This is a genomic window from Pantoea folii (assembly GCF_056678875.1).
The window spans coordinates 1-56,357 of record NZ_JBWXON010000025.1; the positions used below are offsets into that span (position 1 = coordinate 1).

Annotated in this window: 56 protein-coding genes, 1 rRNA gene and 1 other RNA gene (1 of these 58 running past the window's edge); 22 read left to right on the forward strand and 36 right to left on the reverse strand. The window is 53.5% G+C overall.

All coding sequences use genetic code 11. The annotated features are described in order from the left end of the window. Positions 1–75 (forward strand): 5S ribosomal RNA (rrf, locus tag AC1MDE_RS23110); the annotation flags it as partial. A 212-nt stretch (positions 76–287) separates the two neighbouring features. Beyond that, on the forward strand, positions 288–1,592 hold the full coding sequence (locus tag AC1MDE_RS23115) for an MFS family transporter (RefSeq protein WP_058959194.1): 1,305 nt from the start codon (positions 288–290) through the stop codon (positions 1,590–1,592). On the opposite strand, the gene AC1MDE_RS23120 is transcribed toward AC1MDE_RS23115, so the two are convergent. The 6 genes from AC1MDE_RS23120 to trxC all read right to left on the reverse strand — a co-directional run bounded on the left by AC1MDE_RS23120 (position 1,593) and on the right by trxC (position 8,135). Further along, complete coding sequence (locus tag AC1MDE_RS23120; RefSeq protein WP_058959193.1) at positions 1,593–1,913, reverse strand: YfiM family lipoprotein; 321 nt, start codon at positions 1,911–1,913, stop codon at positions 1,593–1,595. A gap of 3 nt (positions 1,914–1,916) precedes the next feature. Then, positions 1,917–3,272 carry a CDP-diacylglycerol--serine O-phosphatidyltransferase gene (gene pssA, locus AC1MDE_RS23125; RefSeq protein ID WP_480345134.1) on the reverse strand — a complete coding sequence of 452 codons (1,356 nt, stop codon included), beginning with the start codon at positions 3,270–3,272 and terminating at the stop codon, positions 1,917–1,919. A gap of 122 nt (positions 3,273–3,394) precedes the next feature. Continuing rightward, positions 3,395–6,046: a bifunctional acetate--CoA ligase family protein/GNAT family N-acetyltransferase gene (locus tag AC1MDE_RS23130; RefSeq protein ID WP_337024885.1), complete on the reverse strand. Its 2,652-nt coding sequence runs from the start codon at positions 6,044–6,046 to the stop codon at positions 3,395–3,397. 43 nt (positions 6,047–6,089) lie between these two features. Further along, a complete protein-coding gene (locus AC1MDE_RS23135) occupies positions 6,090–6,860 on the reverse strand; it encodes a YaeF family permuted papain-like enzyme (RefSeq protein ID WP_479402471.1) in 771 nt (256 codons plus the stop codon). Between the two features lie 85 nt (positions 6,861–6,945). After that, a complete protein-coding gene (locus AC1MDE_RS23140) occupies positions 6,946–7,638 on the reverse strand; it encodes a tRNA-uridine aminocarboxypropyltransferase (protein ID WP_058959190.1) in 693 nt (230 codons plus the stop codon). 77 nt (positions 7,639–7,715) lie between these two features. Further along, positions 7,716–8,135, reverse strand: a complete 420-nt coding sequence (gene trxC, locus AC1MDE_RS23145) for a thioredoxin TrxC (protein WP_038645267.1) — start codon at positions 8,133–8,135, stop codon at positions 7,716–7,718. Between the two features lie 156 nt (positions 8,136–8,291). Here trxC and AC1MDE_RS23150 point away from each other — a divergent pair, with 156 nt between their 5' ends. Further along, complete coding sequence (locus tag AC1MDE_RS23150; RefSeq protein ID WP_160834684.1) at positions 8,292–9,407, forward strand: tRNA/rRNA methyltransferase; 1,116 nt, start codon at positions 8,292–8,294, stop codon at positions 9,405–9,407. A gap of 39 nt (positions 9,408–9,446) precedes the next feature. Here the strand turns inward: AC1MDE_RS23150 and emrB are convergent, their stop codons facing one another. The 11 genes from emrB to AC1MDE_RS23205 form a co-directional block, all read right to left on the reverse strand. Further along, entirely contained in the window at positions 9,447–10,985 is a 1,539-nt protein-coding gene (gene emrB / locus AC1MDE_RS23155) for a multidrug efflux MFS transporter permease subunit EmrB (protein ID WP_141399025.1), read from the reverse strand. A gap of 14 nt (positions 10,986–10,999) precedes the next feature. Further along, positions 11,000–12,172 carry a multidrug efflux MFS transporter periplasmic adaptor subunit EmrA gene (emrA, locus tag AC1MDE_RS23160; protein WP_480345122.1) on the reverse strand — a complete coding sequence of 391 codons (1,173 nt, stop codon included), beginning with the start codon at positions 12,170–12,172 and terminating at the stop codon, positions 11,000–11,002. A gap of 149 nt (positions 12,173–12,321) precedes the next feature. After that, a complete protein-coding gene (mprA, locus tag AC1MDE_RS23165) occupies positions 12,322–12,852 on the reverse strand; it encodes a transcriptional repressor MprA (RefSeq protein ID WP_034825472.1) in 531 nt (176 codons plus the stop codon). Between the two features lie 653 nt (positions 12,853–13,505). Then, complete coding sequence (gene proX, locus AC1MDE_RS23170; RefSeq protein WP_058959187.1) at positions 13,506–14,501, reverse strand: glycine betaine/L-proline ABC transporter substrate-binding protein ProX; 996 nt, start codon at positions 14,499–14,501, stop codon at positions 13,506–13,508. Between the two features lie 63 nt (positions 14,502–14,564). After that, the gene (proW, locus tag AC1MDE_RS23175) at positions 14,565–15,827 is read right to left on the reverse strand and encodes a glycine betaine/L-proline ABC transporter permease ProW (protein WP_337024001.1); all 1,263 of its coding nucleotides are present in this window, start codon (positions 15,825–15,827) and stop codon (positions 14,565–14,567) included. Further along, complete coding sequence (gene proV, locus AC1MDE_RS23180; RefSeq protein WP_034825478.1) at positions 15,824–17,020, reverse strand: glycine betaine/L-proline ABC transporter ATP-binding protein ProV; 1,197 nt, start codon at positions 17,018–17,020, stop codon at positions 15,824–15,826. The genes proW and proV overlap by 4 nt, the downstream gene beginning before the upstream one ends. Before the next feature lie 412 nt (positions 17,021–17,432). Further along, positions 17,433–18,392 (reverse strand): class 1b ribonucleoside-diphosphate reductase subunit beta, encoded by a 960-nt coding sequence (gene nrdF, locus AC1MDE_RS23185; RefSeq protein ID WP_034825940.1) that lies wholly within the window; start codon positions 18,390–18,392, stop codon positions 17,433–17,435. 8 nt (positions 18,393–18,400) lie between these two features. After that, entirely contained in the window at positions 18,401–20,539 is a 2,139-nt protein-coding gene (nrdE, locus tag AC1MDE_RS23190; protein ID WP_072226465.1) for a class 1b ribonucleoside-diphosphate reductase subunit alpha, read from the reverse strand. Beyond that, the gene (gene nrdI / locus AC1MDE_RS23195) at positions 20,518–20,922 is read right to left on the reverse strand and encodes a class Ib ribonucleoside-diphosphate reductase assembly flavoprotein NrdI (protein WP_034825480.1); all 405 of its coding nucleotides are present in this window, start codon (positions 20,920–20,922) and stop codon (positions 20,518–20,520) included. Before nrdI ends, nrdE begins: the two co-directional genes overlap by 22 nt. A gap of 4 nt (positions 20,923–20,926) precedes the next feature. Continuing rightward, positions 20,927–21,169: a redoxin NrdH gene (locus AC1MDE_RS23200; RefSeq protein ID WP_038645282.1), complete on the reverse strand. Its 243-nt coding sequence runs from the start codon at positions 21,167–21,169 to the stop codon at positions 20,927–20,929. 332 nt (positions 21,170–21,501) lie between these two features. Continuing rightward, a complete protein-coding gene (locus tag AC1MDE_RS23205; protein ID WP_058959185.1) occupies positions 21,502–21,819 on the reverse strand; it encodes a DUF883 family protein in 318 nt (105 codons plus the stop codon). Positions 21,820–21,968: 149 nt separating this feature from the next. On the opposite strand from AC1MDE_RS23205, the gene AC1MDE_RS23210 reads away from it, so the two are divergent. From AC1MDE_RS23210 to AC1MDE_RS23225, 4 genes are all read left to right on the forward strand, one after another. Next, positions 21,969–22,307: a DUF2002 family protein gene (locus tag AC1MDE_RS23210; protein ID WP_058959184.1), complete on the forward strand. Its 339-nt coding sequence runs from the start codon at positions 21,969–21,971 to the stop codon at positions 22,305–22,307. Between the two features lie 134 nt (positions 22,308–22,441). After that, complete coding sequence (gene mmuP, locus AC1MDE_RS23215; RefSeq protein ID WP_058959183.1) at positions 22,442–23,851, forward strand: S-methylmethionine permease; 1,410 nt, start codon at positions 22,442–22,444, stop codon at positions 23,849–23,851. Then, positions 23,841–24,776, forward strand: a complete 936-nt coding sequence (gene mmuM, locus AC1MDE_RS23220) for a homocysteine S-methyltransferase (RefSeq protein ID WP_058959182.1) — start codon at positions 23,841–23,843, stop codon at positions 24,774–24,776. The genes mmuP and mmuM overlap by 11 nt, the downstream gene beginning before the upstream one ends. A 96-nt stretch (positions 24,777–24,872) precedes the next feature. Then, a complete protein-coding gene (locus tag AC1MDE_RS23225; RefSeq protein WP_038645291.1) occupies positions 24,873–25,295 on the forward strand; it encodes a hypothetical protein in 423 nt (140 codons plus the stop codon). 179 nt (positions 25,296–25,474) lie between these two features. On the opposite strand, the gene speG is transcribed toward AC1MDE_RS23225, so the two are convergent. Then, complete coding sequence (speG, locus tag AC1MDE_RS23230; protein WP_480345123.1) at positions 25,475–26,020, reverse strand: spermidine N1-acetyltransferase; 546 nt, start codon at positions 26,018–26,020, stop codon at positions 25,475–25,477. A gap of 230 nt (positions 26,021–26,250) precedes the next feature. On the opposite strand from speG, the gene AC1MDE_RS23235 reads away from it, so the two are divergent. From AC1MDE_RS23235 to AC1MDE_RS23245, 3 genes are read left to right on the forward strand one after another with little or no spacing between them, the layout of a single operon-like run. Beyond that, entirely contained in the window at positions 26,251–27,210 is a 960-nt protein-coding gene (locus AC1MDE_RS23235) for an ABC transporter substrate-binding protein (protein ID WP_058959181.1), read from the forward strand. A 20-nt stretch (positions 27,211–27,230) separates the two neighbouring features. Next, the gene (locus AC1MDE_RS23240) at positions 27,231–28,076 is read left to right on the forward strand and encodes an ABC transporter permease (RefSeq protein WP_480345124.1); all 846 of its coding nucleotides are present in this window, start codon (positions 27,231–27,233) and stop codon (positions 28,074–28,076) included. Beyond that, on the forward strand, positions 28,076–28,861 hold the full coding sequence (locus tag AC1MDE_RS23245; RefSeq protein WP_058959180.1) for an ABC transporter ATP-binding protein: 786 nt from the start codon (positions 28,076–28,078) through the stop codon (positions 28,859–28,861). The genes AC1MDE_RS23240 and AC1MDE_RS23245 overlap by 1 nt, the downstream gene beginning before the upstream one ends. A gap of 143 nt (positions 28,862–29,004) precedes the next feature. On the opposite strand, the gene AC1MDE_RS23250 is transcribed toward AC1MDE_RS23245, so the two are convergent. Genes AC1MDE_RS23250 through AC1MDE_RS23270 form a run of 5 tightly spaced genes read right to left on the reverse strand, consistent with a single transcriptional unit; the run spans position 29,005 to position 33,960 of the window. Beyond that, positions 29,005–29,670 (reverse strand): ABC transporter ATP-binding protein, encoded by a 666-nt coding sequence (locus AC1MDE_RS23250; RefSeq protein WP_034825502.1) that lies wholly within the window; start codon positions 29,668–29,670, stop codon positions 29,005–29,007. Next, complete coding sequence (locus tag AC1MDE_RS23255) at positions 29,663–30,496, reverse strand: ABC transporter ATP-binding protein (RefSeq protein ID WP_283215431.1); 834 nt, start codon at positions 30,494–30,496, stop codon at positions 29,663–29,665. Before AC1MDE_RS23255 ends, AC1MDE_RS23250 begins: the two co-directional genes overlap by 8 nt. Then, positions 30,486–31,343: an ABC transporter permease gene (locus tag AC1MDE_RS23260; protein WP_058959178.1), complete on the reverse strand. Its 858-nt coding sequence runs from the start codon at positions 31,341–31,343 to the stop codon at positions 30,486–30,488. Before AC1MDE_RS23260 ends, AC1MDE_RS23255 begins: the two co-directional genes overlap by 11 nt. Beyond that, positions 31,340–32,392, reverse strand: a complete 1,053-nt coding sequence (locus AC1MDE_RS23265; RefSeq protein ID WP_058959177.1) for an ABC transporter permease — start codon at positions 32,390–32,392, stop codon at positions 31,340–31,342. The genes AC1MDE_RS23260 and AC1MDE_RS23265 overlap by 4 nt, the downstream gene beginning before the upstream one ends. After that, a complete protein-coding gene (locus AC1MDE_RS23270; RefSeq protein ID WP_058959176.1) occupies positions 32,392–33,960 on the reverse strand; it encodes an ABC transporter substrate-binding protein in 1,569 nt (522 codons plus the stop codon). The genes AC1MDE_RS23265 and AC1MDE_RS23270 overlap by 1 nt, the downstream gene beginning before the upstream one ends. An 802-nt stretch (positions 33,961–34,762) precedes the next feature. On the opposite strand from AC1MDE_RS23270, the gene mgtA reads away from it, so the two are divergent. Continuing rightward, on the forward strand, positions 34,763–37,486 hold the full coding sequence (mgtA, locus tag AC1MDE_RS23275; protein WP_479402474.1) for a magnesium-translocating P-type ATPase: 2,724 nt from the start codon (positions 34,763–34,765) through the stop codon (positions 37,484–37,486). Positions 37,487–37,645: 159 nt separating this feature from the next. After that, the gene (locus AC1MDE_RS23280) at positions 37,646–38,323 is read left to right on the forward strand and encodes an SDR family oxidoreductase (protein WP_480345125.1); all 678 of its coding nucleotides are present in this window, start codon (positions 37,646–37,648) and stop codon (positions 38,321–38,323) included. Between the two features lie 39 nt (positions 38,324–38,362). On the opposite strand, the gene AC1MDE_RS23285 is transcribed toward AC1MDE_RS23280, so the two are convergent. From AC1MDE_RS23285 to smpB, 7 genes are all read right to left on the reverse strand, one after another. After that, positions 38,363–39,019 (reverse strand): epoxyqueuosine reductase QueH, encoded by a 657-nt coding sequence (locus AC1MDE_RS23285; protein WP_034825520.1) that lies wholly within the window; start codon positions 39,017–39,019, stop codon positions 38,363–38,365. 116 nt (positions 39,020–39,135) lie between these two features. Continuing rightward, positions 39,136–39,492 (reverse strand): hypothetical protein, encoded by a 357-nt coding sequence (locus tag AC1MDE_RS23290; protein ID WP_480345126.1) that lies wholly within the window; start codon positions 39,490–39,492, stop codon positions 39,136–39,138. A 244-nt stretch (positions 39,493–39,736) separates the two neighbouring features. After that, positions 39,737–40,591, reverse strand: coding sequence for a PA4780 family RIO1-like protein kinase (locus AC1MDE_RS23295; protein ID WP_058959174.1), 855 nt, complete (start codon positions 40,589–40,591; stop codon positions 39,737–39,739). A 115-nt stretch (positions 40,592–40,706) separates the two neighbouring features. After that, positions 40,707–41,003, reverse strand: coding sequence for a contact-dependent growth inhibition system immunity protein (locus AC1MDE_RS23300; protein WP_058959173.1), 297 nt, complete (start codon positions 41,001–41,003; stop codon positions 40,707–40,709). 8 nt (positions 41,004–41,011) lie between these two features. Beyond that, a complete protein-coding gene (locus tag AC1MDE_RS23305) occupies positions 41,012–41,680 on the reverse strand; it encodes an RNase A-like domain-containing protein (protein ID WP_479399326.1) in 669 nt (222 codons plus the stop codon). 262 nt (positions 41,681–41,942) lie between these two features. Continuing rightward, positions 41,943–42,304: a transfer-messenger RNA gene (ssrA, locus tag AC1MDE_RS23310) on the reverse strand. A gap of 44 nt (positions 42,305–42,348) precedes the next feature. Further along, entirely contained in the window at positions 42,349–42,831 is a 483-nt protein-coding gene (gene smpB, locus AC1MDE_RS23315) for an SsrA-binding protein SmpB (protein WP_034825578.1), read from the reverse strand. 158 nt (positions 42,832–42,989) lie between these two features. Between smpB and AC1MDE_RS23320 the strand changes: the two genes are divergently transcribed. Further along, complete coding sequence (locus tag AC1MDE_RS23320; protein WP_034825580.1) at positions 42,990–43,424, forward strand: type II toxin-antitoxin system RatA family toxin; 435 nt, start codon at positions 42,990–42,992, stop codon at positions 43,422–43,424. After that, positions 43,417–43,707, forward strand: a complete 291-nt coding sequence (locus tag AC1MDE_RS23325) for an RnfH family protein (protein ID WP_479399238.1) — start codon at positions 43,417–43,419, stop codon at positions 43,705–43,707. The genes AC1MDE_RS23320 and AC1MDE_RS23325 overlap by 8 nt, the downstream gene beginning before the upstream one ends. Before the next feature lie 53 nt (positions 43,708–43,760). Here AC1MDE_RS23325 and bamE read toward each other — a convergent pair whose 3' ends face one another. The 3 genes from bamE to nadK form a co-directional block, all read right to left on the reverse strand. Then, positions 43,761–44,108 carry an outer membrane protein assembly factor BamE gene (gene bamE / locus AC1MDE_RS23330; RefSeq protein ID WP_034825584.1) on the reverse strand — a complete coding sequence of 116 codons (348 nt, stop codon included), beginning with the start codon at positions 44,106–44,108 and terminating at the stop codon, positions 43,761–43,763. Between the two features lie 184 nt (positions 44,109–44,292). Then, on the reverse strand, positions 44,293–45,954 hold the full coding sequence (recN, locus tag AC1MDE_RS23335; RefSeq protein WP_097118629.1) for a DNA repair protein RecN: 1,662 nt from the start codon (positions 45,952–45,954) through the stop codon (positions 44,293–44,295). Positions 45,955–46,039: 85 nt separating this feature from the next. Further along, positions 46,040–46,918 carry an NAD(+) kinase gene (gene nadK / locus AC1MDE_RS23340; RefSeq protein WP_034825588.1) on the reverse strand — a complete coding sequence of 293 codons (879 nt, stop codon included), beginning with the start codon at positions 46,916–46,918 and terminating at the stop codon, positions 46,040–46,042. A 122-nt stretch (positions 46,919–47,040) separates the two neighbouring features. Here nadK and grpE point away from each other — a divergent pair, with 122 nt between their 5' ends. Beyond that, positions 47,041–47,619: a nucleotide exchange factor GrpE gene (gene grpE / locus AC1MDE_RS23345; protein WP_034825591.1), complete on the forward strand. Its 579-nt coding sequence runs from the start codon at positions 47,041–47,043 to the stop codon at positions 47,617–47,619. Positions 47,620–47,668: 49 nt separating this feature from the next. Here the strand turns inward: grpE and ung are convergent, their stop codons facing one another. Continuing rightward, positions 47,669–48,346, reverse strand: a complete 678-nt coding sequence (gene ung / locus AC1MDE_RS23350; RefSeq protein WP_058959166.1) for a uracil-DNA glycosylase — start codon at positions 48,344–48,346, stop codon at positions 47,669–47,671. 264 nt (positions 48,347–48,610) lie between these two features. Here ung and grcA point away from each other — a divergent pair, with 264 nt between their 5' ends. Beyond that, the gene (gene grcA / locus AC1MDE_RS23355; protein ID WP_058959165.1) at positions 48,611–48,994 is read left to right on the forward strand and encodes an autonomous glycyl radical cofactor GrcA; all 384 of its coding nucleotides are present in this window, start codon (positions 48,611–48,613) and stop codon (positions 48,992–48,994) included. Between the two features lie 197 nt (positions 48,995–49,191). Here grcA and srmB read toward each other — a convergent pair whose 3' ends face one another. Further along, complete coding sequence (gene srmB, locus AC1MDE_RS23360) at positions 49,192–50,520, reverse strand: ATP-dependent RNA helicase SrmB (protein WP_480345127.1); 1,329 nt, start codon at positions 50,518–50,520, stop codon at positions 49,192–49,194. A gap of 137 nt (positions 50,521–50,657) precedes the next feature. Between srmB and trmN the strand changes: the two genes are divergently transcribed. Then, on the forward strand, positions 50,658–51,407 hold the full coding sequence (gene trmN, locus AC1MDE_RS23365; protein ID WP_479400620.1) for a tRNA(1)(Val) (adenine(37)-N(6))-methyltransferase TrmN: 750 nt from the start codon (positions 50,658–50,660) through the stop codon (positions 51,405–51,407). Here trmN and nadB read toward each other — a convergent pair. Beyond that, complete coding sequence (gene nadB / locus AC1MDE_RS23370; protein ID WP_058959201.1) at positions 51,392–53,011, reverse strand: L-aspartate oxidase; 1,620 nt, start codon at positions 53,009–53,011, stop codon at positions 51,392–51,394. The two genes, trmN and nadB, sit on opposite strands and share 16 nt — an antisense overlap. 442 nt (positions 53,012–53,453) lie before the next feature. Between nadB and rpoE the strand changes: the two genes are divergently transcribed. The 5 genes from rpoE to lepA form a co-directional block, all read left to right on the forward strand. Next, a complete protein-coding gene (gene rpoE / locus AC1MDE_RS23375) occupies positions 53,454–54,032 on the forward strand; it encodes an RNA polymerase sigma factor RpoE (protein ID WP_038645348.1) in 579 nt (192 codons plus the stop codon). Positions 54,033–54,059: 27 nt separating this feature from the next. Then, positions 54,060–54,719: an anti-sigma-E factor RseA gene (gene rseA, locus AC1MDE_RS23380; RefSeq protein ID WP_034825605.1), complete on the forward strand. Its 660-nt coding sequence runs from the start codon at positions 54,060–54,062 to the stop codon at positions 54,717–54,719. Then, positions 54,719–55,675 (forward strand): sigma-E factor regulatory protein RseB, encoded by a 957-nt coding sequence (gene rseB, locus AC1MDE_RS23385; protein ID WP_034825608.1) that lies wholly within the window; start codon positions 54,719–54,721, stop codon positions 55,673–55,675. Before rseA ends, rseB begins: the two co-directional genes overlap by 1 nt. Beyond that, the gene (rseC, locus tag AC1MDE_RS23390) at positions 55,672–56,136 is read left to right on the forward strand and encodes a SoxR-reducing system protein RseC (RefSeq protein ID WP_058959162.1); all 465 of its coding nucleotides are present in this window, start codon (positions 55,672–55,674) and stop codon (positions 56,134–56,136) included. The genes rseB and rseC overlap by 4 nt, the downstream gene beginning before the upstream one ends. 218 nt (positions 56,137–56,354) lie before the next feature. After that, positions 56,355–56,357: the 5' portion of a translation elongation factor 4 gene (gene lepA / locus AC1MDE_RS23395; RefSeq protein ID WP_034825613.1), read on the forward strand. 1,797 nt of this gene lie beyond the right edge of the window; only the first 3 of its 1,800 coding nucleotides appear in the window; its start codon is at positions 56,355–56,357; its stop codon lies off the right edge, out of view.

Below are 56,357 nucleotides of genomic sequence, written 5' to 3' on the forward strand. Positions count from 1 at the left end.
GAACTCAGAAGTGAAACGCCGTAGCGCCGATGGTAGTGTGGGGCCTCCCCATGCGAGAGTAGGGAACTGCCAGGCATTAAATAAGTGAAGAAACCCTGAACGAAAGTTCAGGGTTTTTTTACGTCTATATAACGCTGAAATTGCATGCAATCGCCCTAATTTCACCCCCAAAATCCCTTACTAATCACAAATTAGCACCTTCAACGTCATCCAATTCCCGAAACCGCCCAACACGTGCTTTACTGAATCCTTTGGCATTAATTTATCGCAAGGAAATGAGGTAAAACATGACCGACTCACTACAACAAAAAGTGGCACCATCTGAATCAACGATAAACAGCAAACAGCGCATCTGGGCAATTGTTGGCGCATCATCAGGCAATCTGGTCGAATGGTTCGATTTCTACGTTTACTCCTTTTTCTCACTCTATTTCGCGCATGTATTCTTCCCGGCAGGCGATACTACTACGCAGTTACTGCAAACAGCAGGTGTATTCGCCGCTGGATTTTTGATGCGTCCGATTGGTGGCTGGCTGTTTGGCTATATCGCCGATCGCCATGGACGTAAAAACTCAATGCTGATTTCTGTCTGCATGATGTGTTTAGGATCCCTGGTGATCGCCTGCCTGCCAGGGTACGGCGAAATTGGCGTAGCGGCACCGGTGATCCTGCTGCTGGCGCGTATGTTTCAAGGGTTGTCAGTGGGAGGAGAGTATGGCACCAGCGCAACTTACATGAGTGAAGTCGCTTTAGAGGGCCGTAAAGGATTTTACGCATCATTCCAGTACGTGACGCTGATCGGCGGGCAGCTGTTAGCGGTACTTACCGTAGTGGTGCTGCAACAGATCCTCAGCGACGAAGAGTTGCGGAGTTGGGGTTGGCGTATCCCATTCTTCCTTGGCGCCGTGCTGGCGGTAGTCGCTCTGTGGCTGCGTCGCTCACTGAATGAAACCTCCGAGAAAAAGAATCGGGAACATAAAGATGCGGGCAGCGTTATGGGTTTGCTGCGCAATCACTCACGCGCATTTCTGATGGTATTGGGTTTTACTGCCGGCGGTTCACTGAGCTTCTACACCTTTACCACCTATATGCAAAAGTATCTCGTCAACACGGCAGGGATGGATGCACGCAGTGCCAGCGGATTGATGACTGCTGCATTATTCGTCTTCATGTTGATTCAGCCGATCGTTGGAGCGCTTTCAGATAAGATCGGTCGTCGATCCTCGATGATGATCTTTGGTGCGGGTGCAGCGATCTGTACCGTGCCGATCCTGATGATGCTGCAAAATGTGCAGAGCGGTTGGGCCGCATTTGTACTGATCATGCTGGCGCTGATTATCACCAGCTTCTATACCGCCATCAGTGGCATTCTGAAAGCAGAAATGTTCCCGCCAGAAGTGCGCGCGCTAGGCGTCGGCTTATCTTATGCGGTGGCTAATGCGATCTTTGGTGGTTCGGCCGAGTATGTCGCTTTACTGCTGAAGAAAGAGGGGATTGAAACCAGTTTCTTCTGGTATGTGTCGGCGATGGGGGCGTTGGCCTTCGTTATTTCCCTGATGCTCCATCGCAAAGGGAAGGGCATTACACTGTGATTATTGGCTTAAATTCCACAAGGCAACGCCAGTGGCCGCTCCCGCAACGTCATAACTGAGATCTTTCCAACTCCAGCCGCTCCCCGAAGAGCGGCTGTCATATAACTCTTTTCCTACGCCAAAACTCAGCGAGAACAAAAAGCCAAAACGTAAATTTTGTCCACGGCTTTGATGCTGGTGTTGGGAGATTTCACTGCCGGCAGCGGCTAGCACGGCAGAAGAGAAGAAGTGTTCGGCTTTGTCCTTACCGGTCCAGTTATCTTGTGCCACATGCGCACATCCACTACAAAGTAAAACTACGCAGAGGATGAACGCACGCATCTGCTAGAGTAAGCGACTGATAAGACGGTCAATACGGATACGGCGTAGACGACGGATTAACTTACGTACTTTCGCCGGATAGTCAGAAATACTCTCTAATTCGCGGAAGTGCTGAACCGTCGTGGTATGTTCACGAATCAACGCCAGCTCTTTCTCGCGCTGTTCTGCCAGCTCATTCTTCGGATCATGGATAAGCACCGCATTTTCCAAATCCAGTCGCCAGGCGCGCGGATTAAGGTTATTACCGGTAATCATCATCCACTCGTCATCCACCCAAATGCCTTTCAGGTGATAACTGTTTTCACCGTCTTTCCACAAACGCACCGTCAACTGGCCGTTATTGACGTAATACTGCAAACGGCTCAGAAAGCGTCGCAGGTTGATCTCATACAGATAGGGCAGTGCGCCGATGATTTTAAACGGCTGATCAGGCGGGATGTAGAAATCGTTGGCGGTTTTATCGCCCACGATGATCTCCACTTCTTTACCCTGACGCAGCAGGTGGATCAGATTACGCACCAGGATCGCTGGCAGGTTGAAGTAAGGCGTGCACAGCGTCAGTTTACGCTCGGCGCACGGCATCAAATGGAAGATGGTTTTATTGAGCAGACTGCGTTTGCCAAGGCCCACCAGTGGCGTGACCGCCAGTGACTCATTGTCAGTATTCCCCGCGAACTGGTAGTTAAAACTGCGCAAATCCTGGCGGAACTGGCGTGTTTCGTTTTTAATTTCAGGGCTAGATGGACGCTCAGTCTGGTCAAGGCGATTAACCGCATCGGACTGCTTGAGATTTTCGCAAATCCACGCGTACATGGTGTCCGCCAATTGTGGATTGCGGATTAGCTGATAGCGGTCATAGCGATATTTATCATGCTGATGCAGATAAACATCATTCAAGCTGGCGCCGCTATACAGTAAGGTGTCATCAATAATGAAGCCTTTAAGATGCAGTACGCCAAGTGCTTCACGCGTGTTAACGGGAATGCCATACACTGGAATAGCGATATCGGGATGCTGTGCTGCCATCTCGCAATACCAATCAGCGTTGGTCAGTCCACGAGCGGCGCCAATTCGGCCACGCTGCGCGCGATGCCAATCCACCAGAATGCTGATATCCAGCTCCGGACTTGCCTGACGCGCAGCATAGAGTGCCTGCATGATGCCACGCCCGCCGTCGTCGTTCTCGAGATAGAGCGCGGCGATGCAGATGCGTTTTTCAGCCGCAGCGATTTTCGTCAGCAGGGTCTCACGGAACTCGGCAGGCGAGTAAAGCGTGGTCACATCCGACACGGATTGTGACAGTTTAGGCAGCTGTGCGAGGTGTTGTTGGTGTTTATTGCGTTTAAATTTAGACAACATCACAGTGCACTTCTTCTCTGTTCATTGCATGGCCTTTTGCCATCAAATCATGATCCTAACGGTAAATAATAACATCAACCGGCCTGATAAGGAGGATTTTTACCTTTCTGTACAGGATATCATCACGCCTCACCGAGCGGTAAATTCAGGCTGACAATGCCATCATCCAATTGAATATTCACACGAAAATTCAGTTTTCGTGCCAGCGTAATCATGCCGGTGTTGTGTGGCATGGTGATACCGTTCAATTGTTGCAGACCATGATCGCGCGTATAGCGGATCATCTTTTCCAGCAATCGTCTGCCCATCCCGAGTCCTTTAAGATCGGAGCGCACCAGCACCGAAAACTCCGCATCAATGTTATCGGCATCCGAGATCGCACGCGTCACACCAATAATCTCATCATTACCGTCGTGCTGTCGTACTGCAACAATGGCCATCTCTCGGTCATAGTCGATTTGGGTCATGTTGGCGAGATCCTCATGTGTGAACTCATTGATCTCACTGAAATAACGATAATAAAGGTCTTCCTTCGTTACCTGAGCGATAAACGCGCGCAGTTGTGGTTCATCTTCCGGCAAGATCGGACGGAACAGGCAATACTGCCCATCTTTCAGCTGTACTTGTTCTTCAAGGTGGTGTGGATAAGGGCGAATCGCCAGGCGTGCTTCGTTATCACCGGTAAAGGGCGCGAGTTGCAGCGTGACATCCAGCAAGGTGAATTCATTCGCGGAGGCCAGCAGCGGATGGATATCCAGCCGCTGGATCTCCGGGCAATCTACCACCAGATTTGAAACCTGCACCAGCAATTGGCTCAGCCCGGCAATATCCAGTGGACGCAACGCACTGCGACTGCGCACTTTGCCGCTCTTCATCGCCTGAATCACCAGATAACGCGCCAGCGTCATGTTCAATGGGGGGAGTGCGACGGCAGCCTGTTTATCGGCCTGCCATTCTACGCCGCCTTCACCCAGCATAATGATGGGACCAAACAGCGGATCTTGCTCCACTACCACGCGTAATTCCTGCGCACCCGCACGATTCGCCATGCTTTGTACCAGCAATCCATCAATTCGGGCTTGAGGATGGGTGTGGCGCACGCGATCAAATATCGCTTCAGCGGCCTGCTCAACCTCCTCACAACTGCGCAAATACAGCATCACGCCCTGAACTTCTGATTTGTGTGGAATATCCGGCGACCGCAGCTTAAGCGCCACCGGATAACCAATCTGATCGGCAATAGTGGCGGCCTCACGGCTGTCACTCGCAATCCAGGTCGGTAGCGTCGACAAACCATACGCTTGCAGCACCGGCTGCACTTCGTGGGTATCCAGCGTGTTGATCCCCTGATCCAGCGCTTGCTGAATCAACTGGTGCGCCTGCGTACTATTTTGCGTCAGGCCGATCGGCAAGGCGGGGGTTTCACGCAGTTGTTTTTGGTTACGGCGATACTCAACCTGATGCATAAATGCAGTTACAGTGCCTTCCGGTGTGCGCCAGGTGGGGATTCCGGCCTGAGTGAAAGCACGACGAGCGGCTTGTGACGAGTATTCGCCACACCAGTTAGTGAGAAGTGTCACCTGTTTGCCGCGCGGATGTTTTGCCACTGCCGCAATAATTTGCTCGGCCGTTTCGGTGGCAGGAGACACAGCGCTCGGGGCATGGATAATCATTAATGCATCAAGTTCATGGCTATCCAGTAGTTGTTCAATGCAGGCAACATAGCGCGCTGGGGTGGCATCGTCCTTGAGATCCAGCGGATTACCGCGCCCAACGCCTTCGGGCAACAACGTGGTCAAGGCTTGTAAAGTCTCATCACTCAGCGTAGCCAGTTTGCCATTACGCGCGTACAGCTCATCCAGTGCTAAGGCAGCGGGGGCTGCGCCATTGCTGATGATCATCAATCTATCCCCTCGCAATGGACGCATATGGCTCAGCGATTCCACCGCTGAAAACAGTTCATGCGTGTCCTGCACCCGCAGCAAACCGGCACGCTGAATCGCGGCATCCCATGCTGCATCCAGCCCGCTGAGTGTGCCAATCATCGCCTGTGCCTGATGGCTGCGACCGCTTTTGATCACCAGAATCGGTTTATTGCGTGAGGCGCTACGAGAGGCCGAAACAAAGCGGCGCGCATCACTGAGATGCTCTAGATAGAGCAGAATAGCGCTGGTTTTACCGTCACGCGCCAGGAAATCCAGCAAGTCATCAACATCAATATCCAGACTGTCGCCCAAAGCGATAAACCAGGAGAAGCCGAGATTGCGCTGCTGAGCCCAATCAAGAATGGTGTTGGATACCGCAGCGGATTGAGAAATAAAGGCAATGCGTCCTTTTGCGATCGGCACCGGCGAGAAGCTGGCGTTTAATCCTTGCCACGGGGCCAGCAATCCCAGACTGTTCGGGCCGAGCAGGCGAATTTGCCACTGGCTGGCGCAGGCTTTCAATTCTTCAAGCTGACTGGCGGGCGAGGAGAGAATGATGCAGGCTTTGCAGCCTTTTTCACCCAGCTGCTGCAGCAGCTCCAGATTGCGTTTGGCATGAGTACAGATAATGGCGAGATCGGGGGCGAACGGCAGGCTGGCAATATCCGGCCAGGCCAGCACACCGCTCACGGCTTTATACTTCGGCGTGACCGGCAGCACCGGACCGCTAAATCCGCCAGCCAGCAAATTACGCATCATAAAGTAGCCGGCGCGCCCCGGTGTAACTGACGCACCAATCACCGCGATTGATTTAGGTCGTAACAGTGCTTCCAGTCCGCGTTGGCTCATCATCCGCTCCCGACATCAAGATTGGCATGATTGTAAACGCTTTTTACTCTGCTTGCCGACTCGCCGATCGCAGGCTGAGGATCTCTTTAAGGTTCCAGCGCTTTAAATGGCCGATGTACTGCATATTCTGCTCGCTACGCCATGCTGAGACATCTCCATCACGCAGATGCATGAGATCAGCCGGACTGACCCAGCTCGCCTGTCCCTGAAGTAGCTCGACGCCTGCATGGCGATATCCTGCGATGACGAATTCTGAGCAGAAGAAGCGATTGGCTTGAGGATCGTCAACGTCGGCGAGTTGCACGCGCGCTAATGCAGTGAGACAGGCACTGCGTAGATTTTCATGCATCAGCGGCAGCTCGCAGACGCGGCGCGAAACCATAAACGGCATGAACATCACGATACCTTTGAAATTGTATTTTTTGCCTTGTTGCTGGTGGGCAAATTCGCGCAACAGAGAGCTTTGGTCTTGAGTGAGGCTGGGCACGCGTAGCACCAACACATTATTACTCTCCTCAATAGCCTGTTGCAGCGGAATGATTTTGACACCACTGCCCACGGCTTCCGCCACTTGCCGATCACCCAGGTAGATTGCGGCATGGCTGACACCGCTGAAGCTAATCAGGCGAATGCCCCAGGATTGAGGCGAGGTGGCGGAGGAGAGCAGCAAATCACCGGGCTGCAATTCAGCAACGCTAATGATGCCACCTGGGCGTGTGCTAACGGATTGTAACTGCAGTGGGTAAGGGCGGTCAGTTTGCGGTGCCGTGCTGCAGCCCGCTATCAGCAGCACAACAAGCCACCAGACTTTCATAGCGCATCATCCTTATGTTGAGAGCCAACTCCATGGCGATGTGCGACTATAAATCAAACGGACGAGTTAAAAAATCAGGCGATCCCTACAGCACACTTTCCTGATAGTGCACAGGATGATGCGGCTTGCCTGCCAAATAAGCGTGACGGAAATGCTCAAAATGCTGCTGTAACGCGCTTGCTGCCTCAGCATCGCCAGCCTGTTCCAGCAGCGCGGCGGCCACTTCAGCGGTACAGTGCTGGCCCTCGCCGTGCGCTTCCCGCAGCGTGTAGCGCGACGGTGTGGAAACGTTGAGTGACATCACCGGGAACGCATCCAGCCAGGGGCTTTTGCGGAACATTTTGCGGGCTTCGGTCCAGGTGCCATCCAGCATAATAAATAGCGGTGGTTTGCCGGTGAGCGGAGGTGTGGTGAGGACTTCCCTGCCTGCATCGGCATACGAGCCCGGAAATACTACCAGTGGCTGATAATCGGCGGTTTGCACTGCTGCGAGCATCGCTTCATCAGGTTCGGTGCGTGACCAGCCAAACGCCAGCGTATCAGGCAGGATATCGGCGATCAGTCGCCCCGTATTACTGGGTTTCATTGGCTCGGTATCGAACATCACCAGACAAAAACGGCTGCGTGCTTGCTGTGGCTGCAGGGTGGCGCACAGGCAGTTTTTTTGCGGCAACAGACAACGCTGGCAACGCAACACGCGATTGCCACGGGCAAGAAACGGGCGCGTAGCGCGTGCTAAACGTTGCGCACGTAAGCGCAGAACGGCATTTTCAGACATAGAATCGCAGGCAGGAAAAAACGCCAGTTTAATGGAAGGCTAACGGCAAGGCCAGCACAGGGGCTGGCCTGAGGTGCTTAAAGTGATTCGTCGAGCCACTCATTAAACGGCGCTTTGGGCATTGCCCCGTTTAACATGTCGACCATCTCACCTTTTTTGAACACCATAATGGTCGGGATACTGCGGATGCGGAAGCGTGAGCTGAGTGCCGGTTCGGCTTCCGTGTTCACTTTCACAAAGCGCACTTTACCGCGGCGTTCGTCAGCGACATCCTTAAAAACAGGCGCGAAGTTCACGCACGGGCCGCACCACGGCGCCCAAAAGTCGATCACCACGGGCAAATCGTCCTGCAAATATTTATCCAGCGTAGCTGCCGTGGCATTCACGACTTCACCATTAAACAGCTCGTCGCCACAGCGACCACACTTGGCGCCATCGGCAATACGTTCCTCGGGAACGCGGTTAGTTGCCTGACAGGAGGCACATACAGTATTCATCGTCACCTCAAACCGGACCTGTAAATGTTATGATTGCCGAACATTATGAAAAGGTTGAGTGCTATGCTCAATCTGGATTGCCCAATAGGTTCAATAGTTGATAGCTAAGCTCCAGCACATCAGGTAATCTTCGCGCTCTCAATGCAGGAGGAACAAATGAACGACGAATTTAAAGGCAAAAGCGGCAAGGTAAAAGTGATGTATGTACGTGATGAGGATGCAGGCCAAAAGCCAAATCCCCGTACCGGCAAAGGCGGCCGTCCTGCTGCGCGCCAGGAAGATAATCGTCGTTCTGGTCCTCGTACTGCACGTAATAATGAAGAAGGTGGTCGCAGCAGTGCAGGTGGACGCGGAACGCCCGCGCGTGATGCACGCAATGCTGACCGCGGTCGCAGCTTCGGTCGTCGCGATGATCGTGATGACAATCGCAGCTTCGGTGATTCTCCGTGGCGCACCGTTTCTCGTCCGCCAGTGGCTGATGACAGCCAGGTTGATGATGCAGCCAGCAACAAGCCGGTGATCGATCCCGAGCAGATTCGCCGTCAGCGTCAGGAAGAGACGCGCGTTTACGGCGAAAATGCCTGCCAGGCGCTGTTTGCCAGCCGCCCAGAGAGCATTGTACGTGCCTGGTTTATCCAGAGCGTCACCCCGCGCTTCCGCGAAACGCTACGCTGGTTAGCGGCCAACCGTAAAGCCTACCACGTAGTGGATGATGCCGAGCTGACTAAGGCTTCAGGCACCGAACACCACGGCGGCGTGTGCTTCATCATCAAGAAGCGTATGGGAATGGAAGTCTCTGAGTGGCTGAAAAAAGCGGATACCAGGGATTGCGTGCTGGCGCTGGAAGATGTCAGCAACCCGCACAATCTCGGTGGCATCATGCGTAGCTGCGCACACTTCGGTGTGAAAGGTTTGCTGGTTAACGATGCTTCCCTGCTGGAATCGGGTGCGGCAGTACGTACTGCCGAAGGTGGCGCAGAACATGTGCAGGCGATCAGCGGTGAAAGTTTTGCCAGCGGTCTGGAAGCCTTCCGCAAAGCGGGTTACACCATCGTGACGACTTCAAGCCATGAAGGCACGCCGCTGGCGAAAGCTGAGCTGCCAGCCAAAATGGTGTTGGTACTGGGTCAGGAGCGTGAAGGTCTGTCCGACAGCGCCTTCCAGCAGGGTGATATCAGCCTGTCGATTGGCGGTACCGGCAACGTTGAGAGTCTTAACGTCTCCGTTGCCACCGGCATTCTGCTCGCCGAATGGTGGCGTCAGAACGCATAAAAGAAAACGGGCCGAAAGGCCCGTTTTTGTTTCTATAGTTTAGTGCGCACCACCGCCGCCACCGCCCGCACCAAATGGCGGACGAGCAAACCACACCAAGACCAGCAGGATTAAAAACACTCCCGCCGATGCCCAGAAGATCTCGTTCGCCGAGATAATCAGGCCCTGATTGGTAATTTGCTGTGCGATATAGGCTGATGCCTGCTGCTGCGTCATGCCCATGCTTTGCAGCTGGTCATACATTTGCTGCGAATTCGGATTGAATGGGTTCACCGATTCCGACAGGTAGCTGTGATGCATCGATTCGCGATCCGTCCACATGGTGGTAGTGATCGACGTTCCGATAGAACCCGCCAGCGTACGCACAAAGTTCGACAGGCTTGATGCTGCTGCCATACGCTCTGGCGGCAACCCTGACAGCGTAATGGTGGTCAGTGGCATAAAGAAGCACGCCACGGCAAAGCCCTGAATAAACTGCGGCCATGCCGACGCACCAAAATCCATCCCCGGCTCAAACGTATACGCACGCCAGTAGAAGCACACCGCGTACATGATAAAGCTGAAGGTCACCAATCGCCGCATATCCAGCTTGTGGGCAAAGCGACCAATGATGGGCGACAGGATCACCGGAATGATGCCGACCGGCGCTGACGCCAATCCTGCCCAGGTGGCGGTGTAGCCATATACCTCCTGCAGCAACTGGGGCAGCAATACGATCGAGCCGAAGTAGAGCATGTAAGCCAGACTGATCGACAAACAGCCGATGGTGAAATTTCGCTTTTTAAACAGCGATAAATCGACAATCGGATGGTCGTCCGTTAGCTCCCACACCAACAACACTGCCAGCGCCACCACGGCGACTACCGTGAGTACGATGATTTCCGTGGAGCCAAACCAGTCGAGTTCTTTACCCCGGTCGAGCATCACCTGCAGCGAACCAATCCCCACGACCAACAGCACCAGACCGACGATATCAATCGGGCGGATCTCGGTTTTGGTTTCACGTCCACGCAAAGTCTGCAAGGTCAGGGCCACAACCACAACCCCAATCGGCACGTTGATAAAGAAGATCCAACCCCAGTGATAGTTATCACTGATCCAGCCGCCGAGAATCGGACCGCAGATCGGCGCAACGATCACCGTCATCGCCCACAGCGAAAGCGCCACGCTGCGCTTCGCGGGCGGGTAGTTGTTCAGTAGCAAACTTTGCGACAGCGGAATCAATGGACCGGCAACCACACCCTGAATGATACGGAAGAAGATCAGCATCTCCAGACTTTCTGACATGCCGCAGGCCCATGAGGCCAGCACAAACAGAATGGTCGACCAGGTAAACAGCTTCACTTCACCGATACGTTTGGCTAGCCAACCGGTAATCGGTATCGAGATGGCGTTTGCCACCCCGAATGAGGTAATCACCCAGGTGCCCTGTGAGTTCGAGGCACCAAGGTTACCGGCGATCGTTGGAATCGCCACGTTAGCAATGGTGGAGTCGAGAACCTGCATAAACGTCGCCAATGATAAGGCGATGGTCATCAGGACTAACGGCGCACCTTCAAGCGGTTTTTGTGCCATCACAGCCTCCCGCGGAATTAATCGGCGTTGGCACGGACGATATCAGTAATCAGCTTGTTAACCGGCGCGAGGTCGATTGCCAATGCGTTACTTTCATACGCCGCTTGTGGACGCACGCTACTGGCCAGTGTGGCCCCGTCTTTGTTCTGGGTATCCACTTTGACTAAGGTGGAGAGACCAATACGCAGCGGGTGTTCGGCCACCTGTTGCGGGTCCAGCTCAATACGCACCGGTAAACGCTGAACCACTTTGATCCAGTTACCTGTCGCATTCTGCGCCGGCAGCAGAGAGAAGGCGCTGCCGGTGCCCATATCCAGACCGACAACTTTGCCGTGATACACCACGTCATCACCGTAAATATCGCTGATTACGGTAGCGGGCTGACCGATGCGCACACCGGAAAGCTGCGTTTCTTTGAAGTTGGCATCAATCCACAAATTCGTGGCAGGCACTACCGCCAGCAGCGGCGTGCTGGTGGAGATCTGCGAACCGACCTGAACACTACGACGCGAAATATAGCCATCCATTGGACTACGGATATCGGTGCGCTGCAGCGCCAGCCAGGCATCACGCAGTTCAGCCGCGCTTTGTTTGACGGCGGGTTGCTGTTCCAGATCGGTGTTCAGGATCATCGCCTGGTTCGCGTTGTACTGCTGCACGGCGACATCAAGTTGCGCTTTCGCCGTGGCCACGGCATCACGTGAGTGCTGCAGTTCTTCACGACCAATCAGGTTTGATGCACCCAGCGGCTCACGACGTTTCAGATCGGCTTCAGCCTGATCCAGAGCGGTCTGTTGCAGCTTGATGGTGGCCTGATACTGCTTGCCGTTGATCATCAACTGATGCGTCTGGCGGACGCTGGTGGCCAGTGCAGTCTGCGCTTTTTCAAACGCCTGCTCCGCATCGGTTTTATCCAGCGACACCAAAATATCGCCTTTTTTCACGAAGTCAGTGTCATCGAACCAGACTTTATTCACGCTGCCGGAAACCTGTGCCATCACCTGCACCTGATTACCTGACACATAGGCGTCATCGGTTTCCTGGAAATGGCGCAGCACCAAATACCAGTAGGCCAGGTACGCCACCCCAATCAATACAAACACGATAGCCAGCAGGATCAGCACACCTTTGCGCTTCTTCTTTTTATTCGCTGGCTGTTGCGGGCTTTGCGCTTCCGCGGTCGCACTCATGTTGTTCTCCACGTTTTCCATTTAGCCGGGCTGTGTTGATCCTTCAACACGGTTTCCCGAGTCGAAAAAGCCAGCGTATTAGACGCTGGCCGGATAAAAGGGGATTAAAATAGCGATTTCGGAAGGTGATTGTGTCGCACTTCTTGCTATTAGCGCGACAGGGAAGCGATAACCTGATCTTCATCCATTTTATCAAGACGGTTAAGCAACTTGCGCGTAATCGCTTCCAGCTGATCCTGCTCAGATGTTGAAAGCGAAGACCACAGATACTGCAGGCTCTGATGCTGCGGTGGCAGCAACTGACGTAAGAATTCGTTACCTTTTTCAGTCAGGTGCAGATGCAGGCAGCGACGGTCATTATCGCTCTCACGGCGCTCGATCCAGCCGCGTTTTTCCAGCTCATCAGCAATACGCGTCGCATTAGTACGTGAAGAACCCAGTGCAGAACTCAGTTCTGAAGGCTGGATGCTCTGGTTTTCCTGCGCATCAAGTGTGATCAGCGCCATGAATAAGGTCTCGTTAATTCCCTGTGCCTTCAACATCTTGTTGCGGTTATCCAGCAGTTTTCCCTGCATATGCATGCACAGACGAGTCAGGATGATTTCCTGCAACGGAAAATCTTTATGGCGGTTAGCACGGATGTTCAGCATCTGTTCAATGGGAGTAAACGAACTTTCCATTTTAAAAAAAACCTCTTAGTTGCAACTGGTATAGTAAGGATGGTGACAGATTAAGCGTAGTCATATTTTCCGCCAGTGATTGTTCGCACGATCACATTGTCAACATCTGGCATTCCAGGTCGTTCCATAACCCTGGGCACTTCGCCCTGACAACGTGCCACGCAGGATGGTTACATTGTCATCAATTCACATCGTGAAATATTTTTAAGAAAAAATAATTTCTCGAGAAAAAATAACTCTGGTGAATAACTGTGCTGCTAACCATAACAAACTCAATCATCAATGAATAGTCTCACTCACGTGATTGGGTTGGTCTTTACGCTTTCTAAACACTTTAGCTGAATGCATTACATCACGAAATCAATGGGTTAATTAACTTAATCGTAACAATTCCGGTACCAATACCGTACCAGCTAAAATGATGAATTGCATTCGTTGAGAGAATTTAACCTCAGGCAGCGCAGAGATAAGTCTCGGCTTAGCAGCATTCAGGGCGGAAGAAAGGCGTAGATAATCATTTGTGGTTAATAGTAACCCAAAAAATTATTTCAATGGTGTGTTAATTGACAGGACGTACCAGTGCGCTATAACGCACGAACTGTGCGGGGATTGAGAACAAAAGCGGCCAAAAGGCCGCTTTTAAGGGAAGAGAATTACTTTGCCGCCGCTTGTGCGTCAGAAATCCACTTATCAAACTCGGCCTGATGGCCTTTGATCCAGCCATCTACGTGACGATTGATGTCAGCTTCAGAAGCCTGACCCGCATGCATGGCCGCGTTTTCGGCGTTGATATCACCAATCGGCAATTTCATTTCAGCAAACAGTTTTGCCGCCGCCGGGTTCTTCTCAGCCCAGGCTTTGTTGGCCACAATGTGCATAGTGTTGACCGGGAAACCGTAATTTTTACCATTAGGCAGTTTGGTGTCCACTTTGCTCTGCTCTCCTGGCAGGGAAGAGAATGGCACCTGCAGCCAAACCACATCTTTACCCGGTTTGAGCACGTCGCTCAGCCAGTAAGGTGTCCAGGTGTAATAAAGGATAGGTTTGCCTTGCTTGTAGCGTGCCAGGGTGTCAGCCACCATTGCTGAATAGTTACCCATGTTGGCCGTAACCGTATCCGCCAGGCCATAGGCTTTATTCTGGTGGTTAATCACTGCTTCACAGCCCCAACCCGGCGTACAGCCCGTCATGTCGGCTTTGCCATCACCGTTGCTGTCGAACAGTTTGGCGATTTTCGGGTCTTTAAGCTGTTCGATGTTGGTGATGTGATACTGCTCGGCGGTTTTCTTATCGATCAGATAACCCTGGGCAGCACCGCCAACGTAAGTGCCTTCACGGTAAAACTTGTTATCACCGCCTGCAGCTTTATACATGTCGTCATGCAGCGGTTTCCAGTTAGTGGCTATAAAGGTGGCATCACCCGCCGCGATGGTGGTGTAGGCCACGTTGTAATCGACTTCGCCCGGCTTCTCAACGGTGTAGCCCAGTTTTTCCAGCGCGCGGCTGACAATCAGCGTCTGGAAAGTTTCTTCTGCGATGGTGCTTTGCAGCGGTTTAACGGTGATGCCTTTACCCGGCAGGTCGGCGGCGGACACGTGCGTCGCGGCGAACGTCGTCAGGACGGCAGCGAACAGAGCTGTCTTGCGCATAGTCATTCCTTATTTTACGTGTTGCGTCGGAGACGGACGGCCACGCTGGGCCGTCCATAGAAATCAGGCTTTTTTACTGAAGGGGCGCAGCAGCAAGCCAATTGGACCGGTGCTGTACCAGTGACGGTTGCCACGGCTGCGGCTGTCGCGGGCGACCGACTGAGTCAGGCGATCAAGGATAATTGCCAGAATCACGATGCCTACGCCACCGACAGTTGCCAGACCCATATCTAAACGACCGATACCGCGCAGCACCATCTGGCCTAAGCCACCCACAGCGATCATCGATGCGATAACCACCATCGACAGCGCCAGCATCAGCGTCTGGTTCACACCGGCCATAATGGTCGGCATCGCCAGCGGCAACTGTACTTTAAACAGCATCTGACGCGGGCTGGCACCAAAGGATTCGCTCGCTTCGATCAAATCGGCGGGCACCTGCTTAATGCCGAGAATGGTCAGACGAACCATCGGCGGTAGCGCAAAGATAATGGTCACCACCACGCCTGGCACGTTACCGATACCGAACAGCATCACGATTGGCACTAAATACACGAAGGCTGGCGTGGTCTGCATTGCATCCAGCAACGGACGAATAATGCGTGCCGCACGTTCACTGCGTGCCAGCCAAATCCCCAGCGGGAGGCCGATGATGATGCAGAACAGCAGGGCAGTCAGTACCAGCGCCAGTGTCACCATCGCTTGCGACCACGCGCCAATAGCACCAATCGCAATCAAGGAAATGAGGGTAGCAATCCCCATGGCTGGGCTGGCAATTTGCCAGGCAATCAACGCAAATACCACAATCGCCACGGGCGCGGGCATGCCCAGCAGCAACTGCTGGAATGCGCTGAGGATATAGTCGACCGGCACGCGAATGCCCTGGAACACCGGGCGGAAATGGCTGACGACCCAGTCGATGCCTTCGGTCACCCAGCTGTCGAGTGGGATCCAGGTCTTGTGGAACGGATCCATGATATTAAAATGCTCGGGAGCCGGAGCGGGCGCGCTGTTGAGCCAGTCGCTGCTACTGGCGGCACTGCTGGCGGCATCATGTCCACCGCTCGCCGCCGAGGGATCACCCCATGCATCGGCTGAACCACTGCTACTGGCTGCGCTGCTGGCAGCATCATGTCCACCGCTCGCCGCTGAAGGATCGCCCCATGCATCGGCGGAACCGCTGCTGGACGTGCTGTCGGCGGGTGCGCTGCTGCTACTGCCGCCCCAGGGATCGCTACTGCTGGCTGCCGCGCTCGAATCTGTGGTCGCGGGTTGCTGCGTGGTCTGGCTGGCGCTATCCCACGGATTGCTGGTTTGTTCACTCATGACTGGGCTCCTTCACGATCTAAAGCGCGCAATAGCATGCTTTTGGAAATAATACCGACGTACTGATTCTCCTCGCCCACCACCGGCACCGCGCAGGGCGCTTGTGCAACGTGGGAGAGCAAATCGTTCAGTGAGGTATCCGCAGGAACCGCTAACGGCGTCTCAAGCAGGGCGCTATCCAGACCTTCACCCGCAGCCAGTGCCGCTTTAAGTGAATCGGTTGAAACTACGCCGACAAATTTCTGTTTCTCCAGCACATAGCCATATTCGCGGTCTTCATCCTGAAGCAGTTTAATGGCGGAACGTGGGCCAAAACCGGCCGCTTTACGAATCAGTGCGCCGGCGCTACGACGGGCAATGTCCCTGGCGCTAAACACATGGCTAATATCGACACCCCGGAAGAAGGTGCGCACATAATCGTTAGCGGGATTATTCAGGATTTCATCCGGCGTACCGACCTGTACCACTTCGCCACCCTGCATGATGGCGATGCGATCGCCAATACGCATCGCTTCATCGAGATCGTGAGAGATAAACACAATGGTACGCTGATGTTTCGCCTGCAGTTTGACCAGCTCATCCTGCATTTCGGTACGAATAAGCGGATCGAGGGCGGAGAAGGCTTCATCCATCAGTAAAATATCGGGATTGATCGCCAGCGCGCGCGCTAATCCGACACGTTGACGCATACCGCCGGAGAGTTCATCTGGATAGGAGTGAGCATAATTATCCAGTCCCACCTGACGCAATGCTTCCAGCGCTTTTTCCTGACGTTCCTGTAACGGCACGCCCGCTAATTCCATGCCGAAGGCGGTATTATTCAGCACCGTCATATGGGGCATTAATGCGAACGACTGGAATACCATGCTGATCTTATTTCTGCGTACTTCACGCAGTTCAGCATCCGATATTTTCGCAATATCGACACCGTCAATGATCACCTGGCCGCGAGTGGGCTCGATCAGACGATTGAGAAGGCGAACCATGGTGGATTTCCCTGAACCGGAGAGCCCCATGATGACGAAGATCTCGCCTTCTTCAATGGCCAGACTGGCATCTTTTACGCCGACGGAGAGACCGGTTTTCGCAAGAATACTCTCTTTGCTTTCGCCTTTCTCAATCAGCTTAAATGCCTTTTCGGGGTGATCCCCAAATACCTTATATAAATTCTTTACTTCGAGTTTAATTGCCATGCAGTAATTAATTTCCCGGTTAAATGTTTAGCTATTTCTTGTAATGATCTCGATTAAATTTAAGCGCCCTATAACCTAGCATAGTGAGAATATCTGACAACCCTTGGTTCGGATATTTGGCTGAGCGAGCGCGTGCAGATTGGCGATAATTCCAGTGCTCACAAGGGATGAGAGCGAATCATTTTTTTCTGAATTTTTTATGAAATTAACCCGCTTTCACGGCAAATGCTCAATGAAACACGAATAAATTGCGCTTATGTAGGCGATATAATGGACGAATTAATGGCGCTAAAATGACAAAATAATGAAGGTGAGAAACGCAAATAACGAGAGAATATTTGGTAATCTGAACGGGAAATATGAAGGCGCTGAAAGGGCGCGTTGTGGCGCGCCCTGTGCAGCAGGCCTGATGCTAGAAATTCCAGTCCTCGTCTTCGGTTTCCACGGCTTTTCCCATCACGTAGGAAGAACCTGAACCGGAGAAGAAATCGTGGTTTTCATCGGCATTCGGTGACAAAGCTGAGAGAATGGCAGGATTCACCGTCGTCAGCTCTGACGGGAACAACGCCTCATATCCCAGATTCATCAACGCCTTGTTAGCGTTGTAGTGCAGGAAGGTTTTCACCTCCTCTGCCCAACCCACATCCGCATACAGCGCTTCGGTGTACACCACTTCGTTTTCATACAGCGCCAGCAGCAAATCGATGGCAAATTGCTGCAGCTCTTCGCGGCGTGTATCGTCAACTTTTTCCAGTGCCTTCTGGTACTTGTAGCCGATGTAATATCCGTGCACCGCTTCATCGCGAATAATCAAACGAATCAGGTCAGCGGTGTTGGTCAATTTGCCACGGCTTGACCAGTACATCGGCAGCCAGAAACCGGAGTAGAACAGGAACGATTCCAGGAACACGCTGGCGATTTTCTTCTTCAGCGGGTCCTCGGCACGATAGTGCTCCAGCACAATCTTCGCCTTGTTCTGCAACGCTTCGTTCTCTTCACTCCAGCGATACGCCGCATCGACATCGGCGGTGTTACACAGGGTGGAGAAAATCGAGCTGTATGAACGCGCATGCACCGCTTCCATAAAGCTGATATTCGACAGCACCGCTTCTTCATGTGGCGTGATGGCGTCTTCCATCAGGCCCGGCGCGCCGATCACGTTCTGGATAGTGTCGAGCAGCGTCAAACCGGTAAACACACGAATGGTCAGCTGCTGCTGCTGGTGGTCCAGTGACTGCCACGCAGGCAGATCGTTGGACAACGGCACTTTTTCCGGCAGCCAGAAGTTGCTGGTCAGACGGTTCCACACTTCGAGGTCTTTTTCGTCCTGGATTCGGTTCCAGTTAATCGCTTGAATTTGTTTAAGTTGCATAGTTTTCATCACAATGAGCAGGAGACGCAGCCCTGGACTTCGGTGCCTTGCAGCGCCATCTGGCGCAGACGAATGTAATAGAGCGTTTTGATGCCTTTCTTCCACGCATAAATTTGCGCTTTGTTGATGTCACGCGTGGTGACGTCATCGCGGAAGAACAGCGTCAACGACAAGCCCTGATCGACGTGCTGCGTGGCTTCAGCGTAGGTATCAATAATCGCTTCCGGACCAATCTGGTACGCATCCTGATAGAGATCCAGATTCTCGTTGGTCATAAACGGCGCCGGATAGTAAACGCGGCCGGTTTTACCCTCTTTACGGATCTCAATGCGCGACACGATCGGGTGAATACTCGATGTCGCGTGATTGATATACGAGATCGAACCGGTTGGCGGCACCGCCTGTAAGTTCTGGTTAAACAAGCCGTGTTGCATCACTGATTCGCGCAATGCCTGCCAGTCTGCCTGCGTCGGTAACGCAATGCCTGCATCGGCAAAAATCTGTGCCACACGCGCGGTGCGCGGCAGCCAGGCACGATCCACATACTTATCGAAATAGTGGCCGTTGGCGTATTGGGACTGGGCAAAGCCATCAAAACTCTGTTTACGCTCTTGTGCCAGCAGGTTCGAGGTGCGCACCGCGTGATAGGTGACGCAGTAGAAGTAGAGATTGGTGAAATCCAGTGCCTCTTCCGAGCCATAAGCCATGCCTTCACGCGCCAGATAGCCGTGCAGGTTCATCTGACCCAGGCCCACCGCATGTGAACGACGATTGCCTTCGGCGACCGACGGCACCGAATTGATTTCGCTCATCTCAGAAACCGCCGTCAATGCGCGCACCGCGGTTTCAACGGTCTGCGCCAGATTGCGGGAATCCATAGCATGCGCGATGTTCAGCGAGCCGAGGTTACAGGAGATATCCTTGCCCACGCGGCGATAGTTAAGATCGTCATAGAATTCGCTGGCGCTGTTAACCTGCAAAATCTCCGAGCACAGGTTGCTCATATTGATGCGACCGGCAATCGGGTTATGACGGTTCACACTGTCTTCGTACATGATGTACGGATAGCCTGACTCAAACTGGATTTCGGCCAGCGTCTGGAAGAAATCACGCGGCTTGATGTAAGTCTTACGGATACGATCGTCGGCCAGCATCTCTTCATACAGTTCGCTGATGCTGATATCACCAAACGCTTTGCCGTAAATGCGCTCAACGTCATACGGCGAGAACAGCGCCATATCGCGATTCTCTTTCGCCAGTTGGAAGGTGATATCCGGAATCACCACACCGAGCGACAGCGTTTTGATACGGATCTTCTCATCGGCGTTTTCGCGTTTGGTATCAAGGAAGCGGAAGATATCGGGGTGATGCGCATTCAGCCACACCGCGCCCGCGCCCTGACGCGCACCAAGCTGATTGGCGTAAGAGAATGCATCTTCCAGCATTTTCATCACCGGAATTACGCCTGACGACTGGTTTTCGATGCGCTTAATCGGCGCACCGGATTCACGCAGGTTAGAGAGCAGGAACGCCACGCCGCCGCCGCGTTTTGACAACTGCAGCGCCGAGTTCACCGCACGCCCAATCGATTCCATATTGTCTTCGATGCGCAGCAGGAAGCACGAGACCAGCTCGCCGCGCTGCTGTTTACCGCAGTTGAGGAAGGTTGGAGTGGCTGGCTGGAAGCGGCCGCTGAGCATTTCTGCCAGCAATTCGCGTGACAGCGATTCGTTGCCGCGTGCCAGCGTCAGCGCCACCATGCAGGCGCGCTGCTCGAAGGTTTCCAGATAGCGTTTACCGTCGAAGGTTTTCAGCGTGTAGCTGGTGTAAAACTTCCACGCACCGAGGAAGGTGTGGAAACGGAAACCCCAGGCATCGGCTTCATCGTGCAGCTGGCACAGGAAACTGAAGTCGTACTGATTCAGTACCGTGGCTTCATAGTAGCCTTCCTCAACCAGATAGCGCAGGCGATCGGCCGCCGAGGCGAACTGTACGGTATTCGGCTCTACATGCTGCAGGAAGAACTGGCGCGTAGCCTCTTGATCTTTTTCGAACTGAATGCGGCCATCGGCGTCATACAGGTTCAGCATCGCATTGAGCGCGTGATAATCCAGCTGCGTGCTGTTCAGGGTGTCTGTCGTTGCCAAAATTGGGTTACTCCCGCTTTTACATTAGCGATATCGTCGGGGGTTCCCATCAGCTCAAAGCGGTAGAGATAAGGAACCTGACATTTCTGCGCAATGATGTCGCCTGCCAGGCAATAGCCTTCACCGAAGTTGCGGTTACCGGCAGCAATCACCCCGCGGATACCGCGTCGGTTGGCGTCATCATTTAGGAATTGAATCACTTGTCTGGGCACCGCACCCCGCGCACTGCCGCCGCCGTAGCTCGGCACCACTAAAATAAAGGGTTGGTCGATATGCAGGCGCTGCTTGCCATCAAGCGGTATGCGGCAAGCAGGCAGTCCCAGACGAGTGATAAATCGGTGCGTGTTTTCCGACTGGCTAGAGAAGTAGACCAGTGGGAACATCGCCTTATCCCCCGACTGCAGCGAGCTGGCGCAGGCTGGCGATTTTGTCAGGGCGGAAGCCGCTCCAGTGGTCATCATGGGTCATGACGACGGGCACCTGGCGATAGCCGAGGGATTTGAGGTTATCAATGGCTTCCGGTTGGGTATCGAGGTTGATCAGCTGATAGTCGATACCTTTACGGTCCATGGCATTTTTTGTCGCGTTGCACTGGACACAATTGTTTTTAGTGTAAATAATAATGCGCATGATTCGTATTTCCCTTTGGTTGCGGTCTGGATGCGAGATACGAAGCAAAATCCTATTTGCAGCGAACTTCGTCCTTGACGACATCTGGTAGCGAGTTGATGGGTTGAATACTAGATGTAGTGCTCGTGGCGGTCAAGCCCACCAGATATAGGGATTTTGTATTTTTATCTTCGGATAAATGCTAACACCAGAGATCATGCACCTTCCAGGCCCGAAAATTTTTTTGTAAAGGCGAGGGAGGCAAAATTTAGGTCAAATTTTGTGCACTTTCATTTGCGGCAGGCACAAAAAAGCCCCGCAATCGCGAGGCTCTCTTTAAACGCTAATGATGGTTAACGGCGTGACATCAACAGCGCACCTAACACCAGACCCACGGCTGCACCGACACCCACGCCATGCCAGGGTTTGTCATGCACGTAGGCATCAACCTGATAACTGGCGTCACGCGCTGCCTGAGAAACGCGGCTGTTGCCGCCGTTCAGTTTTGCGCGGGTCTGCTTCAGCAGCGACTGTGCTTTACTGCGTGCGCTATCCACTTCATCTTTGGCTTCGCTGCCGTAAGATTTAAGTAATGCTTCGAGCGAATCTGCCAGCTCGTTTACATCCTGATTGATATCAATGTCATCGTTTTTGCTTACGCGATTAAACATTTTTTCGCTCCCTTTGATTTAACAAGTAATACTGAGTGTAGACGAAACGTGACTAAACGCAGGCGTATGCCAGGCTTTAGGGAAATTCCGAATGTCCTGTATGCCGGGCTGTTGTAAGGTTGCGGGGCTGTGAGAAGAGAGGAGCAAGCATGTATTTACGTCCGGATGAGGTAGCGCGCGTACTGGAAAAAGCAGGGTTCGAAATGGACACCCTGACGCCAAAAATTTACGGTTATCGTCGTGGTGAAAATTATGTCTACGTCAATCGCGAAGCGCGCATGGGCCGCACCGCATTGATCATTCACCCCACTCTGAAAGAGAAAAGTCAGCACTTTGCCGAGCCCGCCTCAGAAATGAAAACCTGCGATCATTACACCCAGTTCCCGCTTTATCTGATGGGTGAATCCCAGGAACATTACGGTATTCCGCACGGTTTTAGCTCGCGTATCGCGCTTGAGCGCTATCTGCAAGGCGTATTTGGCTCCTGATGTGGTGCCCCGTTGACGCGGGGCCACCCCCGACTTTTTAAAACCCTCACCCTTTGCCACGTTGCAAATTGACACGCTGGCGCGTATAACCCTGTGTCCATATAGATGTTCAGACGTCCATACGGATAAAAACCATGCAACAGCAGGAAATCCCTTCGCAGGAAAACTTTAAGCGCACCATGAAAGTGCGGCATCTGGTGATGCTGTCGCTGGGCGGTGTGATTGGCACCGGACTGTTCTTCAACACCGGCTATATCATCTCAACCACCGGGGCGGCGGGCACGCTACTGGCATATCTGATCGGCGCGCTGGTGGTGTGGCTGGTGATGGTATGTCTCGGCGAACTGGCCGTAGCGATACCGGAAACCGGCGCCTTCCATGTCTATGCTGCGCGCTATCTCAGCCCGGCAACCGGCTACACCGTGGCCTGGCTTTACTGGCTGACGTGGACGGTGGCGCTCGGCTCTAGCCTGACAGCTGCCGGATTCTGCATGCAATACTGGTTCCCGACCACGCCGGTGTGGCTGTGGTGTCTGGTGTTCTGTATCGCCATCTATCTGCTGAATATCGTCTCCACGCGCTTCTTCGCGGAAGGGGAGTTCTGGTTCTCCATCATCAAAGTGGTCACTATCATTGCCTTTATCATCCTCGGTGCGGGCGCGATGTTTGGCTTTATCCCGATGAAAGATGGCAGTGCCGCGCCGGGCCTGAGTAACCTGACGGCCTCAGGCTGGTTACCGCACGGCACCTTGCCGATTCTGATGACCATGGTGGCGGTGAACTTCGCTTTCTCCGGCACTGAGCTGATTGGTATTGCCGCTGGCGAAACCGAGCAGCCGCAGAAAGCGTTGCCGCTGGCGATCCGCACGACCGTAGCACGATTGATTATCTTCTTTATTGGTACAGTATTTGTGCTGGCGGCGTTGATCCCGATGGATCAGGCGGGCATCGTCAAAAGCCCGTTTGTGCTGGTGTTCGAGAAGATCGGTATTCCCTATGCGGCTGATATCTTCAATTTCGTGATCCTGACGGCGATCCTGTCCGCCGCCAACTCGGGTCTGTATGCATCGGGCAGGATGCTGTGGTCACTGGCGAATGAGAACACCTTGCCGCGCTGTTTCGCCCAGGTGAACCGCCGCGGGATTCCGGTGTTGGCGATCACCGTCAGTATGCTGGGCGGCCTGCTGGCGCTGTTCTCCAGCGTGATCGCGCCGGATACCGTATTTGTGGCGCTGTCAGCCATTTCAGGTTTTGCGGTGGTGGCGGTGTGGCTGAGTATCTGTGCCTCGCACTATGTGTTCCGTCGTCGCCACTTGGCCGCAGGCGGTTCGCTGCAACAACTCGCCTATCGCGCGCCATTCTATCCTCTAACGCCGATTCTCGGTTTCCTGCTGTGCCTGCTGGCGTGTGTAGGGCTGGCCTTCGATCCGTCGCAGCGTATTGCGCTGTGGTGTGGCATTCCATTTGTGCTGTTCTGCTATGCCGCATACCATGTCACGCATCGACGTAACCTGAAGGCCGGGGAGGCCAATGATGTCGCGTAATCCTGTCGCAGAAGCCTTAACACAACATGACACACTGATTCTGGATGGCGCGCTGGCCACCGAACTGGAGGCGCGCGGTTGCAATCTGGCCGATGCGCTCTGGTCTGCCAAAGTGCTGATGGAAAACCCTGAGCTGATTTATCAGGTGCATTACGACTATTTTGCGGCCGGCGCCAATGTGGCGATCACCGCCAGCTATCAGGCCACGCCGCAGGGCTTTGCGGCGCGTGGGCTGGATGAGGCGCAAGCGCTCACATTGATCGACCAAAGTGTGAAACTGGCACAACGTGCGCGTGATGATTATCGTGCGGCATCAGGCAGTGAAGCCGCTTTGCTGGTGGCCGGTTCCGTTGGGCCTTATGGCGCTTACCTTGCTAATGGTGCTGAGTATCGAGGTGATTACGCCCTGCCAGAAGCGGAGATGAAAGATTTCCATCGCCCACGCGTCAAGGCGCTGTTGGACGCGGGCGTGGATTTGCTGGCATGTGAAACCCTGCCGTCGTTTGCCGAAGCGCAGGCGCTGGTGAGTTTGCTGGCAGAGTACCCAAACAGCAGCGCCTGGTTCTCCTTCACCCTGTGTGATGCGCAGCACATCAGCGACGGCACGCCGCTGAGTCAGGTCGCTGAGCTGGTGAATGCGGCACCGCAAGTGGTGGCGATGGGCATCAACTGCGTAGCACTGGAGAGCGTGACACCGGCGCTGCAAACCTTGCAGGCGCTGTGTGCTAAACCGCTGCTGGTCTATCCCAACTCCGGTGAACAGTACGATGCGAGCAGCAAAACCTGGCACTCGGCGCCATCGGGCTGCACGCTGCAGGATAAATTCCCTGAGTGGCAACAAGCGGGCGCACGGCTGATTGGCGGCTGTTGCCGCACCACACCGCAGGATATCGCGGCGATTGCCGCCTGTTGTCAACCGCAATAAAGGCCAGAAAAGCAGCACTGATAGGGCGATTGAGGCGAGTGAAAAGCAGGATAGGGCAGTTTAGACTGTCCTATCTGATTCTATAGCGGACCTGCCATGAACCTGCGACACCTTCTTCCTGCCACTGCATTGCTGCTGAGCGGCTGTGCCACCATTGTCGGCACGGAAACGCAGCCGGTAAAAATCGACTCTGTCCCGCAAGGCGCGCGTTTCACCGTGCAGGATGAGACCGGCCGCGCAGTGGCGCAGGGCTACACGCCACAAACCGTCGAGCTGGCAAAATCCACTGGTAATTATTTTGGTAAAAAACACTATCAGGTGATGCTGGAGAGTCCGGGCTACGTGCCGGTGACGCTGCCGATCGAGGCCAGTGCCAACCTGTGGTATCTGCTGGGTAATATCCCGTTACTGGGCTTCCCCGGCTGGCTGCTGGTGGATCCGTTCTATGGCGGCATGTACGACCTGAAACCTGAACATCCTCAGCCACGTCTCAACGTGGTGGGTGCGCGCGGCGGTTAAACCGCATGGCGTGGTCGCGGCGCAATTTTTTGTGCATCTCCGAAGCAGGTATGTCGCTGAGAGATGCGCGATACACCGCGCTGCTAAGGTTCAGCATCATCTTTTTAGTTAAAAGCGATAAATCACATAGCTGCCGTTTGATATTCAAGACGGCAGCGACAATGAGAGTCGATTTCAAGCTATTGCGCTGTCGGCTTCACCATGGCATGACCGGATTTATGCTGCGCCAGATACTGCTGCTGGAAAATGCACATGCGAATGGTATTGCGGTATTCACCATTGATGAAAAATTCGTGCTTCAGCACGCCTTCCACTTCAAATCCCAGTTTGGTGTAGATGTGAATCGCTTTCTCATTCTCCTGATCAACAATCAGGTAGAGTTTGTAGAGATTGAGCACCGAAAAGCCATAATCCATCGCCAGTTTAGCCGCCTGACTGGCTAAGCCTTTGCCCTGATGCCCAGGATCAATGATGATCTGAAACTCAGCGCGACGATGCACGTGATTGATCTCGACCAGTTCCACCAATCCCGCTTTTTGCCCATCGTGTTCAACGACAAAACGACGCTCTGTTTGATCGTGGATATGCTTGTTGTAGAGATCCGAGAGCTCGACAAAAGCTTCGTACGGCTCCTCAAACCAATAACGCATCACGCTGGCGTTGTTGTCTAACTGGTGCACAAAGTGCAGATCTTCTCGCTCAAGCGGACGCAATTTCACCGTCATACGGTGTTCCTTCTGTTGAAAAATTGGCGTGATTATAGCGCCATCCGCCGAAGGTTGCTTTCGCACCAGTGTGATCATCGGTATAGGGTTTATGCACCGTTTCAGTGCGCGATCTCAACCCCCCTCTCCCCATCACAATGGGCTTTCACAATCTGGCACAGCCATTGCTTGGCTTGTATAGATAAGACTATACAACCGTTGTTTTTCATCACCTTTATCAGGAGTGGAAGATGGGCAAGCCAGTGAAACTCGTTGTTCGTGCATTAACCGCCGCAGTCCTGTGCGCCAGTGCTTTAGGAGCACAGGCGGCCGACACCAAAGTCGCCATCGGTATTTCCGGCTGGACCGGATTTGCCCCACTGACGCTGGCCGATAAAGCTGGGATTTTCAAAAAGCACGGCCTTGATGTCGATGTGAAGATGATCCCGCAGAGCAGCCGACATCTGGCGGTGGCTTCCGGCACCATTCAGTGCGCGGCGACCACGGTAGAAACCTACATCTCCTGGAACGCCGCAGGCGTGCCGATTAAGCAGATCGTTCAGCTGGACAAATCTTACGGTGCCGATGGCCTCGCCGCCCGCAGTGACATCACCAGCATCAAAGATTTGAAAGGCAAAACCATCGCGGTGGATGCGCCCGGCACCTCACCGTATTTCCTGCTGGCGTGGATGCTGGACAAAAACGGCATGACGATGAAAGACGTGCGTCTCGCGACCATGGCACCGCAGGCGGCGGCACAATCTTTTGCTGCGGGTCAAAACGATGCGGCAGTGACCTATGAACCTTATCTCTCGGTGATCCGCAACCAGCCTAAGGCAGGTAAGATCCTCGCCACCACGCTGGATTATCCGATGGTCATGGACACGCTCGGCTGTACGCCGACGTTCCTGAAAGAACATCCTCAGGCCGCGAAAGCGCTGGTGGCCAGCTATTACGATGCGCTGGAGATGATCAAACAGCAGCCGGATAAATCCAACGAGATCATGGGTGCAGCGGTGAAATCCACTGGCAAAGAGTTTGCGGAGTCGGCCAGTTATTTGCGCTGGCAGGGGCCGGAAGAGAACAAGAAATTCTTCAATGGTGAAATTGAAACCTTCAGTGATGAAGCCGGCAAACTGCTGCTGCGTGCAGGGGTGATCAAGAAAATGCCGGATGTGAAAAGCCTGTACGACGCCAGCTTTGTGCAGTAAGCAGGAGAAAGGAGATGGAGATGAGTAAAAGCCAACCCGTGACTCCGCCAGCAGCGCTGCCGGAGGCGCCGCAGCGCTGGCACAATCCGTTGATGGTGCCGCTGAAAGCGATTTCGCTGCACTTACGTGTCGCGCTCGGCGTGGCGTTCTTTGTGCTGTTTATCGCGGTATGGACGCTGGTAACGCTGGGCGGCATGGTGTCGCCTACTTTCCTCGCCGATCCTCTCACCATGCTGCAGCAAGGTGTGGTGCTGTTCACCGAGTACAACTTCTCGCTGGATATCGGCATGACGGTGATGCGCGTTCTGTCGGGCTTCCTGCTGGCGGCCGTGATAGGTGTGCCGCTGGGCATCATGATGGGCGCTTACAAAACCTGGGAAGCGTTTCTTGAACCCTTCGTCTCCTTTTGCCGTTATTTACCGGCCTCGGCGTTTGTGCCGTTGCTGATTCTGTGGGCCGGTATCGGTGAAACCCAGAAGATCCTGGTGATCTTTATTGGCTCCTTCTTCCAAATCGTCTTGATGGTGGCGGTCACCGTGAGCGGCGCCCGTCGCGATCTGGTGGAAGCGGCCTACACGCTGGGCTGCAGCAACCGCTCGATCGTACGACGCGTGCTGATCCCCGGCGCGGCACCGGGCATTGCTGAACTGCTGCGCCTGGTGCTCGGCTGGGCGTGGACTTACGTCATCGTCGCCGAATTGATCGGATCGGAAAGTGGCATCGGCCATATGATCGTCGACAGTCAGGCATTGCTGAATACCGGGCAGATCATTTTCGGCATTATTGTGATCGGCTGCATTGGCTTGATCTCTGACTATCTGTTCAAAGTGCTCAATCGGCGCTTGTTTGCATGGAGCACCCTGTAATGAAACACAGCAAACTCAACGTGCGCGGCGTGGAACGCATTTTTACCGGACCGAAAGGGGAACAGACCCAGGCGCTGCAGCCGATCCACTATCAGGTGGAGGAGAATGATTTCATCACTATCCTCGGTCCCTCAGGCTGCGGTAAATCCACGCTGCTGCGCATCATCGCCGGACTGGATACGCCCACGCGCGGGGAAATCTGGCTGGACGGTAAAAGCGTGGAAGGGCCGGGTGCCGATCGCGGCATGGTGTTCCAAAGCTATACGTTGTTTCCGTGGCTGACGGTGGAGGAGAACATCCGCTTTGGCCTGCAGGAGCGTGGCATCAGTGCAGCGCAGCAGAAAGAGCGCAGCGACTACTACATCCAGCAGGTGGGATTACGCGGCTTTGCGCAGCACTATCCGCGCCAGCTCTCGGGCGGCATGCAGCAACGTACTGCGATCGCCCGTGCGCTGGCCAACGATCCCAAAGTGCTGTTGATGGATGAGCCGTTTGGCGCACTGGATAATCAGACGCGCGTGATGATGCAGGAGCTGTTGCTGTCGGTGTGGGAGCAGTCGCGCAAAACCGTGCTGTTCGTGACGCACGATATCGACGAAGCGATTTTCATGGCTAACAAGGTAGCGATTTTCAGCGCCCGGCCGGGCCGCATCAAGCAGGAGGTGGCAGTGAATTTCAACAATGGGCGCGATTACACCATTAAAACCTCACCCGAATTTATGGCGTTAAAGGCCGAAGTGACCGAGTCGATTCGCAGCGAGACGCTGCAGGCGATGGCGCATTAAGCAGAGATCACATTTAGCGTAAATTGAATGGTGCATCAATTTACGCCTGTCCGTGGCGGCACGATGGAGCATGCATCTGTTTGCGATATGATCGATTTAGATGCGGATGAAAAATCGCGCCGCAACGGTTGAGTGAAAATGCGTTAACCGACAATCCGACCCAATGCCATATGCGCCGCGCGGTCGCACATATGATCGATCACATCGGGATCGTGACTCACCAGCACCATGGTCAACCCGTCATTCTGCTTCAAATCATTCAGCAGATTCAGGATCTCCGCCTGCACTGACATATCCAGCGCCGAGGTTGGCTCATCCAATAACAGGATCTTTGGCTCCAGCAGCAGGGCGCGCACAATCGCCACGCGCTGACGCTGGCCGCCGGACAGCTGATGCGGATAACGATCCGCCAGCGCTGGATCCAGCCCTACATGGCGAAAACCCTGATTGATGCGGTCGTCGATATTATCGCGCTTCAACATCTTCAACGGTTCGGCCAGGGTGCGGCGCAGACGATGGCGTGGATGCAGTGAGGCATACGGATCCTGAAACACCATCTGCACATCACGACGCAGCGGACCGGTAAAGGCTTTACCTGGCTGCACATCGGTGCCGGCCAGTTGCATGCTGCCGCTCCAGAACGGGTTCAAACCTGCCATCACCCACAGCAGCGATGACTTGCCGCAGCCCGATGGCCCCACCAGACCGAAACATTCTCCCGCCGCCACCTGCAAGGATACGTCATGCACCACGGTGCGCAGTTCGTAGCCCTGCTTATGCGACACGCTCAGATTGTTTAACTCAATCATTGCTGGCCTCCAGCGCAGCACGATCCAGCACCGGCAAGCGTTCACCGTGCGTGGCTTTGCTCGGACGACAGGACCATAGCGTGCGTGTGTAAGGATGAGTCGCATTAGATAGCTCTGCCGCAGGCAACGTATCCAGCAATTTGCCTTTGTACATCACCATCACGCGATCGCAGTGCTCAGAGACCTGCTGCAGATCGTGGCTGATCAGCAGTAAGCCCATATTGCGCTGCTCCACCAAACGACGAATCAGTGCCAGCACTTGATCGCGCATCGCATGATCAAGCGCCGAGGTCGGTTCATCGGCAATCAGCAGATCGGGATCGGTGATCAATGCGATCGCCAGCATCACACGCTGCCCCATGCCGCCGGAAAGCTGATGCGGATAACGCTTCATCAACTGACGGGGATCCGGCAGACCGACCGCATCCAGCATCTCGCACACTTTCTCTTTACGTTCGGCACGGCTCAGTTTGCGGTGCAGCACCAGCGGCTCTTCAACCTGCCAGCCGATAGTGCGGGTGGGGTTCAGTGCGTATTTTGGATCCTGCATCACCATCGCGACTTTGCCGCCGCGCAGGGCGATCCAGTCACGTTCGCGCAGGTTGAGCGCATCGGCACCCACCACCTGTAAGCGATCGGCCTGCAGGTGCAATGAAGGAGAGAGCAGCCCCATCAGCGAGCGGGCCGTCAGTGATTTGCCCGAACCGGATTCACCCACCAGCGCCACGCGCTCACGGCCAATTTGAAAGGCGATATTATCCACTAACAGCGTATCTTCGCTGCGGATGGTCAGCCCCTGCACATCAATTAACAGATCATTTGGCATGACGGGTATCCAGTCGGTCGCGCAGGCCATCGCCTGTCAGATTAAACGCCAGACTGGCGAACAGAATCGCACCGCCGGGGGCGGCAGCCACCCACCATTGGTCGAAAATCACTTTACTGCCTTCCGCCACCATCGAACCCCATTCGGCGGTTGGCGGTTGCACGCCCATGCCCAGGAAGCCGAGGCCCGCAGCGGAGAGAATGATGCCGCCGAGGCTCAGCGCCGCACGCACTACTGCGGTGGGCAAACACAGCGGTAAAATGTGCCCGAACATCAAACGCAAACCGGTAATGCCCTGCATGCGTGCGGCAGCCAGATAATCACTACGGCGCAGTGCCAGGGTTTCCGCACGCGCCTGACGGGCAAATGGCGGCCAGCTGGTTAATGCCAGCGCCAGCGCACCGTTCATCAATCCTGGACCGAGCATCGCCACCAGCGCCAAAGCAATCACCAGATTCGGCAGCGACAGGAAGATATCCGTTATGCGCATCAGCACGCGTTCGGCCCAGCCGCCCACATAGCCGGCAGTAATCCCGACCAGCAGGCCCACCGGAATGGTCAGTACCAGAATCAGTGACACCAGCAGCAGCGTAGGACGCGCACCGTAGATCACGCGTGACAGCAAATCGCGGCCAAAGCCATCGGTGCCAAACCAATGCAGCGCGGAAGGGGCCTGCAAACGCTGGGCAATCACCTGGGCGTTAGGATCAAACGGTGCCAGCAGCGGAGCAAACAGCGCCATCGCCACCACAATCACCACCAGCGTCAGACCGATGGTCAGTGAAGTCACGCGCGCACGGCGGCGGCGTGGACGAACTGTCTCCAGTTCAGAGAGTTGTTGAGTCATCGGGTTCTCGGATCGGTTAACCAGGTGAGGGCATCGGCCACGGCATTAAGCAGAATAAAGCAGCTGCCAATCAGCAGGGTCGAGCCGAGAATCGCTGGTGTATCAGAGGAAAACAGCGCGTTGGTCATGTAGCGTCCGACACCGGGCCAGGCGAAGACGGTTTCGGTTAACACCGAACCTTCCAGCAGGGTGGCGTAGGAGAGGGCGATGACCGTGATCAACGTCCCCAGCACGTTGGGGAAGATGTGTCGCAGCAAGATGCGAGTCCGCCCTGCGCCTTTGGCGCGCGCCAGAATCACATACTCTTTGCTGCTCTCTTCTAACAGCGCGGCACGCAATAAGCGTGTAATACCGGCCATCGCCAGTAAGCCAAGAATCACCACCGGCAGCCACAGGTGGGCAATCGCATTGCGGAACATCTCGGGATCGCCAGACAGCCAGCTATCAATCAGCACAAAGCCGGTTTTCGGCTCCAGCGTGTAGATCCAGATATCATCCAACTGTCCCGGCCCGGCAGACCAATGCAACACCGCGTAAAACAGCAGCAGACCCAGCAGACCCAGCCAGAATACCGGAACGGAATAGCCGAGCAGCGAGATAAAGCGCGCTACGTTATCGATCACGCTGCCCGGCTTCCACGCGGCCAGCAAGGCTAAAGTGATGCCAAATACCGCCGCAAAGATCATCGCACAGGTGGCGAGTTCAATGGTGGCGGGGAAGGTGCGCATCAGATCCGTGCTGACAGGCTGATTGGTCAGATGCGAGAGTCCTAAATTGCCCTGCGCCAGATGGCTGATATAACGCCAGAACTGTACCAGCACCGGCTGGTCGAGGCCGAGATCGTGGCGCACCTGTGCGTAAGTCGCCTCGCTGGCGTGATCGCCGGCGATCTGTTGAACCGGATCAACCGGCGACAGGTGCGACAGCATGAAAGTGAACGCTAACAAACCGATTAGCGTCACCAGCAGCGATAACAGGCTGGTGACCAGGCGGCTGAAACGTTGCCAGAGCGGCCGGGCGAACCCGGCCTGTGAAGCAGACACTGCCATTACTTAGAAACCTGCGAGTAATACACCATGTCAGGGTTAATCCCCTGCACATAGCCTTTCAGGTTATCGCGCAATGCAATCAGGTTGCGCGCTTGCAAGCCGATCACGTAGGGCGAGTTCTTCAGCACTTCACGCTGCATCGCCTGATACAGCTCAACGCGTTTATTGCTGTCAGCTTCGGCGGTGGCGGCCAGCGTTTGTTTACTCAGCTCTGGAATGTGCCAGTCAGAGCGGTAAGCAATGGTTTTGCTGCCATCTTCCGGGTTATAGGCGAACGAGGCGGCATTGGTATTCGGATCGAAATAATCCGCACCCCAGGCGTTCAGTGTCGCTTCGTACTGATGCGCTTTCACGCGAGTAGAGACTTCAGAACTCAGGCCCGGCTGCACTTCGACTTTCACGCCACCTTTGGCAAAGCTGCCCTGTAATGCCTGCGCAATGTCGAGGTACGGCGGTTGATTGCTGGTAGAGAGCTTAAAGCTGACGTTGGTTAAACCTGCTTTCTTCAGAATCGCTTTGGCTTTTTCCGGATCGTAGGTGTACGGCGTGTCATTCAACGCACCGAGGAAACCTTTAGGCAGGAAGGTCTGATGTACTTCGAACTGGCCTTTCAGCAGGTCGTTAGCAATACCTTTGTAGTCGAACAGGTAACGCGCCGCTTCCCACAGTGCCGGGTTCTTCAACACTGGATTCTCACCGACGTTGAACTGAATGTAGTAGAGCGAGGCCATCGGAATCGCTTCGGTCTTCACGCCCGTTTTGCCTTTCAGCGCCGCAATTTGGTCTGCGCCGAGGTTACGAGCAATATCCACATCGCCCTGTTCCAGCAGCAGACGACGCGCAGCAGGTTCCGGCACGTTCTTGATCAGGATGTTCTTCAGCTTCGGTGCGCCCGCCGGTGAGGTCGGGTTGGCGGTCAGCAATACCACTTCATGCAGCACCACTTTACGAATCTGATACGGGCCGCTACCCGCGGAGTGGGTGCCTAACCAGGCATGACCGAAGTCACCGTTTTTGGCATTCGCCTGTGCAGTTTTCTCATCCACAATCGAAGAGACCGGTGCAGACAGCAGGCTAAGCACATAAGCCGGGCTGACGTTGGCGCTCCAGCTGATCTGCACATGGTTGTCATCGACTTTTTTCAGGAAGGTATCGACGTTGTCTTTATTCCAGCCGAGCTGCGTCAGAATAAAGGAAGGGTCGAGGTTAAGTTTCACCACGCGACCCAGCGAGAAGATCACATCTTCCGGACGCAGCGGATTACCACTGGCGAATTGCGCGCCTTCGCGCAGTTCAAAGGTCAGGCTGCGATTGTCACTGCCTGGCGTCCAGGAGGTGGCCAGCGTTGGCTTCAGATCGGTGGGATTGGTCGGATCCGACTGAACCAGACGTTGATAGATGTTAGTGAATGCTTGCACTGTGGTGAGTTCAAAGCCCTGTGCCGGATCGAAGCTATCAGCATCATCAGTCGACTGCGCAATCACCAGCGTATCTTTTGGTGTTGCGGCCTGAGCAGAGAAGGCGGCTACCAGCGATAACGCCAGCAGTGAGGGAATGATTTTTTTCATGTTGTTTCCTTGCCTTAAAAAAGTAACGCGAGTTTACGAGAGCGCCGTAATGAAGAATAGTCAATTTATGGCTATACATATGCTTTACGGTTCTAAGCGCGACGGATTGGTTATAAGCCTGTTAAATATGCCGTTATTGTTATCGTGCCGCGCAGTGCTACAGACTCGCTAATTTTTGTCCTTTCATCAACCAAATCACAACGGAATTTAAACTCATTGCTGAACGGAAATAATTAACTTTACTTCGAAGTCTTCAGGAATATAATGGCGCCAACTTCAAACAGGAGAATTCAGTTGGACAGTCACCCTTTTAGATGGCAACACAAGGCAAGCTGACGCGCGAATTCTTTTGTCGCTGCTTGCCAACACGGCGGGCAGCAATCCTCTCTTCTCTCTGATGATTGTTCCCCTTAAAACGACAGTAGCGGGTTGATGCCCGTGGGGATTTCATCATGCACATGATTTTAAACGCACTTTTTCCTCCACCTCGATGCGCGCGCTGATTTTCAGCGTGCATAATTAACCGCTGTTTTAGCGCGTTTTGGCACGTCCGTGCTCAGGCTAACTGGCAAATCTGGACTGACTGAAGATCGCTCTCAGCGGCATCATTGACATCGTCATCGCTATTTCTCGTTATTTTAACGAGCGAATTTCTTCGTCTTTTATTTACGGGAGGTTATATGGAAATTCCCGATAGGTTATTTTTAATCATCTAACGCAGCGTCGTTAATTTAATTTATCCCGAACTATGTGCTCCATGCACAGGGACTGTTATTGCCGTAAAAAATAGAGGAATGTCATCATGACTGACATGAAACTCAACCAGGAAAAAAAATCCTGGAGCAACGCCCGCCCGCAGCGTCAGAAAACGCCGCGCTATCTGATTGAAGATGAAGCCGGTTTCACCGCCGATGAAACCCTGGTTCGCCTGCGCAGTGATGCGCTGGGCCTGAGCGAACGCGAAGCCGAAGCGCGTCTGGAAGTCTATGGCCGCAATCAGGTGGCGCATGATAAAGCGCCGCACGCGCTGATTCAGCTGATCCAGGCATTCAATAACCCGTTCATCTACGTATTAATGGCGCTGGCAGCGGTGAGTTTTTTCACTGACTACCTGCTGCCATTACGTAAAGGCGAGGAGACCGACCTGACCGGTGTCATCATCATTGTGACGATGGTAACGCTCAGCGGTTTGCTGCGCTTCTGGCAGGAGTTCCGCACCAATAAAGCCGCGCAGGCGTTGAAATCCATGGTGCGCACGACTGCCACTGTGCTGCGCCGGGAATCTGCCCAGCAACCACCGGCTAGACAGGAAGTGGATATTGCCACTTTAGTCCCCGGCGACATTATCTATCTATCGGCTGGCGATCTGGTGCCTGCCGACGTACGTTTGCTGGATTCGCGTGACCTGTTTATCAGCCAGGCGATCCTGACCGGTGAATCACTGCCGGTGGAGAAATATGACGTCACGGGCCACGTCACCAGCAAAGGCGCGGGAGCGAGCGATCACGGGGCTTCACTGCTGGAACTCGGTAGCGTGTGTCTGATGGGCACCAACGTCTCCAGCGGCAGCGCCAAAGCGGTGGTAGTGGCAACCGGCGGCGAAACCTACTTTGGCAGCCTGGCGAAATCGATTGTCGGTAATCGCTCGCAAACTGCTTTTGATCGCGGTGTGAACAGCGTCAGCTGGCTGCTGATCCGCTTCATGCTGGTGATGGTACCGGTGGTTCTGCTGATTAACGGGCTAACCAAAGGCGACTGGCTGGATGCCTCGCTGTTTGCGCTGGCGGTAGCGGTCGGTCTGACGCCGGAAATGCTGCCGATGATTGTCAGCTCGAATCTGGCGAAAGGTGCGATTGCCATGTCACGCCGCAAAGTGATTGTGAAACGGCTGAACGCGATTCAGAACCTCGGCGCAATGGACATCCTGTGTACCGATAAAACCGGCACGCTGACCCAGGACAATATCATTCTTGAGCATCATCTGGATTGCGCCGGGGTGGAAAACTCTCGCGTACTGATGCTGAGCTGGCTCAACAGCCAATATCAGAGCAGCACGCCGAATCTGATGGATCGTGCGATTCTGCGCTACGGCAAGGATCGTGTAACGGCGGACATGGGCGACTATTACGCCAAAGTGGATGAGTTGCCGTTTGATTTTGTGCGTCGCCGCGTTTCTGTTGTGGTGCGCGATCGTCGTCTGAATCAACAGATGCTGATCTGTAAAGGCGCGGTAGAAGAGATGCTGAGCATCGCTACGGCTGAGCGTGAAGGAAAACTGGTTCAGCCGCTGGATGAAAAACGCCGTGCAGAATTGTTAGCTCTGGCACACCAGTACAACGAGCAAGGTTTCCGTGTATTGCTGGTGGCGAGTCGTGTACTGGAAGAGCCGGGCTTGCAGCAGGCATTGAGTGTGGCGGATGAACAAGGGTTAACCGTGGAAGGGTTGCTCACTTTCCTCGATCCACCTAAAGAGAGTGCCGCCAAAGCCATTAACGCGCTGCGTGAAAACGGCGTCAGCGTCAAAGTGCTGACCGGCGACAACCCGGTGGTCACCGCACGTATTTGCCAGCAAGTTGGTATCGACAGTGGCGATATCGTGACTGGCGATCAGATCGCGATGATGAGCGATGAGCAACTGGCAGAGGCGGCAGCGCACAGCGCGGTGTTTGCCAAACTGACGCCGCTGCAGAAATCTCGCATCTTGCGTGCATTGCAGCAGCAAGGACACACCGTCGGTTTCCTCGGCGATGGGATTAATGATGCGCCAGCCCTGCGTGATGCCGATGTCGGGATTTCAGTGGATAGCGCAGCAGATATCGCGAAAGAGTCTTCTGACATCATCTTGCTGGAAAAAGATCTGATGGTGCTGGAAGAGGGGGTGATGAAAGGACGCGAAACCTTCGGCAACATCATCAAGTATCTCAACATGACCGCCAGTTCCAACTTTGGCAACGTGTTCTCTGTACTGGTGGCGAGCGCCTTTATTCCGTTCCTGCCAATGCTGGCGATTCATTTGCTGATTCAGAACCTGATGTATGACCTGTCTCAACTGGCGCTGCCATGGGACAAAATGGACCGTGAGTTCCTGCGCAAACCGCGCAAATGGGACGCGCGTAATATCAAACGCTTTATGCTGTGGATTGGGCCTACATCATCAATCTTTGATATCACGACTTTTGCTGTGATGTGGTACGTGTTTGCCGCCAACACGCCGGAAATGCAGTCACTGTTCCAGTCCGGTTGGTTTGTAGAAGGATTGCTGTCGCAGACGCTGGTGGTGCATATGCTGCGCACCCAGAAAATCCCGTTCATCCAGAGCCGTGCTGCACTGCCGGTGCTGCTGACTACGGCGTGTGTGATGATTGCAGGCATTCTGCTGCCATTCTCCCCGTTGGGACACATGGTGGGATTGACCCCGTTGCCCTGGGCTTACTTCCCATGGCTGGTCGCGACCTTGTTAGGTTACTGCGTGGTCGCACAGGGCATGAAAATGCTCTACATCAAACGCTTCGGCCAGTGGTTCTAACTCCATGGAGGCGCTATGCGGAATCGGAATCTTAATAAGGTGGTGTGCCATCTGCTAATCATGATGGTGGTGATTGTTGTGCTAACGTTGGTGTTTCGTTAGTCAAACCAAGGGCAGGTTATCCTGCCCTTTTTGCCTTTTAACTGCGGGAAGGGACAAATGAGCCAAACAAAACGCGCGTTAATTATCGGTGCTTCAAAGGGGATTGGACTGGCGGTGGTGCAGCAACTGCTGGCCGATGGCTGGGACGTTACGGCGACTTATCGCAGCACTGCCGTTTCCTATCAGCATGAAAAACTGCGCTGGCTGCCACTGGATATCACTATTGCCACACAGCGTGAGCAATTACTTCAGCAACTCAAAGGCGAGCAGTTTGATCGCGCGCTGATCAATGCCGGGATTCTCGGCCCGGATTCAATGGAATTGATCGCCACTTCCGATGATGAATTGATGCAACTGTTTATGACCAATAGCGTTGCGCCCGTGCGCATGGCGGAAGGTCTGTTGCCGTTGCTGACGGAAAAACAGGGTGTGCTTGGCATCACCACATCTCGTCTGGGCAGCCTGACGGAGAATGCCGAGGCGATTCGTCCGTATTACTCTGCCAGTAAGGTGGCGCTGAATATGCTGAGCCGTGCGCTGCTTCAGCAGATGGAGCAGCGTGGAACAACCTTGCTGTCACTGCATCCGGGCTGGGTGAAAACCGATATGGGCGGTGATGATGCGGATATTACTGCGGTGGAAAGTGCTCAGGGAATAGTGACGCAACTGAACCGTTTTGCCGGGCAGGGCGGACATCATTACGTCGATTACAGCGGCAGGCAATTAGCCTGGTGAGAGTAAGCGCCTGCTAACCGATGCCAGCAGGCTAATTGTTTATTCGTCGGGCTGGTAGTACTGCACACCAATTTCAATGCGTTCGCGCCCGCTGGCCACGCGATGGCGATTGCTGTCGCGCAGCGAGTAGATGCAGCCGCAGTACTCCTGCTGATAGAAACGCTCGCGCTTGCTGATCTCGATCATGCGTGATGATCCACCGCCTTTACGCCAGTTAAACTCCCAATACAGCATGTCAGGATAGTGCGCTGCTGCACGCACGCCGCAGTCATTTATCTGCTTCATGTCCTTCCAGCGCGAAATGCCCAGCGAACTGGTGATCACCGGGAAGCCATTTTCATGCGCATACAGCGCAGTGCGTTCAAAGCGCATGTCGAAACACATGGTGCAGCGTACGCCACGCTCCGGTTCCCACTCCATGCCGCGTGCCCGATCAAACCAGTTATCTTTATCGTAATCGGCATCCACGAAAGGCACACCGAACTGCTCAGCAAAGCGGATATTTTCTTCTTTGCGCAGCTCGTACTCTTTCAGCGGATGAATGTTTGGGTTGTAAAAGAAGATGGTGTAATCGATTCCGGAAGCCAGCATCGCTTCCATCACCTCACCCGAGCAAGGGGCGCAGCAGGAGTGCAACAGCACTTTGTTGTGACCGTTGGGTAAAGGCAAGGGCTGGCGTTTGAAGGTGTCAGACATAAGAAAAAATGGTTAATGAGTGTTGAGCGAAGTGTAAGTCGATATCGAGCCGGACGCAAAGCGGCAAAAACGAAAAAGGCCGCAATCGCGGCCTTTCGGAGTTCCGTCAGAAGAAATTATTCAGTGACTTTCTTCTTAAGATCGCTGGCACCTTCTTTGGTTTTATTCCAGCCTTTGTTCGCACCTTCTTTGGTGGCATCCCACCCTTTTTCAGTGCCTTCTTTGGTTTTGTTCCAGCCTTTCTGTGCGCCTTCGCTCACTTTGCTGCTGGTACTGTCGCTTTTACCCTGGACAGCATGTTTGGCCTTCAGCTGCTGCTCTTCGCCTTGATGCTGCGCCTGATGCAGCTTCTCTTTCGCAGTGTCAGCGCCCGCTTGTGCGTTCGCGACGGTTTCGTCAGTAGCATGTGTAGTGGCGGCAAAAGCCGAAGAAGCCAGCAGCAGGGCAGATACAGCAATAATTGTCTTTTTCATGAATATTCCCTCATCAATCGCTCTATGAGTTATGAGCGTAGTTAACAATGGCACGCTCAGCCCGAATTGGCTCCAGGAATAACCTTAATTGAATCATCGGGTTTAGTGGGAGGGGAGGAAATACTCGATGAGAGGTAAAGTAAAGTGACGCCGCGCAGCAGATGTACACTGGAGGTTTGATACTCTTCAAGGTGCATATATCAATGCGCGGACGAAAGCCTTGATGCAAATTTAGTCGGGTTAACTATTCTTCATCCCGCTCTTTAGCCGCGCGCTGGCGATCGTAATACTCATCTTCAGCAGAGATGATTTCGTCCAGCAGGGAATCCATATCTACAGCATGAACTTCTTCCACAAACAGACCGGTTAAAACGGTTTCAGGCGTTAACTTACCGTCTTCAAATAGCTGCCAGATCTCTTTCGCATAACGCGTTTCTAAAATCTGCGGGGCAAACTGACCGTAATATTCGGTGATATTATTCACATCGCGCTCGAACATTGATTCGGCGTGGTTGTTTGCTGAAGCATCCACCGCTTGAGGCAGGTCGATGATCACTGGGCCATGCTCATCTTGCAACACGTTAAACTCTGACAGATCGCCATGCACAATGCCGGCACACAACATGCGTACGATATTGCGAATCATGGTGGCGAAATCAGTCAGAGCTTCTTCTTGCGACAAAATCACATCGCTCAGACGTGGTGCTACTGCGCCATCTGCATCAGTGACCAACTCCATTAACAACACGCCGTCGAGGCACATATAGGGTTCAGGCACGCGAACGCCGGCTTTGGCCAGACGGAACAGCGCGTCGACTTCTGCAGTATGCCAGACTTCCTCTTGCTGCTTGCGTCCGAATTTGGAGCCTTTTTGCATTGCACGCGCGCTACGGGAGTTGCGAACTTTGCGCCCCTCCTGGTATTGCACGGCCTGCTTAAAGCTGCGCTGAGAAGCTTCTTTGTAGACTTTAGCGCACTGGACTTTGCCGCCGCACATGACAGTGTAAACGTCAGCTTCTTTGCCGCTTTTCAAGCGCTGAAGCACGTTATCGATCAGGCCGTCATCGACCAGCGGTTGGATTCGGTTTGGAATTTTCATGCGGCTTTATACCGCATTTCAGGGGACTCACGCATTAAGAACATGGGGCATAACTGAAGAAAAGCCAGACGCGTGGCATTATGAGCAGGGGATGGGTTCAGTATCACCCTACCTCTCATTTCTCTAGCGAGATTTGACGTACTGTTATCAGGAATTCACGCGCGGTGGTGTCCCAAAGCTCAGGTGAGAAATCAAACTCATAGCGTCGCTTGAACTCCTCCTCTACGCCATCATCATAGGCGGAGATAAAATCATCGACTTCTTCGATGAGATCTTTGAGCATCCAATCTGGGGCTGTTTTTTTGAAGAGCCTGACTATGCCTTCAACTGTGTCTTCGCCATCATTAATGATGTCGGCGTCCTGATTGAAATAACCGAAAATCAGTTGATCAAGAAAATGGAAATTTTGCATTTTGCACCTTAAAGAGACGGGAACGCGGTAAGAATGTAGTAGGGTTTTCCATTAAATTGTTGAAATTCAATGACCACTCTCACATTTGTCATGGCAATCCGCTGGCTGTCTCCTCGTTTGAAGCCGTAGCCAATAGTTTTCCCTGCTGCATTACGAATAGTTAGTCTGACACCTTTCTTGCCACCTGAGAGAACAGACTTTATGACGGCTCTATTAGCAAAAAGCGCTCTCGATATTGCTTCCTCTGCTATCTGCAGGTTAGTAAAGGTGTTAGAGAACGTTAAACGCTTATTGGTTTCAAAACGTGATAACAACTCTGCATCGCTTTTGCCAACGTGTGTGGAAAGCGTATGCCCTCCGGGTTTTAAACCCGTCATCGATTCATGCTCAATCAGTTTGATGCGACCCGCTCTCACCGATGCTATCCGGGTTGCACCAATACCAAATGCAAATCCTGGTGGAACAGCGATGTCGACAGTCAGGCCGATTTTCATCGCAGTTTCGTCATCCGCGCCAAAGGATTTTGCAATGGCCTCAGCTGCTTTGTACGTTGCCGTTCGGGTATTTCTGCCCAGGATAATAGTAAAAGGTGTCCGCGTTGTTACAACGATGAGCAGGTCAATTGCTAGATTTACTATCGATGGATTTGATGAGTAGCCTAAGACCATCTCAATCATAGAGAACGTAGTACGCTACCTTAGGTCACGCGTATTGGATTTCTTTGGCGGAGGGAGGTTTGTCTTGCCATTACCGTATTTCCAAAGTCTGAGGCACCTTTAAAACAATAAAGCTTTATGAGGTGTCTAAAAGGTTCGGATTTATTTAGTTAGGTTCAGACTTCGCGGGATAAATTGCAGACACAAAAAAGCCCGCAGGGCTTGCGCCGTGCGGGCTCTTAGGACTTAAGCGGACGATTCTGGTATCGCCGCGAAAGAATTTTGGTGGAGCTGGCGGGAGTTGAACCCGCGTCCGAAATTACTACACCGTCGGTACTACATGCTTAGTCAGTCTTTACATTCGCCGGCCAGCTGCGGACAGACACGCCACTGACAAACTAGCCTGATTAGATTTAGTGCTTCAACCCCAGGCAAGGCATCCACACGATCTCTTTTGGGTTTGACCTCTCTTGATCCCCGTCTTAAGAGCGGAAGCTAGGGAGAGAGGGCTCTTGGCAGGTTATTAAGCTGCTAAAGCGTAGTTTTCGTCGTTTGCGACTATTTTTTTGCGGCTTTTAACGAGGCAAACCGCCCCTCGACATGCACCTAAGGCTTCACAATCCCGTCGAGTCCAGAATCAGCCCCAAGAACTTCTTATACTACAGAAAAGTGACGGTTGAATCCAGTGCTTAACGCTTTGAATTCTTCATAATACGTGCTTTATCCATCTGCCATTCGCGATCTTTCACATCGTTACGCTTGTCGTGTTCTTTCTTACCGCGTGCCACGCCAATCTTCAGCTTGGCCCAGGCGTTTTTCCAGTACATCGACAGTGCAACCACTGTGAAACCTTCGCGGTTGACTCGGCCGTAAAGCGAATCGAGTTCGCGCTGCTTCAGCAACAGCTTGCGGCTACGCGTGGGGTCACACACCACGTGCGTAGAGGCAACCGCCAGCGGCTGGAAAGTGGAACCGAACAGATAGGCTTCGCCATCGCGCAGCAAAATGTAGCTGTCGCTGATATTGGCTTTACCGGCGCGGAGTGATTTAACTTCCCATCCCTGTAGCGACATCCCCGCTTCGAACTCTTCTTCAATGAAGTATTCGTGGCGAGCGCGTTTGTTGAGGGCAATAGTGGCTGAACCGGGTTTGTGAGCTTTTTTCTTTGTCATAGTGCGGCGTAGTCTACATCACTCAGTCTGTGGGCGCATCCCCCTGTCCTGGGGGCGGTAAAAAACACACTATTTTAGCACAGCTGGCAAACCCGTGAATTTTGTTTAGTGTCCGAAAATGGTATTATTCAACGGTTTTGTGATGAACAGGAACCATTATGGCCCAGATTAGCCGTTCGGCGTTGGTCCCCTATAGCGCTGAGCAGATGTATCAGCTCGTGAATGATGTGGACGCTTATCCTCAGTTTCTTCCAGGCTGCACGGGCAGTCGCGTGTTGGATAACAGCGGAAATCAGATGACGGCTGCGGTAGATGTCTCGAAGGCGGGCATCAGTAAAACCTTTACCACGCGTAATACCCTGATCAGCAATCAGAGCATTTTAATGCAGCTGGTTGATGGTCCGTTCCGCAAGCTGACCGGTGGATGGCACTTCACGTCTCTGGGTGATGATGCCTGCAAAGTGGAGCTGAGCCTCGACTTCGAATTCACCAACATGCTGGTTGAAATGGCCTTTGGTCGTATCTTCAAAGAATTAGCGAATAGCATGGTGCAAGCGTTCAGTCAGCGCGCGAAAGAGGTTTATCGTGCCTGATATCACCGTTGAGATCGTTTATGCGCTGCCTGAAAAGCAGTATTTGCGTTCGGTAACCCTGGAAGAGGGTGCGACCGTAGAGCAGGCGATTAAAGCCTCGGGCTTGTTATCACTGCGCAAAGACATCGACCTTTCCAACAACAAGGTGGGTATTTTCAGCCGGCCAGTAAAGTTGGGTGATGCGGTTCAGGATGGCGATCGCGTGGAGATTTACCGCCCACTGATTGCGGATCCTAAAGAGATGCGTCGCCAGCGAGCAGAACGCTCGGCGAGCAACAAATAGCGGAATCGCAGATACAAAAAAGGCGCTTAAGCGCCTTTTTTGTTGCCGATCACTTAGCCTTCTTTGCCAGTGAGTTTCGGTTTGTTATCGATATTGGTCAGCGTACCGTTGCTGTCAAAGGTCAGCGTCAGGGTTTGCTGCTTCACGCCTTCATGGCCTGGTTCCTGACGGAACACGTAATACCAGACATTGCTGCCAAACGGATCGTGCATCATCGGTGTGCCGAGAGTGTAGGCAACCTGCTGCTGCGTCATGCCGGTGTGAATCTTCGAAACATCGTTGGCGACCAGGTAATTCCCCTGATTGATATCCGGACGATATACAACGCGCTCAAGGGTGGAACATCCGGCGGTCATCATCAACATTACCACTGCCGCGGCAGTCAGCGTTTTACAGCGCATCTATACATTCCTTTTCTGGGGCCAAACGCCTTTTGTCAGGCTGTTTTGTTGCCATCAAATTCTGAACTCTGCTTACGGCAGGCTTTATTATGGCGATATAACTGCCGATGATAATAAACCTTTGTCCTATTGGAAACCTCTACAGAGCAAGCATATGACCACCAGGCCAGAAAAAAGTGCGGAATCAGGCTGCTAAAAGTTCTTTTGCGTTGGCCAGCGTGTTGCGCGTGACTTCGCTACCGCCTAACAAACGTGCCAGTTCCTGCAGGCGGGCTCGTTTATCCAGCGGCTGCATATGGGTTTCGGTCATCTCGCCATCGGTCTCTTTGCTGACGTAGAAGTGCTGATGTCCACAACCGGCAACCTGCGGCAAGTGCGTCACACACATCACCTGGGTGGATTCGCCGAGTTGGCGCAGCATCTGACCGACCACTGCAGCCGTTGGGCCGCTGATACCGACATCCACTTCATCGAAGATCATGGCCGGCGTTTCCATTTTCTGCGCGGTGATCACCTGAATCGCCAGCGCGATACGCGACAGCTCACCCCCTGATGCCACTTTGCCGAGTGGTTGCAACGGCTGGCCAGGATTGGTGGTCACGCGGAAATCAATGCGTGTAGCGCCATCTGCCGTGAGTTGATCGGCTTTGAACTCCAGCTCAATAGCAAATTGACCGTGCGGCATCGACAGAGTACGCATGCTCTGGGTGATCAACTGGCTGAGTTCATGTGCCGCCTGCTCACGCAGCTGATGCAGTTTTTCCGCGCAGGCCACCGCCGCCAGATGATGTGAACCCACTTCATTTTGCAGCGTTTCCTGATCGCTCTCTTGCTGCGACAGTTGTTCTGCTTCGTCCAGCAGCTGCTGATACAGCACCGGCAAGGTTTCTGGCGACACATGATGTTTACGTGAGAGGGCAATCTGGCGTGACAGACGTTGTTCCAGTTCATGCAGACGATTGGGATCGAGATCCAAACGTTCACAATAGTGGCGCAGTTCGTCGCTGGCTTCGCTCAGTTGAATCGCTGCCTCTTCCAGCAAATTGAACACGCCGCTCACTTTGTCATCCAGCGAGACTAATTCGCCGAGCATATTGCGCGCGCTATACAGCAAGCTTTGCAGGTTAGTGTCATCGCTATCGGCGAGAATTTGCAGAGCCTGCTGGCTAGTCGAGAGCAGTTGGCCGCTGTTAGCGAGACGTTTGTACTCTTCATCAATCTGCTCAAATTCGCCCGGCTGCGGGGCAAATTCATTCAGTTCTTTCAGCTGATATTGCAGCAGTTCACGGCGTGCTTCACGCTCCTGTGACAGCTGCTGATGCTGAGCCAGCGCACGACAGCTTTGATGCCAGCGCTGGTAGTGCTGACGCATCTCATCAAGCAGGTCATCATGGGCCGCATAAGCATCCAGCAGATGTTTTTGGTGGTCTGGCTTGAGCAGCAGCTGGTGCGCATGCTGGCCGTGAATTTGAATCAGCAGCTGCCCGAGTTCACGCAGTTGTGACAGCGGCACCGAAGTGCCATTGATGAAGCCACGAGAGCGGCCATCGGCACTGATCACGCGGCGCAGCAGGCATTCGTTGCCTTCATCGAGCTGATTCTCCATCAGCCAGCGCTGTGCAGAAGGTGAGGCTTTGAGCTGGAAACGCGCGCAGATATCGGCACGACTGGCACCCTGACGCACCATATCTGCTTCAGAGCGGCCGCCCAGGCACAGGCCCAGCGCATCAATTGCGATGGATTTACCTGCGCCGGTTTCCCCCGTGATCGCTGTCATCCCACGATGAAAGTCGATCTCCAGTTCACGAACGATAGCAAAATTACTGATGGTCAGTTGTGCCAGCATGAAATCACCTGTATGTAAAAACAGATATGGTTTTTCATACAGTATAAACTGGTTTTTTATACAGTAAAGTGGCTGGCGGTGATTTTCAGAACAATTTTTTTGACCAGCCCAGTTTTGAGCTTAACGTATTAAAATAATTGTAATTTTTAGGATGGATCAGGTTGAGGTGATGCGCGCTACGGCGAATCAATACATCTTCTCCTTCCTGAATAGGCAGTGCAATCTGGCTATCGCAGCTGATCTCCAGGTCGCTACGCAGAGATGAGAAACGCAGTCGAATGGTGCTGCTGCTGTTGATCACCAGCGGGCGGGCAGAAAGTGTGTGCGGGAACATCGGCACAATGGCGATGGCATCCAGTGATGGCGTCAGAATCGGGCCACCTGCTGAGAGGGAATAAGCGGTTGAGCCGGTAGGTGTCGAGATGATTAAGCCATCCGAACGCTGGGAAAACGCAAAGACCTCATCGATATACACCTCGAATTCAATCATGTGTGCCACTTTTCCTGGATGCAGCACCACTTCATTAATGGCACTTCCAATACGCGGTGAGCACGCTTCTTTGCACACCTGCGCCTCCAGCAGGAAACGGCTTTCAACAAAGTATTCGCCTTGCAGCACATCATCCAGCTGTTGCTGTGCGTTATCGGGATCGAGATCGGTGAGAAAACCGAGATTACCGCGGTTAATCCCAATCACTTTGATGTCATAACGTGCCAGCACGCGTGCCGCGCCCAACATATTGCCATCACCGCCCACTACCACGGCTAAATCTGCACGTTGGCCGATTTCCGCCAGGCTGCCGGTTTCCACATCTTTCAGGTTCAATTCGCGCGCAATCTGCTGCTCGACGATCACCTCATAGCCTTTTGCTGTCAGCCAGCGCCAGAGCATTTCATGGGTGGTTAACGCAGTAGGATGGCGCGGATGGCCGACAATCCCAATGCAGTTAAAGTGTTTGTTCATTTAGCGCGTGTTCCTCATAAGCCAAAACGGCCAGGCAATGTGATGGGTTCACTTGAAACCGTCAAACTGATCCCCATAATAAGCCAACCAGCGAGATGAATGTGCAAAACGCGGAGAAATTCATGAGTAGTAAAGAACAGAACACCCCTAACGAGCAAGTCTCAGACGAAATTCAACAGGATCAGCAGCACGTGGACGCAGAGACGGCAACTGAGGTGGATCCGCGTGATGAGCGTATCGCGCAACTGGAGGCGGAATTAGCCCAGTCGCAAGGTGGCGTGCGTGAAGCACAGCTGCGCGCTCAGGCGGAGATTGAGAACATCCGTCGCCGTGCCGAAATGGATGTGGAAAAAGCGCACAAGTTTGCGCTGGAAAAATTTGCCAACGAACTGCTGCCAGTGATTGATAGCCTCGAGCGCGCGCTGGAAGTGGCTGATAAAGAGAACACCGAACTGGCTTCGATGATTGAAGGCATCGAACTGACGCTGAAATCCCTGCTGGGTGCCGTGCGTAAGTATGGTGTTGAAGTGGTCGGTGAAACCAACGTGCCATTCAACCCGGATGTGCATCAGGCGATGTCGATGATTGAATCAGAAGACATGGCACCGAACCATGTACTGATGGTGATGCAGCGTGGTTATACCCTCAATGGTCGCCTGTTGCGCCCAGCGATGGTGGCAGTAACCAAAGCCAAAGGCTAATTACCCTGCTGAATACAAAAACGGCCGCTGATTGCGGCCGTTTTTATTTCTATGGCAGAACGGGCATCCAGTCGATGGGCGTCTGGCCAGACTGGCTCAACAGCGCATTCGCTTGTGAAAAGTGTTTGCTGCCAAAAAAGCCGCGATGGGCTGAAAGCGGGGAAGGGTGCGGCGCTTTCAAAACATGGTGGCGCTGGGTGTCGATAATGCTGCCTTTCTTCTGAGCATGCGAACCCCACAGCAGGAAAATCACGCCTTCACGGTGCTGGTTGATCGCGCTAATCACATTGTCGGTAAAGGTTTCCCAGCCGAATCGCGCGTGGGAATGCGCTTTACTGGCTTCTACCGTCAGCACCGTGTTCAGCAGCATCACACCTTGTGTGGCCCAGCTTTCGAGGAAGCCGTGCTGAGGGCGAGTGAAGCCCGCAATATCCTGCTCCAATTCTTTGTACATATTCAGCAGTGAAGGAGGCGTGGGCACGCCGGGAAGCACGGAGAACGCCAGACCGTGCGCCTGATTCGGGCCGTGGTAGGGATCCTGACCCAGAATCACCACCTTAATGTCGCCCAGTTCCGTCAGACGAAAGGCATTGAACACGTCTTTCTGCGGCGGATATACGGTCACACCTGCGGCACGTTCATTGGCGACCGCTTTTAACGTTTCGACGAAGTAAGGTTTTTCTTTCTCTTCAGCCAGCACGTCGTGCCAGGTCAGCTTCTCAGCCATCGTTAACTCCCTGCAAAAATTTGCGCCTAGCTTAACGTGTCGCACGCGGCAGCAGAAGGGCAAAAATAATTTGAAAAAATACAGAAAAAGTTATCAGGCATAATGGTTGTAAATCAATTTGTTAGCGATGAAGCGAATTTGGCTTGCCAGCATAATTGATACAGGTCAAAACGGCGGCAAATCCCCGGTGGTATATCAATGTGTCAGATCAATGGATACACCGCGTGATAGGAAACATCGCGCATTTAAGCCCTGGAGGTCACTATGATTACCGGTATTCAAATTACTCAGGCCAATAACCCACAACTGCTGAACTCATTCTGGTTACTGGATGACGAGAAAGCGGAAGCCCGTTGCCTGTGCTCAAAAGGCGATTTCACGGAAGATCAGATCGTTGCGATCAGCGATCTGGGCGACATTGCTTACCGTGAAATCCCGCTGGAGCAGAAACCCGAGGTGCGTATTGAAGGGGGCCAGCACCTGAACGTCAACGTGCTGCGCCGCGAAACCTTAGAAGATGCGGTTAAGCATCCGGAAAAATATCCGCAACTGACCATTCGTGTGTCTGGTTATGCGGTGCGCTTTAATGCGCTTACCCCTGAACAGCAGCGCGATGTGATTACTCGTACTTTCACTGAAAGTCTGTAATTGATCGGCTGACGAAAAGTCACACAGCAATACAGGCCGCGCCGATACCCTTCGGCGCGGCTTTTTTGTCTTTATCGATCTTAGATGGGAATGCCGGAAAGGGGATTCACAGCAAAAATTTAACCGAAGCGTTATTTTGGCAGGCTAAAGATAAAAAAAACGCCTCATCAGAGGCGCTTTATTGAGTGAGTGCTGATTTATTCTGCACCGCTCTCAGGTGTGCTGCTGCCGCTGGCCTTACGACGTTTACCGACATTTTTGGTGTCGCGATGACGTTGTTTAACACGCGGTTTTTCAGCTTCTTTCTCTTTGCGCTCTTTACGCTTCGCAAGGGCTTTTTTCGACGGTTTACCCGTGACTTTAGCACTCGGTGCACGCGATTCCGGACGCAACTCTTCGATGATGCGCGCTTTAATCGGTTCGTTGATATAACGGGTAATTTTACCCAGCAGCACATGGTCATGTGCCTCTACCAACGAAATCGCCGTGCCTTTACGTCCAGCTCGCGCCGTACGACCAATGCGGTGCAAGTAGATATCGGCAGTAAGAGGCAGGTCATAGTTGATGACGTGAGTAACATCATCAATGTCGATACCGCGTGCCGCAACATCCGTTGCAATCATTACATTGACGCGATTATCATTGATACGCTTAATCGCTTCATTGCGGTTTACCTGCACCATCTCACCTTCAAGATAGCTGGTACGAATGCCGGCTTCGTGCAGCCAGGTCACCAGCTCATGCAGGCGCTCACGCTTACGCACAAACACCACCACGCGCTTGGCTTCAGGCTGTTTTAACAGGTGCACCAGCAGCTTGGTTTTGTGCTCAAGGTTGTCAGCACGATAAAACCACTGTTGAATCTTTTTACGTTCGCTTTTGCTGGGATCCGCTTCGATTGATACCGGATCGTTCAGCAGGCGCTCGGCGAAGTCTTTGATGTTTTCGCCTTCCAGCGTGGCGGAGAACAGCAGCGTCTGTTTGCGCCAGCGGGTTTCCGCTGCGATGGTTTCAATATCCTGCGCGAAGCCCATGTCGACCATGCGGTCGGCTTCATCCAGAATCAGCGTTTCTACGGCGCGGCAGTCAAAGTTTTCTTCTTTGATGTACTGCAGCAGGCGGCCGGTGGTGGCCACCACGATGTCCTGGTTTTCGCTGAACACTTCGGCGTGGTTCATATAAGCCACACCACCGGTGATGGTAGCGATATCCAGGTGCGTGTGTTTAGCCAACTCACGTGCGTGATCGGCAACCTGCATCGCCAGTTCGCGGGTTGGCGTGAGGATCAAAATACGTGGCGGGCCCGATTTTTTGCGTGGGAAGTCGAGCAGATGCTGTAAAGCGGGCAGCAGAAAAGCAGCGGTTTTCCCCGTTCCGGTTGGCGCCGAACCCAGAACGTCACGGCCTTCCAGCGCGGCAGGAATGGTCTCAGCCTGAATGGCAGTGGGGCGCGTGAAGCCTTTTTCCTGCAGCGCTTGCAGCAGGCTTTCGTCGAGTTCGAGTTCGGAGAATGTGGTTACGGTCATGGTCTACCTCAGTTTGGGGCGCTGATTATAGACAGAACAGACATAATCTTCATCTGTTTGTGTGCAGCAGGTGAAGGTGAATTCCCCTCACGACCACGTTACACTCCCCGCAGTAGATAATTCAACGGTAGTGAAGTATGTCTCAGGACCAGCCGCAGACGCGGGCAATGTTAAGAAAAGATGGTTTTACCTTTAAGCAATTTTTCGTGGCGCATGACCGCTGTGCGATGAAAGTCGGCACCGATGGCGTGTTACTGGGTGCCTGGGCGCCAGTGGCAGGCGCGCGACGAATTCTGGATATTGGCTGCGGCAGCGGATTGATTGCGCTGATGCTGGCACAGCGTACGCCACAACAAGTGATGCTGGATGCCGTCGAGTTGGAAGCCAGTGCGGCTAGCCAGGCTGAGGAAAACGTGCAGGCTTCTCCCTGGGCCGATCGCATCACTGTACATCAACAGGACATCGTCAGCTGGAGCGAGCAATCGGAAAAACGCTACTCCCTGATCGTCAGCAATCCACCTTTTTTTGCGCCGGGAACGGCGTCAGCCAGCGCAGAGCGTGATAGCGCGCGCAGTACCACCACCCTGGATCATCCCACGCTATTGCGCTGTGCCGCTCAGCTAATTGAAGAGGAGGGGATTTTTTGCGTAGTGCTGCCCGAAGATGCGGGAGAAAATCTTATTCCACTGGCGCTGGCTGAAGGCTGGCATCTGCGGTATCGCTACGATGTGGCGGCTTATGCACAGCGTCCGCCGAATCGTCTGGTGTTAGGTTTCTCGCCCACGGCAGGCGAAACGTTGCTGGAACGTCTCGCCATTCGTGATGAAGATAAGAGCTACTCGGCTGACTGGCTGAGTCTGGTGAGTGATTTCTATCTGTTCCGATAATGCTCTGGCTGGAGTTGAGTCGGTAAAGCTTCCGGGAGTTGATCGGGATAATCAGGCGTATAGTGCAGGCCGCGGCTCTCTTTGCGTTCCAGCGCACAGCGCACCATCAACTCCGCCACCTGCACCAGATTGCGTAACTCCAGCAGGTTATTGGAGAGGCGGAAATGCGCGTAATACTCATCGATCTCCTGCTGCAGTAAATTAATTCTGCGCAGTGCGCGCTCAAGCCTTTTGGTGGTGCGCACAATTCCCATGTAATCCCACATGAACAGGCGCAGTTCATGCCAGTTGTGCTGAATCACTACGCGTTCGTCCGCGTCATCGACCCGGCTTTCATCCCAGGCCGGCAGTTGCTCGACGGCGGCAACATCCGGCAAGCGGCGAATCATGTCTTCTGCCGCAGACCAGCCATATACCAGACACTCCAGCAAAGAATTCGATGCCATGCGATTGGCACCGTGCAGGCCGGTATAGCTCACCTCGCCAATGGCATATAGCCCATCGACATCAGTGCGGCCCTGCTGATCCACCATCACGCCGCCGCAGGTGTAGTGCGCAGCAGGAACGATCGGAATGGGCTGTTTGGTCAGGTCCAGTCCGAAGGTCAGCAATTTCTCGTAGATCATCGGGAAGTGCGCGCGGACAAAACTCTCTGGCTGATGGCTGATATCCAGATACATGCAATCGACACCCAGACGTTTCATTTCATGATCGATAGCGCGCGCCACGATATCGCGCGGGGCCAGTTCAGCGCGCTCGTCAAAATCAGGCATAAAACGGGTACCATCCGGGCGCAGCAACCATGCGCCTTCGCCGCGCAACGCTTCCGTGAGCAAAAAGTTCTGTGCCTGAGGATGGAATAAACAGGTGGGGTGGAACTGATTGAATTCCAGATTGGCGACACGGCAGCCAGCACGCCATGCCATCGCAATACCATCACCAGAGGCCACATCCGGGTTGGTGGTGTACTGATACACTTTTGCTGCACCGCCAGTGGCCAGTACCACCGCACGAGCACGACAGGTTTCCACCTGTTCGCGATTGCGGTTCCAGATCCACGCGCCCACCACCCGACGCTTGCCCGGCAGCCCCAGTTTGTCGGAAAGAATTAAATCAACGGCGTTAGTGCGTTCAATAATACGGATGTTGGGATGGCTCAGCGCCTGGCTCACCAGCGTGGTTTCCACCGCGCGGCCAGTGGCATCGGCGCTGTGCAGGATTCGACGATGGCTGTGACCACCTTCGCGCGTCAGATGGTAACGCGCTTCGCCGTCACCTTGTGGTTCCTTGTCGAAGGCCACGCCGTTATCAATCAACCACTGCACGCAACGGCGCGCATTGCTGGCGATAAAGCTAACGGTTTCGCGCTCACACAAGCCTGCACCGGCAATTAATGTGTCTTCGACGTGAGATTCAATGCTGTCTGTTTCATCAAACACCGCGGCGATACCGCCCTGGGCATACAGCGTCGAACCTTCGTTCACCTGTGCTTTGCTTAACACGGTCACCTGGTAATAGGGTGCCAGTCGCAGCGCCAGAGAGAGGCCTGCAGCACCGCTACCCACAATTAACACATCACATTGGTAATCAGGATTCGATGTCATGGTGTTTAATTTACTAAACAAAAGGTTTCCCGAGCATAAGCCTGGAAGCCGGTCCTGTGAAGTATTTTGAACAAATTACGCGGAAAAATTATCCAGAGCGGCGACATAATCACGCGATATCAGTAAGTTATGTCCGAAAATAAGCACATCGTGTTTTTTATACCAAACACTCTGAAAATTCAGGTAATAAAGGTGAAAATTAGGGCGTCATAGGGTACTCTCCCAGCGATTATCGGTGCCGCAAAAGACGCCAACGGCGTAGCCAGTCGCTACACTGAAAGACAATCAACAACAATGATGTCGTGGTTCCGATACGGAAAATATCTGGTCGTGGTGAACTTCAGGCCAACATATGACTCTAAGCGCATGCTTGCTCAGAACAATGAGATGTGCTGGCAGTTCACTTACGCATAAAAAGAGATTTGGGGAGACATTACCTCGGATGAGCGAGCAGTTAACGGATCAGGTTCTCGTTGAGCGGGTTCAGAAGGGAGATCAAAAGTCATTTAATTTACTGGTGATTCGATACCAGCATAAAGTGGCGAGCCTGGTTTCACGTTATGTCCCTTCAGGCGATGTGCCTGATGTGGTTCAGGAATCCTTTATTAAAGCGTATCGCGCACTGGAATCTTTCCGTGGCGATAGCGCCTTTTATACATGGCTGTACCGCATTGCGGTGAATACAGCAAAAAACTATTTAGTGGCTCAGGGGCGTCGTCCGCCATCTAGCGATGTGGATGCTATCGATGCAGAAAATTTCGAAAGTGCGGGAGCATTAAAAGAAATTTCGAACCCTGAGAACTTAATGTTGTCAGAGGAACTGAAACAAATTGTTTTTCGGACCATTGAGGCGCTTCCCGAAGATCTGCGTATGGCCATCACCCTCAGGGAGTTGGATGGTTTAAGTTACGAAGAGATTGCCGCCATCATGGATTGCCCGGTGGGTACGGTTCGTTCGCGTATCTTCCGTGCCCGAGAGGCCATTGATAATAAAGTTCAACCGCTTATCCAACGTCAGTGATAACGGCTACTGGAAGGGTACCAAAGCATGCAGAAAGAAAAACTTTCCGCTTTAATGGATGGTGAAACTCTCGATAACGAGCTGCTGGCGTCGTTGTCGAAGGATGCAGATCTTCAAAAAAGCTGGGAGAGCTACCATCTAATCCGCGACACCTTACGAGGTGATGTCGGTGAAGTGCTGCATTTTGATATCTCCGCGCGTGTTGCAGCGGCCATTGAAAATGAGCCATTGCGCAAAGTGACTCCGCTGATTCCTGAAGCGCAGCCTGAGCCATCACGCTGGGAGAAAATGCCGTTCTGGCGTCGTGGCGGCACCTGGACTGCACAACTGGCGCAGATTGGTGTGGCTGCCTGTGTCTCGCTGGCCGTGATTGTGGGTGTTCAGCACTACAATACTCAGCCTGGCAGCAGTGCAACGGAAACCTCAGATTCTCCAGCGTTTAATACGCTGCCGATGATGGGTAAAGCTTCTCCTGTCAGTCTTGGTGTCCCTTCTGACGCGTTTGACACCAATAGCTCTAACCAGCAGGTACAGGAACAGCGTCGTCGTGTGAATGCCATGCTGCAGGACTATGAACTGCAACGCCGTCTGCATGCTGATCAGGTTCAGTTCGATGAAAAGAATGATCCACAGCAGGCGCAAGCTAATGTTCCCGGAAATCAGTCGTTAGGAACTCAACAGCAGTAATGAAGCAACTTTGGTGTGCCGTTAGCCTGCTGGCAGGCAGCCTGCTTTGGTCCTCCACCGCCCCGGCGCAGACATCTGCTTCCGGGGCGTTGTTACAGCAGATGGAGCAGGCAAGCCAGAACCTCAACTACGAATTCGCCTACATCAATGTCTCTCGTCTTGGCATTGAATCTCTGCGCTATCGTCATGCAGTTATCGATAATCGTATCTTTGCCCAACTGTTGCAGATGGATGGGCCGCGTCGTGAAGTGATTCAACGTGGCAATGACATCAGCTACTTCGAGCCTGGACTTGATCCTTTCTCACTACCGGGCAATCACATTATTGATGCGCTGCCTGCATTGATGTTTGCTGATTTCTCCCGCCTTGGTGATGCCTACGATTTTATTCCGGTAGGACGTTCACGTATGGCCGATCAAATGTGCGAAGTGGTGCGCATCGTGTCGCGTGATGGCACGCGCTACAGCTATGTCGTGTGGCTGGATGTTGATACTAAATTGCCGCTACGCATTGATTTGCTGGATCGTGATGGTGAAACGCTGGAGCAGTTCCGTGTCATCAGCTTTGCGGTGGATGAAGGCGTGCGTAATCTGATGCAGGGGCTGGAAAAAGCCAATCTGCCGCCAACGCTGTCATTACCGGCGGGCGATAAAGTGCAGCTCAGCTGGCAGCCAGGCTGGTTGCCAGCGGGTATGACACTGATTTCGCAGAGTCGCCGCGATATGCCAGCCATGAATAAAACCGTAGAATCCCGTCTGTACAGCGATGGCTTATTTAGCTTTGCTATCAACATTACGCCTGCCGATAAAAGCAGTGTGCCGCAGTCATTGCGCACTGGGCGTCGTACGGTGCAGACAGAAGTGCGCGATAATCGTGAAATCACCGTGGTGGGCGAATTACCCCCTGCAACGGCCAAACGTATCGCGGACAGCATAGATTCAGGTGCACAAAAATGATGAGAGAATGGGCCACCGTGGTGGCGTGGGAAAAAGGCATTGCCACGCTGCACTCGGAAGCGAAAACCTCCTGTAACAGCTGTTCAGCCCGCAAAGGCTGCGGCAGCCACGCGCTCAATCAACTTGGGCCGAAAAATGCTCATGTCATGACCATTGCCAGCCCGGAGCCTTTACAGCCCGGACAGCGCATTGAATTGGGTATCCGTGAAAGCAGTCTGCTGGGTTCAGCGCTACTGGTTTACATGACGCCGCTGTTTGGCCTGTTTTTAGTCGCAGGTCTGTTTCAGATGCTGTTCCACAGCGATCTGGCGGCGGCCTGCGGTGCACTGTTAGGCGGCATCGGTGGCTTTATTGTGGCTAAAGGGGTTTCCAGCGTGTTCGGTCATCGGGAAGCCTTTCAGCCGATCATCCTCAGCGTTGCGTTACCGCCCGATGCCATGCGCGTAGAAAATGAAGGTTGATCCCTGCCAGGGCCGCGCAATGCGCGGCTTTTTCATTTAGGCTTACCCGCTGAAATCTGTTGCGATTCCCCACAGTTCCATTCTTTAACGCGCGGCGTTAACAGTGTAATATGCGTCGTCATTAATGAGGCTGACAGGATTCCGGGTAAAGCTCACTTTCCTGAATGTGTCTGTGCTCAAGTTTTCCACTGATTTTTTACGTGAAGATATTCATATAAATG

What these genes read in the sequence shown, in the direction of transcription:
- AC1MDE_RS23115 (WP_058959194.1), top strand. Translation starts at nt 288, where the DNA reads ATGACCGACTCACTACAACAAAAAGTGGCACCATCTGAATCAACGATA.
- AC1MDE_RS23120 (WP_058959193.1), bottom strand. Translation starts at nt 1,913, where the DNA reads ATGCGTGCGTTCATCCTCTGCGTAGTTTTACTTTGTAGTGGATGTGCG.
- pssA (WP_480345134.1), bottom strand. Translation starts at nt 3,272, where the DNA reads ATGTTGTCTAAATTTAAACGCAATAAACACCAACAACACCTCGCACAG.
- AC1MDE_RS23130 (WP_337024885.1), bottom strand. Translation starts at nt 6,046, where the DNA reads ATGAGCCAACGCGGACTGGAAGCACTGTTACGACCTAAATCAATCGCG.
- AC1MDE_RS23135 (WP_479402471.1), bottom strand. Translation starts at nt 6,860, where the DNA reads ATGAAAGTCTGGTGGCTTGTTGTGCTGCTGATAGCGGGCTGCAGCACG.
- AC1MDE_RS23140 (WP_058959190.1), bottom strand. Translation starts at nt 7,638, where the DNA reads ATGTCTGAAAATGCCGTTCTGCGCTTACGTGCGCAACGTTTAGCACGC.
- trxC (WP_038645267.1), bottom strand. Translation starts at nt 8,135, where the DNA reads ATGAATACTGTATGTGCCTCCTGTCAGGCAACTAACCGCGTTCCCGAG.
- AC1MDE_RS23150 (WP_160834684.1), top strand. Translation starts at nt 8,292, where the DNA reads ATGAACGACGAATTTAAAGGCAAAAGCGGCAAGGTAAAAGTGATGTAT.
- emrA (WP_480345122.1), bottom strand. Translation starts at nt 12,172, where the DNA reads ATGAGTGCGACCGCGGAAGCGCAAAGCCCGCAACAGCCAGCGAATAAA.
- mprA (WP_034825472.1), bottom strand. Translation starts at nt 12,852, where the DNA reads ATGGAAAGTTCGTTTACTCCCATTGAACAGATGCTGAACATCCGTGCT.
- proX (WP_058959187.1), bottom strand. Translation starts at nt 14,501, where the DNA reads ATGCGCAAGACAGCTCTGTTCGCTGCCGTCCTGACGACGTTCGCCGCG.
- proW (WP_337024001.1), bottom strand. Translation starts at nt 15,827, where the DNA reads ATGAGTGAACAAACCAGCAATCCGTGGGATAGCGCCAGCCAGACCACG.
- proV (WP_034825478.1), bottom strand. Translation starts at nt 17,020, where the DNA reads ATGGCAATTAAACTCGAAGTAAAGAATTTATATAAGGTATTTGGGGAT.
- nrdF (WP_034825940.1), bottom strand. Translation starts at nt 18,392, where the DNA reads ATGCAACTTAAACAAATTCAAGCGATTAACTGGAACCGAATCCAGGAC.
- nrdI (WP_034825480.1), bottom strand. Translation starts at nt 20,922, where the DNA reads ATGTTCCCACTGGTCTACTTCTCTAGCCAGTCGGAAAACACGCACCGA.
- AC1MDE_RS23200 (WP_038645282.1), bottom strand. Translation starts at nt 21,169, where the DNA reads ATGCGCATTATTATTTACACTAAAAACAATTGTGTCCAGTGCAACGCG.
- AC1MDE_RS23205 (WP_058959185.1), bottom strand. Translation starts at nt 21,819, where the DNA reads ATGTTTAATCGCGTAAGCAAAAACGATGACATTGATATCAATCAGGAT.
- AC1MDE_RS23210 (WP_058959184.1), top strand. Translation starts at nt 21,969, where the DNA reads ATGTATTTACGTCCGGATGAGGTAGCGCGCGTACTGGAAAAAGCAGGG.
- mmuP (WP_058959183.1), top strand. Translation starts at nt 22,442, where the DNA reads ATGCAACAGCAGGAAATCCCTTCGCAGGAAAACTTTAAGCGCACCATG.
- mmuM (WP_058959182.1), top strand. Translation starts at nt 23,841, where the DNA reads ATGTCGCGTAATCCTGTCGCAGAAGCCTTAACACAACATGACACACTG.
- AC1MDE_RS23225 (WP_038645291.1), top strand. Translation starts at nt 24,873, where the DNA reads ATGAACCTGCGACACCTTCTTCCTGCCACTGCATTGCTGCTGAGCGGC.
- speG (WP_480345123.1), bottom strand. Translation starts at nt 26,020, where the DNA reads ATGACGGTGAAATTGCGTCCGCTTGAGCGAGAAGATCTGCACTTTGTG.
- AC1MDE_RS23235 (WP_058959181.1), top strand. Translation starts at nt 26,251, where the DNA reads ATGGGCAAGCCAGTGAAACTCGTTGTTCGTGCATTAACCGCCGCAGTC.
- AC1MDE_RS23240 (WP_480345124.1), top strand. Translation starts at nt 27,231, where the DNA reads ATGAGTAAAAGCCAACCCGTGACTCCGCCAGCAGCGCTGCCGGAGGCG.
- AC1MDE_RS23245 (WP_058959180.1), top strand. Translation starts at nt 28,076, where the DNA reads ATGAAACACAGCAAACTCAACGTGCGCGGCGTGGAACGCATTTTTACC.
- AC1MDE_RS23250 (WP_034825502.1), bottom strand. Translation starts at nt 29,670, where the DNA reads ATGATTGAGTTAAACAATCTGAGCGTGTCGCATAAGCAGGGCTACGAA.
- AC1MDE_RS23255 (WP_283215431.1), bottom strand. Translation starts at nt 30,496, where the DNA reads ATGCCAAATGATCTGTTAATTGATGTGCAGGGGCTGACCATCCGCAGC.
- AC1MDE_RS23260 (WP_058959178.1), bottom strand. Translation starts at nt 31,343, where the DNA reads ATGACTCAACAACTCTCTGAACTGGAGACAGTTCGTCCACGCCGCCGC.
- AC1MDE_RS23265 (WP_058959177.1), bottom strand. Translation starts at nt 32,392, where the DNA reads ATGGCAGTGTCTGCTTCACAGGCCGGGTTCGCCCGGCCGCTCTGGCAA.
- AC1MDE_RS23270 (WP_058959176.1), bottom strand. Translation starts at nt 33,960, where the DNA reads ATGAAAAAAATCATTCCCTCACTGCTGGCGTTATCGCTGGTAGCCGCC.
- mgtA (WP_479402474.1), top strand. Translation starts at nt 34,763, where the DNA reads ATGACTGACATGAAACTCAACCAGGAAAAAAAATCCTGGAGCAACGCC.
- AC1MDE_RS23280 (WP_480345125.1), top strand. Translation starts at nt 37,646, where the DNA reads ATGAGCCAAACAAAACGCGCGTTAATTATCGGTGCTTCAAAGGGGATT.
- AC1MDE_RS23285 (WP_034825520.1), bottom strand. Translation starts at nt 39,019, where the DNA reads ATGTCTGACACCTTCAAACGCCAGCCCTTGCCTTTACCCAACGGTCAC.
- AC1MDE_RS23290 (WP_480345126.1), bottom strand. Translation starts at nt 39,492, where the DNA reads ATGAAAAAGACAATTATTGCTGTATCTGCCCTGCTGCTGGCTTCTTCG.
- AC1MDE_RS23295 (WP_058959174.1), bottom strand. Translation starts at nt 40,591, where the DNA reads ATGAAAATTCCAAACCGAATCCAACCGCTGGTCGATGACGGCCTGATC.
- AC1MDE_RS23300 (WP_058959173.1), bottom strand. Translation starts at nt 41,003, where the DNA reads ATGCAAAATTTCCATTTTCTTGATCAACTGATTTTCGGTTATTTCAAT.
- AC1MDE_RS23305 (WP_479399326.1), bottom strand. Translation starts at nt 41,680, where the DNA reads ATGATTGAGATGGTCTTAGGCTACTCATCAAATCCATCGATAGTAAAT.
- smpB (WP_034825578.1), bottom strand. Translation starts at nt 42,831, where the DNA reads ATGACAAAGAAAAAAGCTCACAAACCCGGTTCAGCCACTATTGCCCTC.
- AC1MDE_RS23320 (WP_034825580.1), top strand. Translation starts at nt 42,990, where the DNA reads ATGGCCCAGATTAGCCGTTCGGCGTTGGTCCCCTATAGCGCTGAGCAG.
- bamE (WP_034825584.1), bottom strand. Translation starts at nt 44,108, where the DNA reads ATGCGCTGTAAAACGCTGACTGCCGCGGCAGTGGTAATGTTGATGATG.
- recN (WP_097118629.1), bottom strand. Translation starts at nt 45,954, where the DNA reads ATGCTGGCACAACTGACCATCAGTAATTTTGCTATCGTTCGTGAACTG.
- nadK (WP_034825588.1), bottom strand. Translation starts at nt 46,918, where the DNA reads ATGAACAAACACTTTAACTGCATTGGGATTGTCGGCCATCCGCGCCAT.
- grpE (WP_034825591.1), top strand. Translation starts at nt 47,041, where the DNA reads ATGAGTAGTAAAGAACAGAACACCCCTAACGAGCAAGTCTCAGACGAA.
- ung (WP_058959166.1), bottom strand. Translation starts at nt 48,346, where the DNA reads ATGGCTGAGAAGCTGACCTGGCACGACGTGCTGGCTGAAGAGAAAGAA.
- grcA (WP_058959165.1), top strand. Translation starts at nt 48,611, where the DNA reads ATGATTACCGGTATTCAAATTACTCAGGCCAATAACCCACAACTGCTG.
- srmB (WP_480345127.1), bottom strand. Translation starts at nt 50,520, where the DNA reads ATGACCGTAACCACATTCTCCGAACTCGAACTCGACGAAAGCCTGCTG.
- trmN (WP_479400620.1), top strand. Translation starts at nt 50,658, where the DNA reads ATGTCTCAGGACCAGCCGCAGACGCGGGCAATGTTAAGAAAAGATGGT.
- nadB (WP_058959201.1), bottom strand. Translation starts at nt 53,011, where the DNA reads ATGACATCGAATCCTGATTACCAATGTGATGTGTTAATTGTGGGTAGC.
- rpoE (WP_038645348.1), top strand. Translation starts at nt 53,454, where the DNA reads ATGAGCGAGCAGTTAACGGATCAGGTTCTCGTTGAGCGGGTTCAGAAG.
- rseA (WP_034825605.1), top strand. Translation starts at nt 54,060, where the DNA reads ATGCAGAAAGAAAAACTTTCCGCTTTAATGGATGGTGAAACTCTCGAT.
- rseB (WP_034825608.1), top strand. Translation starts at nt 54,719, where the DNA reads ATGAAGCAACTTTGGTGTGCCGTTAGCCTGCTGGCAGGCAGCCTGCTT.
- rseC (WP_058959162.1), top strand. Translation starts at nt 55,672, where the DNA reads ATGATGAGAGAATGGGCCACCGTGGTGGCGTGGGAAAAAGGCATTGCC.